General features: G+C 72.1%; 58 protein-coding genes. 35 read left to right on the top strand and 23 right to left on the bottom strand.

What is annotated here, in order from left to right:
- Positions 1-28: 28 nt before the first annotated feature.
- Both ACIPXM_RS34705 and ACIPXM_RS34700 read right to left on the bottom strand, forming a co-directional pair.
- Entirely contained in the window at positions 29-430 is a 402-nt protein-coding gene (locus ACIPXM_RS34705; protein ID WP_401663915.1) for a VOC family protein, read from the bottom strand.
- Positions 431-519: 89 nt separating this feature from the next.
- Complete coding sequence (locus ACIPXM_RS34700) at positions 520-1,410, bottom strand: neutral zinc metallopeptidase (RefSeq protein WP_401663913.1); 891 nt, start codon at positions 1,408-1,410, stop codon at positions 520-522.
- Between the two features lie 380 nt (positions 1,411-1,790).
- Between ACIPXM_RS34700 and ACIPXM_RS34695 the strand changes: the two genes are divergently transcribed.
- From ACIPXM_RS34695 to ACIPXM_RS34685, 3 genes are all read left to right on the top strand, one after another.
- A complete protein-coding gene (locus ACIPXM_RS34695) occupies positions 1,791-3,389 on the top strand; it encodes an ABC-F family ATP-binding cassette domain-containing protein (protein WP_401663911.1) in 1,599 nt (532 codons plus the stop codon).
- A 341-nt stretch (positions 3,390-3,730) separates the two neighbouring features.
- On the top strand, positions 3,731-3,952 hold the full coding sequence (locus tag ACIPXM_RS34690) for a helix-turn-helix domain-containing protein (RefSeq protein ID WP_006123601.1): 222 nt from the start codon (positions 3,731-3,733) through the stop codon (positions 3,950-3,952).
- A 141-nt stretch (positions 3,953-4,093) separates the two neighbouring features.
- Complete coding sequence (locus ACIPXM_RS34685; RefSeq protein ID WP_401663909.1) at positions 4,094-4,918, top strand: enoyl-CoA hydratase/isomerase family protein; 825 nt, start codon at positions 4,094-4,096, stop codon at positions 4,916-4,918.
- 15 nt (positions 4,919-4,933) lie between these two features.
- On the opposite strand, the gene ACIPXM_RS34680 is transcribed toward ACIPXM_RS34685, so the two are convergent.
- Positions 4,934-5,638, bottom strand: coding sequence for a hypothetical protein (locus ACIPXM_RS34680; RefSeq protein WP_401663906.1), 705 nt, complete (start codon positions 5,636-5,638; stop codon positions 4,934-4,936).
- A gap of 92 nt (positions 5,639-5,730) precedes the next feature.
- Between ACIPXM_RS34680 and ACIPXM_RS34675 the strand changes: the two genes are divergently transcribed.
- From ACIPXM_RS34675 to amaP, 5 genes are read left to right on the top strand one after another with little or no spacing between them, the layout of a single operon-like run.
- Complete coding sequence (locus ACIPXM_RS34675; RefSeq protein ID WP_401663904.1) at positions 5,731-6,213, top strand: Asp23/Gls24 family envelope stress response protein; 483 nt, start codon at positions 5,731-5,733, stop codon at positions 6,211-6,213.
- A gap of 48 nt (positions 6,214-6,261) precedes the next feature.
- Entirely contained in the window at positions 6,262-6,453 is a 192-nt protein-coding gene (locus ACIPXM_RS34670; RefSeq protein ID WP_116161682.1) for a hypothetical protein, read from the top strand.
- Positions 6,454-6,467: 14 nt separating this feature from the next.
- Positions 6,468-6,860, top strand: coding sequence for an Asp23/Gls24 family envelope stress response protein (locus ACIPXM_RS34665; protein ID WP_401663958.1), 393 nt, complete (start codon positions 6,468-6,470; stop codon positions 6,858-6,860).
- Positions 6,857-7,516 carry a DUF6286 domain-containing protein gene (locus ACIPXM_RS34660; RefSeq protein WP_401663901.1) on the top strand — a complete coding sequence of 220 codons (660 nt, stop codon included), beginning with the start codon at positions 6,857-6,859 and terminating at the stop codon, positions 7,514-7,516. The genes ACIPXM_RS34665 and ACIPXM_RS34660 overlap by 4 nt, the downstream gene beginning before the upstream one ends.
- Before the next feature lie 4 nt (positions 7,517-7,520).
- Positions 7,521-8,108, top strand: a complete 588-nt coding sequence (amaP, locus tag ACIPXM_RS34655) for an alkaline shock response membrane anchor protein AmaP (RefSeq protein ID WP_401663898.1) — start codon at positions 7,521-7,523, stop codon at positions 8,106-8,108.
- Between the two features lie 33 nt (positions 8,109-8,141).
- Here amaP and ACIPXM_RS34650 read toward each other — a convergent pair whose 3' ends face one another.
- The 6 genes from ACIPXM_RS34650 to ACIPXM_RS34625 form a co-directional block, all read right to left on the bottom strand.
- Positions 8,142-8,897, bottom strand: a complete 756-nt coding sequence (locus ACIPXM_RS34650) for an SDR family oxidoreductase (protein ID WP_401663895.1) — start codon at positions 8,895-8,897, stop codon at positions 8,142-8,144.
- A 4-nt stretch (positions 8,898-8,901) separates the two neighbouring features.
- On the bottom strand, positions 8,902-10,692 hold the full coding sequence (locus ACIPXM_RS34645) for a glycoside hydrolase family 15 protein (RefSeq protein WP_401663893.1): 1,791 nt from the start codon (positions 10,690-10,692) through the stop codon (positions 8,902-8,904).
- Positions 10,693-10,731: 39 nt separating this feature from the next.
- Positions 10,732-11,556 carry an SURF1 family protein gene (locus ACIPXM_RS34640; protein ID WP_401663890.1) on the bottom strand — a complete coding sequence of 275 codons (825 nt, stop codon included), beginning with the start codon at positions 11,554-11,556 and terminating at the stop codon, positions 10,732-10,734.
- Between the two features lie 69 nt (positions 11,557-11,625).
- A complete protein-coding gene (locus tag ACIPXM_RS34635) occupies positions 11,626-11,859 on the bottom strand; it encodes a hypothetical protein (protein WP_401663888.1) in 234 nt (77 codons plus the stop codon).
- Positions 11,860-11,922: 63 nt separating this feature from the next.
- Entirely contained in the window at positions 11,923-12,897 is a 975-nt protein-coding gene (locus tag ACIPXM_RS34630) for a DEDDh family exonuclease (RefSeq protein ID WP_401663886.1), read from the bottom strand.
- A gap of 125 nt (positions 12,898-13,022) precedes the next feature.
- Positions 13,023-13,652 (bottom strand): TetR/AcrR family transcriptional regulator, encoded by a 630-nt coding sequence (locus tag ACIPXM_RS34625; RefSeq protein WP_401663884.1) that lies wholly within the window; start codon positions 13,650-13,652, stop codon positions 13,023-13,025.
- A 115-nt stretch (positions 13,653-13,767) separates the two neighbouring features.
- On the opposite strand from ACIPXM_RS34625, the gene ACIPXM_RS34620 reads away from it, so the two are divergent.
- The 7 genes from ACIPXM_RS34620 to ACIPXM_RS34590 all read left to right on the top strand — a co-directional run bounded on the left by ACIPXM_RS34620 (position 13,768) and on the right by ACIPXM_RS34590 (position 20,323).
- The gene (locus ACIPXM_RS34620) at positions 13,768-14,568 is read left to right on the top strand and encodes an acetoacetate decarboxylase family protein (protein WP_401663881.1); all 801 of its coding nucleotides are present in this window, start codon (positions 13,768-13,770) and stop codon (positions 14,566-14,568) included.
- The gene (locus ACIPXM_RS34615; RefSeq protein ID WP_401663879.1) at positions 14,568-15,452 is read left to right on the top strand and encodes an SDR family NAD(P)-dependent oxidoreductase; all 885 of its coding nucleotides are present in this window, start codon (positions 14,568-14,570) and stop codon (positions 15,450-15,452) included. The genes ACIPXM_RS34620 and ACIPXM_RS34615 overlap by 1 nt, the downstream gene beginning before the upstream one ends.
- 12 nt (positions 15,453-15,464) lie before the next feature.
- Entirely contained in the window at positions 15,465-16,748 is a 1,284-nt protein-coding gene (locus ACIPXM_RS34610) for an amidohydrolase family protein (RefSeq protein WP_401663876.1), read from the top strand.
- Positions 16,745-17,971: an amidohydrolase family protein gene (locus ACIPXM_RS34605; protein WP_401663874.1), complete on the top strand. Its 1,227-nt coding sequence runs from the start codon at positions 16,745-16,747 to the stop codon at positions 17,969-17,971. The genes ACIPXM_RS34610 and ACIPXM_RS34605 overlap by 4 nt, the downstream gene beginning before the upstream one ends.
- Before the next feature lie 24 nt (positions 17,972-17,995).
- Positions 17,996-18,721, top strand: coding sequence for a VIT family protein (locus tag ACIPXM_RS34600; protein WP_401663872.1), 726 nt, complete (start codon positions 17,996-17,998; stop codon positions 18,719-18,721).
- Between the two features lie 53 nt (positions 18,722-18,774).
- The gene (locus tag ACIPXM_RS34595) at positions 18,775-19,146 is read left to right on the top strand and encodes a VOC family protein (protein ID WP_401663870.1); all 372 of its coding nucleotides are present in this window, start codon (positions 18,775-18,777) and stop codon (positions 19,144-19,146) included.
- A gap of 130 nt (positions 19,147-19,276) precedes the next feature.
- On the top strand, positions 19,277-20,323 hold the full coding sequence (locus ACIPXM_RS34590; RefSeq protein WP_401663868.1) for a zinc-dependent alcohol dehydrogenase family protein: 1,047 nt from the start codon (positions 19,277-19,279) through the stop codon (positions 20,321-20,323).
- Between the two features lie 24 nt (positions 20,324-20,347).
- Here ACIPXM_RS34590 and ACIPXM_RS34585 read toward each other — a convergent pair whose 3' ends face one another.
- Positions 20,348-21,721 (bottom strand): CoA transferase, encoded by a 1,374-nt coding sequence (locus tag ACIPXM_RS34585; RefSeq protein ID WP_401663866.1) that lies wholly within the window; start codon positions 21,719-21,721, stop codon positions 20,348-20,350.
- Positions 21,722-21,789: 68 nt separating this feature from the next.
- Positions 21,790-23,337 carry a S8 family peptidase gene (locus ACIPXM_RS34580; protein ID WP_401663864.1) on the bottom strand — a complete coding sequence of 516 codons (1,548 nt, stop codon included), beginning with the start codon at positions 23,335-23,337 and terminating at the stop codon, positions 21,790-21,792.
- Between the two features lie 303 nt (positions 23,338-23,640).
- Between ACIPXM_RS34580 and ACIPXM_RS34575 the strand changes: the two genes are divergently transcribed.
- The 3 genes from ACIPXM_RS34575 to moaA all read left to right on the top strand — a co-directional run bounded on the left by ACIPXM_RS34575 (position 23,641) and on the right by moaA (position 26,852).
- Positions 23,641-24,024 carry a DUF485 domain-containing protein gene (locus ACIPXM_RS34575; protein WP_401663861.1) on the top strand — a complete coding sequence of 128 codons (384 nt, stop codon included), beginning with the start codon at positions 23,641-23,643 and terminating at the stop codon, positions 24,022-24,024.
- On the top strand, positions 24,021-25,673 hold the full coding sequence (locus ACIPXM_RS34570) for a cation acetate symporter (protein ID WP_401663858.1): 1,653 nt from the start codon (positions 24,021-24,023) through the stop codon (positions 25,671-25,673). The genes ACIPXM_RS34575 and ACIPXM_RS34570 overlap by 4 nt, the downstream gene beginning before the upstream one ends.
- Before the next feature lie 189 nt (positions 25,674-25,862).
- A complete protein-coding gene (gene moaA, locus ACIPXM_RS34565; protein ID WP_401663855.1) occupies positions 25,863-26,852 on the top strand; it encodes a GTP 3',8-cyclase MoaA in 990 nt (329 codons plus the stop codon).
- Positions 26,853-26,908: 56 nt separating this feature from the next.
- Here the strand turns inward: moaA and ACIPXM_RS34560 are convergent, their stop codons facing one another.
- Both ACIPXM_RS34560 and ACIPXM_RS34555 read right to left on the bottom strand, forming a co-directional pair.
- On the bottom strand, positions 26,909-27,130 hold the full coding sequence (locus tag ACIPXM_RS34560; RefSeq protein WP_401663853.1) for a hypothetical protein: 222 nt from the start codon (positions 27,128-27,130) through the stop codon (positions 26,909-26,911).
- Positions 27,131-27,320: 190 nt separating this feature from the next.
- Positions 27,321-27,695 (bottom strand): DUF3099 domain-containing protein, encoded by a 375-nt coding sequence (locus tag ACIPXM_RS34555; protein WP_401663850.1) that lies wholly within the window; start codon positions 27,693-27,695, stop codon positions 27,321-27,323.
- A 166-nt stretch (positions 27,696-27,861) separates the two neighbouring features.
- Between ACIPXM_RS34555 and ACIPXM_RS34550 the strand changes: the two genes are divergently transcribed.
- Entirely contained in the window at positions 27,862-28,137 is a 276-nt protein-coding gene (locus ACIPXM_RS34550) for a GlsB/YeaQ/YmgE family stress response membrane protein (RefSeq protein WP_401663956.1), read from the top strand.
- Positions 28,138-28,236: 99 nt separating this feature from the next.
- Here ACIPXM_RS34550 and tyrS read toward each other — a convergent pair whose 3' ends face one another.
- Genes tyrS through ACIPXM_RS34535 form a run of 3 tightly spaced genes read right to left on the bottom strand, consistent with a single transcriptional unit; the run spans position 28,237 to position 32,465 of the window.
- Positions 28,237-29,505: a tyrosine--tRNA ligase gene (gene tyrS / locus ACIPXM_RS34545; protein WP_401663847.1), complete on the bottom strand. Its 1,269-nt coding sequence runs from the start codon at positions 29,503-29,505 to the stop codon at positions 28,237-28,239.
- Positions 29,506-29,565: 60 nt separating this feature from the next.
- Positions 29,566-30,957 (bottom strand): metallopeptidase TldD-related protein, encoded by a 1,392-nt coding sequence (locus ACIPXM_RS34540; protein ID WP_401663845.1) that lies wholly within the window; start codon positions 30,955-30,957, stop codon positions 29,566-29,568.
- Positions 30,954-32,465 (bottom strand): TldD/PmbA family protein, encoded by a 1,512-nt coding sequence (locus tag ACIPXM_RS34535; RefSeq protein ID WP_401663953.1) that lies wholly within the window; start codon positions 32,463-32,465, stop codon positions 30,954-30,956. Before ACIPXM_RS34535 ends, ACIPXM_RS34540 begins: the two co-directional genes overlap by 4 nt.
- Positions 32,466-32,672: 207 nt before the next feature.
- Between ACIPXM_RS34535 and fabG the strand changes: the two genes are divergently transcribed.
- The 3 genes from fabG to ACIPXM_RS34520 all read left to right on the top strand — a co-directional run bounded on the left by fabG (position 32,673) and on the right by ACIPXM_RS34520 (position 34,788).
- Positions 32,673-33,392 (top strand): 3-oxoacyl-[acyl-carrier-protein] reductase, encoded by a 720-nt coding sequence (fabG, locus tag ACIPXM_RS34530; RefSeq protein ID WP_401663843.1) that lies wholly within the window; start codon positions 32,673-32,675, stop codon positions 33,390-33,392.
- 4 nt (positions 33,393-33,396) lie between these two features.
- On the top strand, positions 33,397-34,173 hold the full coding sequence (fabI, locus tag ACIPXM_RS34525; RefSeq protein ID WP_401663841.1) for an enoyl-ACP reductase FabI: 777 nt from the start codon (positions 33,397-33,399) through the stop codon (positions 34,171-34,173).
- A 186-nt stretch (positions 34,174-34,359) separates the two neighbouring features.
- A complete protein-coding gene (locus ACIPXM_RS34520; RefSeq protein ID WP_401663839.1) occupies positions 34,360-34,788 on the top strand; it encodes a hypothetical protein in 429 nt (142 codons plus the stop codon).
- On the opposite strand, the gene ACIPXM_RS34515 is transcribed toward ACIPXM_RS34520, so the two are convergent.
- Positions 34,757-35,446: a FadR/GntR family transcriptional regulator gene (locus ACIPXM_RS34515; protein ID WP_401663836.1), complete on the bottom strand. Its 690-nt coding sequence runs from the start codon at positions 35,444-35,446 to the stop codon at positions 34,757-34,759. The genes ACIPXM_RS34520 and ACIPXM_RS34515 overlap by 32 nt on opposite strands.
- A gap of 133 nt (positions 35,447-35,579) precedes the next feature.
- Between ACIPXM_RS34515 and ACIPXM_RS34510 the strand changes: the two genes are divergently transcribed.
- The 4 genes from ACIPXM_RS34510 (at position 35,580) to ACIPXM_RS34495 (ending at position 38,041) form a co-directional block, all read left to right on the top strand.
- Positions 35,580-36,953 carry a CynX/NimT family MFS transporter gene (locus tag ACIPXM_RS34510; RefSeq protein ID WP_401663834.1) on the top strand — a complete coding sequence of 458 codons (1,374 nt, stop codon included), beginning with the start codon at positions 35,580-35,582 and terminating at the stop codon, positions 36,951-36,953.
- Between the two features lie 17 nt (positions 36,954-36,970).
- On the top strand, positions 36,971-37,087 hold the full coding sequence (locus ACIPXM_RS34505) for an SGM_5486 family transporter-associated protein (RefSeq protein ID WP_365341355.1): 117 nt from the start codon (positions 36,971-36,973) through the stop codon (positions 37,085-37,087).
- Positions 37,088-37,267: 180 nt separating this feature from the next.
- A complete protein-coding gene (locus tag ACIPXM_RS34500) occupies positions 37,268-37,477 on the top strand; it encodes a hypothetical protein (RefSeq protein ID WP_401663832.1) in 210 nt (69 codons plus the stop codon).
- A 45-nt stretch (positions 37,478-37,522) separates the two neighbouring features.
- A complete protein-coding gene (locus ACIPXM_RS34495) occupies positions 37,523-38,041 on the top strand; it encodes a SixA phosphatase family protein (RefSeq protein ID WP_401663830.1) in 519 nt (172 codons plus the stop codon).
- Positions 38,042-38,158: 117 nt separating this feature from the next.
- Here the strand turns inward: ACIPXM_RS34495 and serB are convergent, their stop codons facing one another.
- Positions 38,159-39,406, bottom strand: a complete 1,248-nt coding sequence (serB, locus tag ACIPXM_RS34490) for a phosphoserine phosphatase SerB (RefSeq protein WP_401663827.1) — start codon at positions 39,404-39,406, stop codon at positions 38,159-38,161.
- A gap of 320 nt (positions 39,407-39,726) precedes the next feature.
- Between serB and ACIPXM_RS34485 the strand changes: the two genes are divergently transcribed.
- Positions 39,727-42,303, top strand: coding sequence for an FHA domain-containing protein (locus ACIPXM_RS34485; RefSeq protein ID WP_401663825.1), 2,577 nt, complete (start codon positions 39,727-39,729; stop codon positions 42,301-42,303).
- A 104-nt stretch (positions 42,304-42,407) separates the two neighbouring features.
- On the opposite strand, the gene ACIPXM_RS34480 is transcribed toward ACIPXM_RS34485, so the two are convergent.
- Positions 42,408-43,157, bottom strand: a complete 750-nt coding sequence (locus ACIPXM_RS34480; RefSeq protein WP_401663822.1) for a transglycosylase SLT domain-containing protein — start codon at positions 43,155-43,157, stop codon at positions 42,408-42,410.
- Between the two features lie 490 nt (positions 43,158-43,647).
- Between ACIPXM_RS34480 and ACIPXM_RS34475 the strand changes: the two genes are divergently transcribed.
- The 3 genes from ACIPXM_RS34475 (at position 43,648) to ACIPXM_RS34465 (ending at position 45,858) form a co-directional block, all read left to right on the top strand.
- Complete coding sequence (locus tag ACIPXM_RS34475) at positions 43,648-44,832, top strand: GAF domain-containing sensor histidine kinase (RefSeq protein ID WP_401663820.1); 1,185 nt, start codon at positions 43,648-43,650, stop codon at positions 44,830-44,832.
- Complete coding sequence (locus ACIPXM_RS34470) at positions 44,825-45,475, top strand: response regulator (RefSeq protein ID WP_401663818.1); 651 nt, start codon at positions 44,825-44,827, stop codon at positions 45,473-45,475. The genes ACIPXM_RS34475 and ACIPXM_RS34470 overlap by 8 nt, the downstream gene beginning before the upstream one ends.
- 137 nt (positions 45,476-45,612) lie before the next feature.
- Positions 45,613-45,858 (top strand): chaplin, encoded by a 246-nt coding sequence (locus ACIPXM_RS34465; RefSeq protein WP_401663816.1) that lies wholly within the window; start codon positions 45,613-45,615, stop codon positions 45,856-45,858.
- A 126-nt stretch (positions 45,859-45,984) separates the two neighbouring features.
- On the opposite strand, the gene ACIPXM_RS34460 is transcribed toward ACIPXM_RS34465, so the two are convergent.
- The gene (locus ACIPXM_RS34460) at positions 45,985-46,776 is read right to left on the bottom strand and encodes a hypothetical protein (protein WP_401663813.1); all 792 of its coding nucleotides are present in this window, start codon (positions 46,774-46,776) and stop codon (positions 45,985-45,987) included.
- A gap of 214 nt (positions 46,777-46,990) precedes the next feature.
- On the opposite strand from ACIPXM_RS34460, the gene ACIPXM_RS34455 reads away from it, so the two are divergent.
- The 4 genes from ACIPXM_RS34455 (at position 46,991) to ACIPXM_RS34440 (ending at position 50,350) form a co-directional block, all read left to right on the top strand.
- On the top strand, positions 46,991-47,788 hold the full coding sequence (locus tag ACIPXM_RS34455; protein ID WP_401663811.1) for an ABC transporter ATP-binding protein: 798 nt from the start codon (positions 46,991-46,993) through the stop codon (positions 47,786-47,788).
- A gap of 146 nt (positions 47,789-47,934) precedes the next feature.
- Positions 47,935-48,363: an NfeD family protein gene (locus ACIPXM_RS34450; protein WP_401663808.1), complete on the top strand. Its 429-nt coding sequence runs from the start codon at positions 47,935-47,937 to the stop codon at positions 48,361-48,363.
- A gap of 99 nt (positions 48,364-48,462) precedes the next feature.
- Positions 48,463-49,410: an SPFH domain-containing protein gene (locus ACIPXM_RS34445; protein WP_401663806.1), complete on the top strand. Its 948-nt coding sequence runs from the start codon at positions 48,463-48,465 to the stop codon at positions 49,408-49,410.
- Positions 49,411-49,576: 166 nt separating this feature from the next.
- Positions 49,577-50,350, top strand: coding sequence for a sulfite exporter TauE/SafE family protein (locus ACIPXM_RS34440; RefSeq protein ID WP_401663804.1), 774 nt, complete (start codon positions 49,577-49,579; stop codon positions 50,348-50,350).
- A 78-nt stretch (positions 50,351-50,428) separates the two neighbouring features.
- On the opposite strand, the gene ACIPXM_RS34435 is transcribed toward ACIPXM_RS34440, so the two are convergent.
- The 3 genes from ACIPXM_RS34435 to ACIPXM_RS34425 form a co-directional block, all read right to left on the bottom strand.
- A complete protein-coding gene (locus tag ACIPXM_RS34435; RefSeq protein ID WP_401663802.1) occupies positions 50,429-50,935 on the bottom strand; it encodes an HNH endonuclease in 507 nt (168 codons plus the stop codon).
- A gap of 184 nt (positions 50,936-51,119) precedes the next feature.
- Positions 51,120-51,659 carry a YbhB/YbcL family Raf kinase inhibitor-like protein gene (locus ACIPXM_RS34430; RefSeq protein ID WP_401663800.1) on the bottom strand — a complete coding sequence of 180 codons (540 nt, stop codon included), beginning with the start codon at positions 51,657-51,659 and terminating at the stop codon, positions 51,120-51,122.
- A gap of 47 nt (positions 51,660-51,706) precedes the next feature.
- A complete protein-coding gene (locus ACIPXM_RS34425; RefSeq protein WP_401663797.1) occupies positions 51,707-52,489 on the bottom strand; it encodes a sporulation protein in 783 nt (260 codons plus the stop codon).
- Between the two features lie 139 nt (positions 52,490-52,628).
- On the opposite strand from ACIPXM_RS34425, the gene ACIPXM_RS34420 reads away from it, so the two are divergent.
- Positions 52,629-53,270 carry a DNA-3-methyladenine glycosylase gene (locus ACIPXM_RS34420; RefSeq protein ID WP_401663794.1) on the top strand — a complete coding sequence of 214 codons (642 nt, stop codon included), beginning with the start codon at positions 52,629-52,631 and terminating at the stop codon, positions 53,268-53,270.
- Positions 53,271-53,623: the final 353 nt, after the last annotated feature.

The following is a 53,623-nucleotide window of genomic DNA, read 5'->3' as shown; positions in this document are numbered from 1 at the left end:
GCCGCGACCGACCCGGCGGGCCGGTGGGTCAGCCGGTGGCGCCGGGGGCGTACGTCCCGAAGCTCCAGACGTTGCCCTCGGCGTCCCGGGCCATGTAGTCCCGGGAGCCGTAGTCCTGGTCGGTGGGCGGCATGACGATCTCCATGCCGTGCGCCACGGCGCGGGCGTGGTGGTCGTCGACGTCGGTCACATGGACGTAGACGCCCACCGGGCCCGCCTCGGCCATCAGCTTGTCGTAGGTGCTCCCGGTGCCCGAGCTGCCGAGCATCACCATGCCGTTGCCGTAGGTCAGCTCGGCGTGCATCACGCGCCCGTCCTCGCCCTCGTACACGGCGTGGGCGGTGAAGCCGAACGCCTCCGTCAGCTGCTTGATCGCGGCCTTGGCGTCCTCGTAGCGCAGGGTGGGGCAGATGTCGGGTGCCTCGGTCATCCCGATCACTTCCTCTCGACGCGGCTCGAATGTGACCTGGGTCTCATTGTCCCAGGCGCCACCGACAACGAGCCGGACCCGCCGACGAGTCACCGGAAGGTGTTGCACTGCGCCATGTCGCCGGTGCGGTAGCCCTGGTAGAACCACTGCTGGCGCTGGGCCGCCGAGCCGTGCGTCCAGTTCTCCGGGGTGACCCGGCCCTGGAAGCGCTCCTGGATCCGGTCGTCGCCGACCGCCGCCGCCGCGTCCAGGCCGTCGCGGATGTCCTGGTCGGTGAGCTTCTTCAGCAGCGGGCGGCCGGTCTTGTCGTCCGGGGTGGTCGTCGCGTGCCGCGCCCACACCCCCGCGTAGCAGTCGGCCTGCAGCTCCACCTTGACCGCGTTGGAGTCGGCGCCGGTCCGGCCGTCCTGCGACTTCGACAGGGTGCCGAGCAGGTTCTGCACATGGTGGCCGTACTCGTGGGCCACCACGTACGCCTGCGCGAAGGGGCCGCCGGACGAGCCGAACTTGCTGCGCAGCTCGTCGAAGAAGCCCAGGTCCAGATAGACCTGCCGGTCGCCGGGGCAGTAGAAGGGGCCGACCGCCGAGGTGGCGTTGCCGCAGGCGGTGGGCACCCGCTGGCTGAACAGCACCGTGCGGGCGTCCGTGTAGCGGCCGCCGCGCCGGGCGTACTCGGACCGCCAGAAGTCCTGCACGCTGTTGACGACCGCCACGATCCGGCAGTCCTGCCGGGCGTTCGCGTCGCTGCCCGACTTGCAGGTCTGCTCCACCTGGGCGGCGGAGGAGGAGCTGGCGGCCGGTTCGTCGCCGCCCGAGGAGAGCCCGAGCTGTTCGGGGCCGACCCCGAACAGGACGCCCAGGATCAGCGCGATGAAGCCGATGATCCCGCCGCCGACGGTGGCCTTGCCGCCGGGGATGCGGCTGCCCCGGACGTCCTTGACCTCCGAGGTGTCCAGATCGGCGTCGTCGTCGAACTGCATGGCCACCACCCTCCGCGTCGCGGGCGGCCGCGGCCTGTCGCCGCCCTGCGCCGAGTATTGACCAGTTTGGTGACCTTCACCCCTTTTTGGGTGCCGGGCGGGGGTGCCCCGGACACCCGACGGCCCTCGGTGGTGTCGGCCGGAGCGGGCCCCGGGGCGGCTCCGGGGCGGCCCCGGGCGGGGCGGAGCCGGGCCTTCCGGCCCGGTCGTACCCCCGGCGGCGCCCCCGCCCGTACTCCTGGCGACGTCCCGGCGTGGCCGAAAACCAGTTGCAGGCGCCCGTTAGACTGGCCCTTATGGCCATTCTCCCCGTGCACTAGCGGCGTCGAAGCCCTCACCCAGCCGTCCTCCGCCGTTTCCCACCGCCCTGGAGTCTGTCCGTGATCACCGCCACCGGCATCGAGCTGCGCGCCGGCGCCCGCGTCCTCCTCGAGTCCGCTTCCTTCCGCGTCGCCAAGGGCGACCGCATCGGTCTCGTCGGCCGCAACGGAGCGGGCAAGACCACGCTCACCAAGTGCCTGGCCGGTGAGGGCCAGCCCGCCGCGGGCACCATCGCCCGCTCCGGCGAGGTCGGCTACCTCCCGCAGGACCCGCGCACCGGCGACCTCGACGTGCTCGCCCGCGACCGCGTGCTCTCCGCCCGCGGCCTGGACGTGCTGATCCGCAAGATGCGCCAGAACGAGGAGCGCATCGCCACCGGCGCCGGGGCCACCCGCGAGAAGGCCCTCAAGCAGTACGAGCGCCAGGAGACCGAGTTCCTCACCAAGGGCGGGTACGCGGCCGAGGCCGAGGCGGCCACCATCGCCGCCGCCCTCGGGCTGCCCGACCGGGTGCTCGGCCAGCCGCTGCACACCCTCTCCGGCGGTCAGCGCCGTCGCATCGAGCTCGCCCGGATCCTCTTCTCGGACGCCGACACCCTGCTCCTCGACGAGCCCACGAACCACCTCGACGCCGACTCCATCGTCTGGCTGCGCGACTACCTGAAGACCTACCGCGGCGGCTTCATCGTGATCTCCCACGATGTGGACCTGGTCGAGACCGTCGTCAACAAGGTCTTCTACCTGGACGCCAACCGCTCGGTCATCGACGTCTACAACATGGGCTGGAAGCTCTACCAGCAGCAGCGCGAGGCCGACGAGAAGCGCCGCAAGCGCGAGCGCCAGAACGCCGAGAAGAAGGCCGCCGCCCTCAACTCGCAGGCCGACAAGATGCGCGCCAAGGCCACCAAGACGGTCGCCGCGCAGAACATGGCCAAGCGCGCCGAGCGCCTGCTGTCCGGCCTTGAGGCGGTCCGCGTCTCCGACAAGGTCGCCAAGCTGCGTTTCCCGGAGCCCGCGCCCTGCGGCAAGACCCCGCTCACCGCCGAGGGCCTGTCGAAGTCCTACGGCTCGCTCGAGATCTTCACCGACGTCGACCTCGCCATCGACAAGGGCTCGCGCGTGGTCATCCTCGGCCTCAACGGCGCGGGCAAGACCACCCTGCTCCGCCTCCTCGGCGGCGTCGAGCAGCCCGACACCGGCGAGGTCACCCCCGGCCACGGCCTCAAGCTCGGCTACTACGCCCAGGAGCACGAGACCCTGGACCCGGAGCGCAGCGTCCTGGAGAACATGCGCTCCGCCGCCCCCGACCTGGACCTGGTCGAGGTCCGCAAGGTGCTGGGCTCCTTCCTGTTCTCCGGCGACGACGTCGACAAGCCGGCCGGGGTGCTCTCCGGCGGCGAGAAGACCCGGCTCGCGCTCGCGACCCTGGTCGTCTCCTCGGCGAACGTGCTGCTGCTCGACGAGCCCACCAACAACCTCGACCCGGCCAGCCGCGAGGAGATCCTCGGCGCGCTGCGCACGTACAAGGGCGCGGTCGTGCTCGTCACCCACGACGAGGGCGCCGTCGAGGCGCTCGACCCGGAGCGGATCATCCTGCTCCCGGACGGTGTCGAGGACCTGTGGGGCCCGGATTACGCGGACCTGGTCGCGCTGGCCTGACCCGGTCCCCACGGTTGGATCATGGTGGCCTGGATCATTCGGCTGATGGGTGATCCTTCATCTGAGTGAGACGGTCTCGTACTCCTGGTGCGGGCCCTGCGGAATCCTTCCGCCTGGGTCCGCACCGTCGTGTTTCCGGTGCACCCGCGCTGACCTGCTGATTCCTCGGCCCTGACGTTTTCGGCGAGCGCGCGGGCCGTTCGGAACGATCAATTCCAGTCGTGTCGTCCGCTTCCGCTCGGCCCAAGGTCTTGGCACGGACCTTGTCGAATGGGTGGCCAGGACGTCCGAGAGGGGTGATCATGAGAAGTCCAGAGCGCACTTCCCATGAGGAGGCACGGGTGGCCGAGACTCTGAAGAAGGGCAGCCGGGTGACCGGCGCCGCGCGCGACAAGCTCGCGGCAGACCTGAAGAAGAAGTACGACTCCGGTGCGAGCATCCGGGCGCTGGCCGAGGAAACCGGCCGCTCCTACGGATTCGTCCACCGGATGCTCAGTGAATCCGGAGTCACGCTGCGCGGACGCGGCGGAGCGACCCGGGGCAAGAAGGCGGCCTCGGCCTGACAGGGGCGGCTCGATCGGTCCACCGGTTCCCTCGGTGGCCACCCGGTCGACCGTAGGGTCGACCGGGTGGTTACTGTGCAGTCACTTAGCATCGGCAGCTGATGCCGATACCCGTGCTGCACCGTGACCGGGAGGCGCCCCATGACGACGCTCGACAACTCCGAGCACAACGATTCCGAGCCCACTGTGCTCGTTCTCGACAAGGACGGTGTACGGCTCACCGTCGAGGACGCCATTGCCACGGTGACCCTGACCAACCCGGCGAAGCGCAACGCCCAGTCTCCCGCTCTGTGGCGGGCGTTGACGGAGGCCGGTAGGTCAGTGCCGGGCAACGTGCGGATCGTGATCCTGCGGGGCGAGGGCAAGTCCTTCTCCGCCGGTCTCGACCGCCAGGCGTTCACGCCCGAGGGCTTCGACGGAGAGCCGTCCTTCCTCGACCTCGCGCGCGGTTCGGACGCGGACCTCGACGCGGTCATCTCCGAGTACCAGGAGGCGTTCACCTGGTGGCGCCGCAGCGACCTCGTGTCGATCGCGGCCGTCCAGGGCCACGCCATCGGCGCGGGCTTCCAGCTCGCGCTCGCCTGCGACCTGCGGGTCGTCGCCGACGACGTGCAGTTCGCCATGCGCGAGACCAGCCTGGGTCTGGTCCCCGATCTCACCGGGACCCACCCGCTCGTCTCCCTGGTCGGCTACGCCCGGGCGCTGGAGATCTGCGCCACCGGGCGCTTCGTGCATGCCGAGGAGGCCGAGCGCACCGGCCTCGCCAACCTCGCCGTGCCCGTCACCGACCTCGACAGCGCGGTACGGGACCTCGCCGCCGCCCTGCTCGCCGCGCCGCGCGACGCCCTCATCGAGACCAAGGCCCTGCTCCAGGGCGCCGGTGACCGCACCTACGAGGCCCAGCGCACCGCCGAGCGCGCCGCCCAGGCCCGCCGCCTGCGCGACCTCGCGGGCCTCGGCGACTAGCCGTCGACTCAAGGCTCAGCGCAGCTCCGACACCACCACCGTGACCGTCGTCGCCTCCGGGGCGGCGGCGGTCACGGCCGTGCGCAGGGCACGGGTCACGTCCAGGAGACGGCGGCCGGCCGTCACCGCCACCTCGATCCGCAGACCGCCGTCCGGCGGGCGGTGCAGCGGCGGCCCGAAGGTGTCGGTCAGGCCCGCGACGCCCGGCACCGCGAGGGCGGCCAGGGCTGCGGGGTGACCGGGGGCGGGCGGCAGGGTTCGCCCGGGCGGCCCAGCGGGGTCCGCCGGATTCCCGGCCGGGTCCACCGAAGGGGCGGCCGACGGATCGGCCGAGGGGCCCGCCGCCCCGTCCTGGCCCGGGTCGAGCAGCTCCGTCACCCGCAGGTCCACCTCCGCCACCACCAGGCCCAGCACCCCCTCCGCCGCGCCCCGCAGCGCCGCCCGTACCCGGTCCGCGAGCTCCGGCAGCGGCCGCCCGGCCACCGCCGCGAAGTCCAGGGCCACCCGCAGCGGCCCCGGCGGCAACCCGCCCGGCGGTACGGGGAAGGGCGCCGTCCCGCCGTCGCCCGCCGCGTCCTCGGCGAGCCGGAACCGCGGCCGCTCGGCCCGCACCCCCGGCACCCCACGGGCCGCCGCCCCCAGTACCGCCCGCGCCACCCGCTCCGCGAGCCACGCGCCGTCCGCCGCCTCACCGAGCGGCAACAACCGGTCCGTCGTCATGGCGCAAGCCTGCCGCATCCCCGGCGCGAGACCGGGCAAGCGGCCTTAATGTGAGCGAATGAGCTGAAAACCCACAGAAGGGACGGGTGGCGATGGCTGACAACGCGCACTCCGACCAGAAGTCCGGCCCGGGTCAGGGCCAGGAACGCTCCCCGGTGACCCGGCGCGGCGGCGGCGACCCCGCCTCCCGCGGCCGTACCACCATCGCCGACGGCGTCGTCGAGAAGATCGCCGGGCTCGCCGCCCGTGACGTGGTCGGCGTGCACGCCATGGGCAGCGGTTTCTCCCGCACCCTCGGCGCCGTCCGGGACCGGGTCCCCGGCGGTGGCGGCGGCAAGTCCGGCGTGACCCGGGGCGTCAAGGCCGAGGTCGGCGAGGTGCAGACCGCGCTCGACCTGGAGATCGTCGTCGACTACGGCGTCTCCATCGCCGATGTCGCGGCCGCCGTGCGGGAGAACGTGGTCGCCGCCGTCGAGCGGATGACCGGCCTCGAAGTCGTCGAGGTCAACATCGCGGTCAGCGACGTCAAGCTGCCCGACGACGAGGAGGACGAACCGGAGTCGCGGCTCCAGTAGCCGACAGCCCCCGGTACGAGCGGTACGAGCGAGCGGAGAGGACGCAGCATGAGCATGGCGGTGGTCGGCCTGGTGGCCGGCATGGCGCTCGGCTTCGCCGGGTACTTCGGCGGCTTCGGTGCCTTCCTGCTGGTCGCGGCCCTGGGCGCGATCGGCTTCGTGGCGGGGCGGTTCCTCGACGGCGACCTGGAGGCGGGCGACCTCTTCCGGGGCCGTGAGCGCGGCGACCGGCGGCGGTGACCCGGGTGCCGGACCTGGCGAAGCACCCGGGGGCCCGGCGCCCCGCCCCCGGCACCCGGGGTGAACGGGTGGGCGCGGCCGAACGCGGCGCGACCACCATCGCCGACCGGGTGGTGGCCAAGATCGCGGCCCGGGCCGCCCGCGAGGCGATCGGCACGGTCCCGGACGGGGGCCAGCCGCCGCACGCCACCGTGGTGGTGCACCGGGACAGCGCCCGGGTCTCGGTCAGCCTCGAACTCGCCTACCCGTCCGACATCGGCCGCCAGTGCGGCGCCGTCCGCGGCCGGGTCCGCCACCGGGTGGAGACCCTGGCGGGCCTCGACGTGCACGAGGTCGCCGTCCACGTCGAGAAACTCCACTCGCCGCTGACCGCGCACGACCACGACAAGCGGGGGCACCTGCGATGACCACAGGACCGCCCCCCGGACCCACCGGCGGACCGGTGCCCGTGCTCGGCGACCCGGACCGGCCGGACCGCCACGACAGCCACCACCGCCCCGAACCCGCCCCCGGCACCCCGCCCGTGCGCCGGTTCTGGGCCGTGCGCCGGATCCCGGCCGCCCTGGTCGGCGTCGTCCTGCTCGGCGCCGCCGGGCTGCTCCTCTACGACGTCGCCGCCGTCCGCGCCGACCACTCCGCGATGTCCTGGCGCCGCTCCCTCGCCGACGAGCTGGCCACCCGGCCGCTCGACAACACCTGGGTGCTGACCGCCGCCGCCGTCGCCATGCTGCTCGGCCTCTGGCTCGCGCTGCTCGCCCTCACCCCGGGGCTGCGCGCGGTGCTGCCGATGCGCCGCGAACACCCCGACGTCCGCGCCGGACTCGACCGGGAGGCCGCCGCCCTCGCCCTGCGCGACCGGGCCATGGAGGTCTCCGGCGTGCAGTCGGTACGGGTCAGGATGGGCCGCGCCAAGGTCGGCGTCCGGGCCCTGTCGCACTTCCGCGAACTCGACGAGGTCCGCGCCGACCTGGAGACCGTCCTGGCCGGCGGCATCGACGAACTCGGCCTCGCCTTCCCGCCGGCGCTGACCGTACGGGTGGCCAGGCCGCCCAGGAAGGGGTGAGGCGGTGACGGTGCTGCTTCGGCGCGTCAACCGGATCGTGCTCGGCCTCGCCGGGCTCGTGCTGTTCCTCGGCGGCGGCGCCGTCCTCGCCGCCGGACTCGGCCTTGCCGTGCCGTCCTGGTGGCCCTGGTCGGACGCCGACGACGTGCTGCTCACCCGCTCCCAGCGGCAGCACTGGCGGGCCGAGAGCTGGTGGTGGCCCGCGGTCATCGCCCTGCTCGGGCTCGTGGTGCTGCTCACCCTGTGGTGGCTGGTCGTCCAGTTCCGCCGGGCCCGGCTCGCCGAGGTCGTGGTGGACAGCGGCGACGGCGACGCGGCCCTGCTGCGCGGCCGCGCCCTGGAGGCCGTCGTCGAGGCCGACGCGGCGGCCCAGGAGGGCGTCGCCCGGGCCCGGGTGATGCTGCACGGGCGGCGCACCGCCCCCCGTACCCGGGTCGCGCTGCTCCTGGAGCCGTACGCCTCCCCGGCGGACGCGCTGACCACGCTCGCGACCGAGGCGCTCGGCAACGCCCGTACCGCCACCGGCCTTTCCGCGCTGCCCACCGAGGCCCGGCTGCGCGCGGTCAAGCACCGGGCCCGCCGGGTGACCTGAGCCCACCGGCCGGGCCCACGGCCTGCCCGGGCGTCAGAAGCCGCCGCGCGCGCCGCCGTCCACCGGCAGCATCACACCGGTCAGGTACGAGGCGGCGGGGGAGAGCAGGAACGCGGCGGTACGGCCGAACTCGTCCGGGGTGCCGTAGCGGCGCAGCGGGATCCCCGCCTCGTTCGCCGCCTTGGCCGCCTCCGCGTCGCCGGACAGCGCGTCGAGCGAGCGCACCCGGTCGGTGTCGATCCGGTTCGGCAGCAGCCCGACCACCCGGATGCCGCGCGGGCCCAGGTCGTTGGCGAGCGACTTGGCGAAGCCCGCGAGACCCGGGCGCAGCCCGTTGGAGATCGTGAGGCCGGAGATCGGCTCGTGCACCGAGGCGGACAGCACGAAGCCGATCACCCCGCCCTCCGGCAGCGCCTCGGCCGCCGCCCTGGCCAGCCGTACCGCGCCCAGGAACACCGTGTCGAAGGCGCTCGACCACTGCTCGTCGGTGTTGTCGGCGGCGAAGCCGGGCGCGGGGCCGCCCACGCTGATCAGCACCCCGTCGAACGCGCCGAACCGGGACCGCGCCTCGGCGATCAGCCGCCCGGGCGTCGCCGGGTCGGCGTTGTCGGCGGCGACGCCCGCCGCGTCCGGGCCGAGCGCGGCCGCCGCCTCCGCGACCGTCTCCTCCTCGCGCCCGGTCAGCAGCACCTTCGCGCCCTCGGCGAGCAGCGCCTCGGCGGAGGCCCGGCCGAGCCCGCGGGTCGCGCCGGTCACCACGTACACACGGTCCTTCAGTCCAAGATCCATGGCCCTATCCTGCCGCGTCGTCCTCCTCGGCGGCCAGCGCGAACGCCGTGCCGACCAGGCCGATGTGGCTGAACGCCTGCGGGAAGTTCCCCAGCTGGCGGCCCGTCACCGGGTCGTACTCCTCGGCGAGCAGCCCCACGTCGCTGCACAGTCCGACCAGCCGCTCGAACAGCTCCCTGGCCTCCTTCACCCGGCCGGTCAGCCGCAGCGCGTCCGCCAGCCAGAACGAGCAGACCAGGAAGGTGCCCTCCTCGCCGGGCAGCCCGTCCACCGAGACGCCCTCCGTCGAGTAGCGGCGCACCAGGCCGTCGTGGGTGAGCTCGGCCCGTACCGCGTCGACCGTCCCGACCACCCGGGGGTCGTCCGGCGGCAGAAAGCCGACCTGCGGGATCAGCAGGGTCGCCGCGTCCAGCTCGCGCGAGCCGTACGACTGCGTGAAGGTGTTCCGCACCGGGTCGAAGGCCCGCGCGCAGACCTCCGCGTGGATCTCGTCGCGCATCGCCCGCCAGCGGGCCGGGTCGCCCGGCAGCGAGGGATCGTCCTCCAGGGTGCGCACCGCCCGGTCGGCCGCCACCCAGGCCATCACCTTGGAGTGGGTGAAGTGCCGCCGCCCGCCGCGCACCTCCCACAGCCCCTCGTCGGGCTCCCGCCAGGTCGACTCCAGGAAGCCGAGCAGGCTCAGCTGGAGGTTCCAGGCGTGCCGTTCGGCCGGGATCCCGGCGTCCCTGGCCCGGAACAGCGAGTCGAGCACCTCGCCGTAGACGTCGAGCTGGAGCTGTTCGACGGCCGCGTTCCCGGTGCGCACCGGGGCCGAGTCGGCGTAGCCGCGCAGCCAGGGCAGTGCCGACTCGGGCAGCCGCCGCTCGCCCGCCGGGCCGTACATGATCTGGAGGTCGGCGGGATCGCCCGCCACCGCGCGCAGCAGCCAGTCCCGCCAGGCCGCCGCCTCCTCGACGTACCCGGCGGACAGCAGCGCGCCGAGGGTGAGCGAGGAGTCGCGCAGCCAGCAGGCCCGGTAGTCCCAGTTGCGCACCCCGCCGATCTCCTCGGGCAGCGAGGTGGTGGGCGCGGCGACGATGCCGCCGGTCGGCGCGTAGGTGAGTGCCTTCAGGGTGATCAGGGAGCGCATCACGGCGTCCCGGTAGGGCCCCTGGTAGCCGCAGCGGGCGGACCAGTCGCGCCAGTCGGCGACCGACTGCTCCAGCGCCTCGAAGGGGTCGACGAGGTCGGGGCGCGGTTCGTGCGAAGGGTGCCAGGTGAGCACGAAGGCCACCTTCTGGCCCGCGCTCACGGTGAACGCCGAGCAGGTGGAGAACTGCTGGCCCCAGGTCTTCACCTGCGGCTCGCTGCGCAGCCAGACCGCGTCGGGTCCGGCGATCGCCACCCGGTGGCCGTCGTTGCGGCGCATCCAGGGCACGATCGAGCCGTAGTCGAAGCGCAGCCGCAGCACCGAGCTCATGTCGACGGTGCCGCTGACGCCCTCCACGATCCGCATCAGATCGGGGGCGCGGTCGCGCTGCGGCATGAAGTCGACGACCTTGACGGTGCCGGTGCGGGTCTCCCAGAAGGTCTCCAGGACCAGGGTGTCCTCGACGTAGCGACGTGTGGTGCAGCGGCCGGCGCCCTTGGGGGCGATCCGCCACATCCCGTTGTCCTCGTCCCCGAGCAGGGCGGCGAAACAGGCGGCGGAGTCGAAGCGTGGCAGACAGAGCCAGTCGACCGAGCCGTCGCGGCCGACGAGCGCGGCGGTCTGCAGATCGCCGATCAGGGCATAGTCGTCGATACGTTGCGTCACGCTTTGGGCTGTTCCCGCAAGTGGCGACGGTCAATCAGATCAGGCGGTCGCCCCGGCCGGCTCCGCGGCCCCGTCGGCCCCTTCGGCCCCGTCGGTGTCGGCGGCGGCGGTCTCGGCGGCGGCCTGCCGGTCGCGCTTCTCGCGCCGCACCAGGATCACCCAGCCCACCGGGACACCGGCGGTGAACAGCCACCACTGGACCGCGTACGCCATGTGCGCGCCGATCGAGTCGTGGTCCGGGTCCGGGATCAGCTCGGGCGAGCCGCCGGGGGAGTCCGGCGCGGTCTGCTCCAGATAGCCGCCGAGCACCGGGCGGCCGATCAGCGCCGCCTGCTGGGCGCTGCTGATCAGCATGACCTGACGGTCGGGCAGGCCCTTGAGGTCCTTGATGCCGCTGGCGCCGGTGGTCTCGTCGGCCATCAGGCGGCCGGTCACGGTGATCTCGCCCTTGGGCGCGGGCGGCACGTCGGGGAAGTCGCGCTGGTTGCCGGACTGCGGGATCCAGCCCCGGTTGACCAGGACGATCCCGCCGTCCTTCAGGACCAGCGGGGTGAGCACGTGCACGCCGACCCGCTCGTCCGCGGCGACCCGGCGGCGCACCACGACCTCGTGCTCGGTGTCGAAGGTGCCGGTGGCGGTGACGTGCCGCCAGTAGTCGGCGCGCGGGACGGTGTGCCCGGGGGAGGTGAGCCGCTCGACCGGGACCGGCTTCGCCGCGAGGTTGTCCGCGATCAGGGTGTTCTGGGCGACCCGGCGCTCGTGCCGGTGGAACTGCCAGAACCCCAGCTCGATCATCACGGGGATGAGGACGAGGGCGATGAGGGTGAGGATCACCCACTGCCGGGACAACAGGAAGCGGTACACCCCATGACCGTACAACTCGGTCGTGGGACGGTGGCACGGGGGTCGGCCCAGCGGGCCCGGACCCCGCGCTCACACCTTGTCGACGATCCCCACCCGCCCCTCGGCGCGGGCGCAGTGCGCCCCGCAGTACCAGCTGCCCTGGACCTCGACGCCCTGGCCGATGATCTGGACCCGGCAGTGCTCGCAGATGGGCGCCATGCGGTGGATGGCGCAGGCGAAGCAGTCGAAGACGTGCACCGCGCCCTGCGCGTGCACCTCGAAGGACATGCCGTAATCGTTTCCGCAGACCTCACAACGTGCCATGCGCCACAGGGTGGTGCCAGGCCGGGGCGCGGCCCGGACGGCGCGCCCTGTGCCGCAGGGCCGTCACCCGTCTGCCGCCGCCACGTCCCGCAGCAGCTGGGTGTACGCGGCCTCGTCGATCACCGGCGTGCCGTAGGCGGCCGCCTTCTGGGTCTTGGAGGTGGCGGCGTCCGGGTCGTTGGTGACGAGCAGGCTGGTGAGCCGCGACACGCTCGACGCCACGTGCAGCCCGGCCTCGACCGTGCGGTCCTCCAGGAGCTCGCGGTCGATGGAGGTGTCCCCGGAGAACGCCACCCGCATGCCCTGCTTGAGCGGTTTGTCCGTCTCGTACCGTCCCGGGTTCGGGTACGGGCACGGCGGCCGCTTCCGGGCCGGACGCCAGGTGTTCGGGCGGTACGAAGCCTGGTAGCCGATCCGCGGGCGCTCGGGCGCCGACGCCCACTCGGTCAGCGGGCGGCACTCCAGGAGCGGCAGCCGTACGCCCCGCTCGGCGGCGGCGTGCAGGCTCGGCCGGAACGCCTCGGCGAGCACCCGGGCGTCGTCGAGCGCGTTGTGCGCGCGCTGCTGCACCACGCCGAAGTGCGCGGCCAGCGACTCCAGCTTGTGGTTGGGCAGCGGCAGTGACAGCTCCTTGGACAGCGCGATGGTGCACAGCCGCTGCCGCACCGGCGCGGTCGCCTCGGCGCGCGCGTACTCGCGGGCGATCATCTGCCAGTCGAACATCGCGTTGTGCGCGACGAGCACCCGGCCGTCGAGCCGCGCCGAGAACTCCGCGGCGATCTCCGGGAACAGCGGCGCGCCCTCCAGGAGGTCGCTGGTGAGCCCGTGGATCCACACCGGTCCCGGGTCCCGCTCGGGGTTGACCAGGGTGTACCAGTGGTCCTCGACGTTGCCCTGGGCGTCGAGCCGGTAGACGGCGGCCGACACTATCCGGTCGTCGCGGGCGAGACCGGTGGTCTCCACGTCGACGACCGCGTACCCCTGTGGGTACGCGGCCGGCCAGGTCGCTGCGGTCGTGCGGTCGTCGAGCATGGTCACTGAGAATACGGGCCGGGACGGACACTCGGACGCGCGGTGCCGTTCCGCGCGGCCGGAATCGTCTCCACGGCACCGGTCGCGGCCGCCCCGGACCGCCCGTCCGGGCGCCCCGGCGGGGCCGCGGTTCACCCCAACAGGCCGGTCACCAGCGCCCGTACACCCAGCACGAAGAGGTGTTCCGTGTCCACCGGCTCGGCCAGCGTCCGGGCGAGCTCCGGATCGGCCTCGGTGGCCTGGGCGGTGACCGGATCGGTCGCCCACAGCTCGGTCTCGGCCGGGGACTGGGCGGGGGAGCGCTCCCGGTTGCGTTCCACCAGGACATGGCCGACCACCTGGAACTGCACCGCGCGGACCAGCTCGGCGGCCCGCCCGCCGCGCAGCCCGGCCGCGTGCGCCTCGTGGATCAGGGCCCGCTGCGCGGGCAGGAACATGCGTTCCGTGAGGCCCCGTTCGTGCACCATGGCGACCAGGTGCGGCCGGTCGCGCAGCGCGCGGCGCAGCAGCAGGGCCACCGAGACGATCCGCTCGGCCGGGTCGGCGCCGTGCGGGCGCAGCGTGCCGAGGTCGGCCACGGTGCGCTCGACGAGGGCGTCGAGCAGCTGCTCGCGGTTGCCGACGTGCCAGTAGATCGAGGTGACGGCGGTGCCCAGCTCGGCGGCCAGCCGCCGCATGGTGAGGGCGGCCGGGCCGTGCTCCCTGACCAGGGCGGCCGCCGTGTCCAGGACCCCGTCGCGGGTCAGTGCGCTGCGTGCCATCGGTTTCCGGTCTCCCCCAACTCTCGTCCGTGCACGGCTCTTTACCCCGCCGGGCCACCGGTGTAACTGTGTTACAGGCCGATACCTTCCCGACCTTTCCGAAGGGTGGTACGTCATGGCACGAGTACGGTACGGGGCGCGCACCGAGGCGGAGATCGCCGCCACACGCGCCAAGAGCGCCAAGATCCCCGACATCTGGTCCACCGGCGTCGTCGCCGTCTGGGAGACCGACCCGGACGTCATCGCGGCCGTCCTGCCGCCGCCGCTCAAACCGGCCGGACGCCCACTGGTCCGCGCCAACATCAGCAAGGTCGACCTGCCCGGCTACCCGCTCGGCGCGGGCTCCGTCGCGGTCGCCGCCGCCCACGGCGCCCAGGAGGGCTGGTACCCGCTGGTCATGCCGATGACCCACGAGCGCGCCCTGACCGGCGGCCGGGAGGTCTTCGGCGAACCGAAGAAGCTCGGCGAGGTCACCGTCGAACGCGAGGGCCTCGTCGTCACCGCCCGGCTCGCCCGGCACGGCATCGCCTTCGTCGAGGTGCGCGGCGCCGTCTCCGAGGAACTGACCCCGCCCGAGCCCACCGAGAAGACCGACTTCTACTTCAAGTTCCTGCCCGCCGTCGACGGCTCCGGCTTCGACGGCGACCCGGTCCTGGTGCACTGCGTGCGCAACGAGAAGGTCCGCAAGCTGGAGCGGATCACCGGCGACGTGGTGCTCCGCGAGTCGATGTACGACCCGGTCGCCGACCTCCCGGTGCGCCGCCTGGTCGAGATCACCATCGGCGAGAAGACCACCGACCAGAAGGGCCGGGTGGTCGAGCGGATCGACCCCAGCGCCCTGCTGCCCTTCCTCCACCAGCGCTACGACGACCCGCAGCAGGCGCTCGACGCCCCGCCCGAGGGGAGCGCCGGCTGATGGAACTCCGAGAGGGACAGGTCGCCGTCGTCACCGGCGCCGCCAGCGGCATCGGCCTCGCCATGGCCCGCAGGTTCGCCGCCGAAGGGCTCTCCGTCGTCCTCGGCGACGTCGAGGAGGCTCCGCTCGCCAAGGCCGCCGAGGAACTGATGGCGGACGGCGCGCAGATCCTCGCCCGGACGGTCGACGTCAGCGACGCCGACTCCGTACGGGCCTTCGCCGACGCCGCGTACGACACCTTCGGCGCCGTCCACGTGCTCTGCAACAACGCGGGCGTCGGCTCCGGCGCCGAGGGCCGGATGTGGGAGCACGAGCCCAACGACTGGAAGTGGGCCTTCGCGGTCAACGTGTGGGGCGTCTTCCACGGCATCCAGGCGTTCGTGCCCCGGATGATCGCGGGCGGCGAACCCGGCCACATCGTCAACACCTCATCCGGCGACGGCGGCATCGCACCGCTGCCCACCGCCTCCGTCTACGCGGTCACCAAGTCCGCCGTCGTCACCATGACCGAGTCGCTCTACGCCCACCTCAAGGCCGAACGCGCCCAGGTGACCGCCTCGGTGCTGTTCCCCGGCCCGCACATGCTGCGCACCGGCCTGTGGGAGTCGCACCGCAACCGGCCCGACCGGTTCGCCAAGGAGCGCCCGCGCCGCACCCCGTACCGCAGTCTCGACCAGTGGGAGACGGCGATGAAGGAGGCCGGGCACGAGGTCGCCTTCACCCCCGTGGAGGAGGTCGCCGGGCACGTCGTCGACGGCATCAGGGCCGACCGGTTCTGGATGCTCCCGGCGAGCGAGCACAGCGACCGGCAGATCAGGGCGCGCTCGCAGTCGATGCTCGACCGCGCCGCCCCGTCGTACCTGGAGAGCTTCATCCTCGACTGAGAGGGCCTGGCCATGAGCCACGAGGACCCGTATCTGATCATCTCGTCCGACTGTCACGCCGGGCTCCCCACCGAGGAGTACCGGCCCTATCTCGACTCCCGCTTCCACCGCGCCTTCGACGACTTCCTCGCCGGGCGGGACGCCCGCCGCGAGGCCATGACCCGGCTCGGGGTGCGCAACGAGGCATTCGCCGACAAGTGGTTCAGCGACAACGAGGAAGGGCTGCGCGGCGGCTGGGACACCGCGCAGCGCATCAAGGAACTCGACGGCGACGGCGTCGCCGCCGAGGTGGTCTTCCCCGACGCGGACGCCGTCGACAGCCAGACCGCCGCGCCCTTCGGCGTCGGCCTCGGCCTCTCCGGCGACCAGGACCCCGAGCTCGGCATGGCGGGCGCCAAGGCGCACAACCGCTGGCTCGCCGAGTTCGTGGCACAGAACCCGGAACGCCACTGCGGGGTGGCGCTGCTGCCGGTGACCGCCGACCCCAAGGAGGTCGTCGCGGAGATCCACCGGGCCAAGGAGTCCGGGCTCGGCGCGCTGATGATCCCCTCCATGTGGGTGGACAAGGCGCCCTACCACGACCGCCGTTACGACCCGGTGTGGGCGGCCGCCGCCGAGACCGCGATGCCCGTGGTCACCCACTCGGGCGCCGCACCGCGCGAGGAGTACGGCGACCACCTCGGCATCTACGTCTCCGAGGTCACCTTCTGGCCGGCCCGCCCGCTGTGGTTCCTGCTCTGGTCCGGCGTGTTCGAGCGGCACCCCGGCCTGAAGTTCGGCGTCGCCGAATCCGGCTGCTGGTGGCTGCCGAACCTGCTGTGGTTCATGGACCGGCTCTACCTCGGCGCGCACGGCGGCAAGAAGCTCTCGCCGTTCGCCGAGCTGAAGCGCCCGCCCAGCGAGTACCTGGACCGGCAGATGTTCATCTGCGCCACCAACACCAAGCGCAGGGAACTCGCCCAGCGCTACGAGATCGGCGTCGACAACATCCTGTGGGGCTCCGACTTCCCGCACCCCGAGGGCACCTGGCCGCGCACCCGCGGGTGGCTGCGGGACACCTTCCACGACATCCCGGTCGAGGAGACCCGGCGGATGCTCGGCCTCGCCGCCGCCGAGGTGTTCGGCTTCGACACCGGGAAACTGGCCCCGATCGCCCGGCGGATCGGACCCACCCCCGCCGAACTCGGCCAGAGCGCCGACCAGGCCGCCGTCGAGGCGTCCTGGGCCCGCTCCCGCGAGGTCGGCCGCCACTGGCTCACCGACCACGACTTCCCGGCCCTGGGAGTGACGCCGTGACCGACCGCTACACCGTCGTCTCCGCCGACTGCCACGCCGGCGCCGACCTCCTGGACTACAAGCCGTACCTGGAGAAGAAGCACCACGACGACTTCGACGCCTGGGCGGCGACCTACGTCAACCCGTACGAGGACCTGCTCGCCGACACCGCCGACCGCAACTGGAACTCGCAGCGCAGGCTGCGCGAACTGGAGGCGGACGGCATCGTCGCCGAGGTCGTCTTCCCCAACACCATCCCGCCGTTCTTCCCCAAGGCGTCGCTGATGGCGCAGCCGCCGACCCGCGCCGAGTACGCGCAGCGCTGGGCCGGACTCCAGGCGCACAACCGCTGGCTGGCCGACTTCTGCGCCGACGCCCCCGGACGCCGGGCGGGCGTGACACAGATCCTGCTCAACGACGTCGACGCGGCCGTCGCCGAGATCCGCAGGACCCGCGAGGCCGGACTCACCGGCGGCATCCTGCTGCCGGGCGTCCCGCCGGGCTCACCGGTGCCGGAGCTGTACTCGGAGGCGTACGACCCGATCTGGGCGGTCTGCGCGGAACTCGACGTCCCGGTCAACCACCACGGCGGCTCCGCGTCACCGCCGCTCGGCGACGAACCGGCCGCCCGGGCGGTGTTCATGGTGGAGACCACCTGGTTCTCGCACCGGGCGCTGTGGCACCTGATCTTCGGCGGCGCCTTCCGCCGCCACCCCGGTCTCAAACTGGTCCTCACCGAGCAGGGCTCCGGCTGGATCCCCGGCGTGCTGCAGATGCTGGACTACTACCACGGGCGGCTGGTCGCGGCCTCGGCGAAGGCGGCCACCGCCGAGTCCAAGTTCGGCGCCGGACTCGCCGAGGCGATGGGCAAGGGCCCCGGCGAGGTGTGGCGGGACAACTGCTTCGTCGGCGCCAGCTTCATGCGCCCGCACGAGGTGCCGCTGCGCGACCGGATCGGCCTCGACAAGATCATGTGGGGCGCCGACTACCCGCACGACGAGGGCACCACGCCGTACTCCCGGGAGGGCCTGCGGATCGCCTACGCCGGACTGCCCCGGGAGGAGGTCGCCGCCATGGTCGGCGGCAACGCGGCCCGCGTGTACGGCTTCGACCTCGCCCTCCTGGACGCGCTCGCCGCCGTCCACGGGCCGACCGTCGAGGAGATCGCCCGGCCGCTGACGGAGGTCCCGGCGGGCGCCACCAGCCCGGCCTTCGCACCGGGCGGGTCGGTGCGCGTCTGGTGAGGCCACGGGTGCGACGCTCGAAGGATGACTGAAGCGCCCGTGCCCGCACCCGTACACGACGAGGCCCACGGCGGCGGCCTCGGCTCCCGGCTCAGCTGGCTCCGGGCCGCCGTGCTCGGAGCCAACGACGGAGTCGTCTCCACCGCGGGCCTCGTCGTCGGCGTGGCGGGCGCCACCGGCTCCCGCTCCGCGCTGCTCACCGCGGGCCTCGCCGGGCTGCTCGCCGGATCCATGTCGATGGCGGCGGGGGAGTACGTCTCCGTCTCCACCCAGCGCGACTCGGAGAAGGCGGCGCTCGCCACCGAACGCCGCGAACTGCGCGAGCAGCCGGAGGCCGAACTCACCGAACTCACCGAGCTGCTGGCCGCCCGCGGCCTCACCCCGGACGTCGCCCGCGAGGCCGCCGAACAGCTCACCGCCCGCGACGCCCTGCGCGCCCACGCGCGCGTGGAGCTCGGCATCGACCCGGACGACCTCACCAACCCCTGGCACGCGGCCGTCGCCAGCTTCCTCGCCTTCACGGTCGGCGCCCTCCTCCCCCTCCTCGCGATCGTCCTCCCCTCTCCCGCCCACCGCCTCTGGATCACCGTCCTCTCGGTCCTCGCCGCCCTCACCCTCACCGGCTGGACCTCGGCCCGCCTGGGCGCGGCCCCGGTTCCCCGGGCGCTGCTCCGCAACGTGGGCGGCGGGGCGCTGGCGATGGCGGTGACGTACGGGGCGGGGTCGTTGCTGGGGGCGGTGGGGGTGTGACGGCCCGTTAGTGTGTGACGCCGCGAACGCCCCCGGCCGGTCAGGAGCCCGCCATGCCCCCGAAGATGAAGCTCTCCGCCATCAACCTCGACTGCCCGGACCCGCTGGCACTGGCCGCCTTCTACCAGCGGGCCACCGGCCTCGTCCCGCACCCGAAGTCCGACGCCGACTTCGCCGGTCTCCAGGGCGAGGACGGGCTCCTCATAGGCTTCCAGCGGGTCGACGACTACCGCGCTCCCCGCTGGCCCGACCAGACCGTTCCCCAGCAGTTCCACTTCGACTTCGACGTCGACGACCTGGACGAGGCCGAGGCATGGCTCCTGGAACTGGGCGCGGGCAAGCCGGAGCACCAGCCCGAGGAAGACCGCTGGCGGGTCCTGACCGATCCGGCCGGGCACCCGTTCTGCCTGTCGGCCCGCGGCTGAGAATCGCTCCGAGCGATGTACGGTGAATGTCGTACCACCGTGGTCCGCGCCGCCACCCCCTGAGCGCGGACCATCGGCTCCCGACCCCCCGAGCATCCCCGAGCACCAGCACAGCGAGGAACGTCCGCCCATGCGCGCCACCACCATCCACGCCCCCTTCGACCTGCGCGTGGAGGACGTGCCCGACCCGGTCGTCAAGGAGACCACCGACGTCGTCGTCCGGGTGCTGCGCGCCTGCGTCTGCGGCAGCGACCTGTGGGCCTACCGCGGCGAGTCCGCCCGCCAGCCCGGCCAGCGGATCGGCCACGAGTTCCTCGGCATCGTCGAGGAGACCGGCCAGGACGTCCGCGGCTTCGCCAAGGGCGACCTCGTCGTCGCCCCCTTCGTCTGGTCCGACGGCTCCTGCGACTACTGCGCCGAGGGCCTCCAGACCTCCTGCCCCAACGGCGGCTTCTGGGGCGGCACCGTCGGCTCCGACGGCGGCCAGGGCGAGGCCGTCCGGGTCCCCTACGCCGACGGCACCCTGGTCAAGCTGCCCGCCGACGCCGCATCCGACGACCACCTGCTCACCGCCCTGCTCGCGCTCTCCGACGTCCTCGGCACCGGCCACCACGCCGCCCTCGGCGCCGGGGTGAAGCCCGGCTCCACCGTCGCCGTCGTCGGCGACGGCGCCGTCGGCCTGTGCGGCGTCCTCGCCGCCAAGCGGCTCGGCGCCGAGCGGATCATCGCGCTCGGCCGGCACACCGCCCGCACCGACATCGCCCGCCGCTTCGGCGCCACCGACGTCGTCGCCGAGCGCGGCGAGGCCGCCGAGGCCGCCGTCTGCGAGCTCACCGGCGGCCAGGGCGCCCACGCCGTCATCGAGGCCGTCGGCACCGAGCAGTCCATGCGCACCGCCGTCGCCATCACCCGCGACGGCGGCGCCATCGGCTACGTCGGTGTCCCGCACGGCAGCGGCACCGGCCTGGACCTCTCCGTGATGTTCGACCGCAACATCGCCCTGCGCGGCGGCGTCGCCCCGGTCCGCGCCTACATCCCCGAGCTGCTCCCCGACGTCCTCGACGGCACCGTCGACCCCTCCCCGGTCTTCGACCTCACCGTGGACCTCGACGGCGTCCCCGGCGGCTACCGCGCCATGGACGAGCGCACCGCCCTCAAGGTCCTCGTCAAGCCGTAAGTCAGGGCGGGCCCTCGGGCCCGGTCAGAGCCACCCCGGGGCGTCCGCGCCCCACCGGCCCGGCGGCCGCGACCAGTCCGCCGGGCCACCCTCGTACGCCACCGGGGAGCGGGCGTACCGCAGCCGCCCCAGCGGCCCGTCCGACGCGGCGAGGTACCGCTCCGGCTCGTACCGGGGCAGCCCGTGGCTCAGCCAGTGCCCGGTCTGCGCGAGCGCGAGCCGCACCAGTCGGCTGCCGCCCTCCCGGTCCTGCTCGGTCAGCGCGCGCAGCACCGCCGCCGCCAGCAGATAACCGGTGCCGTGGTCCAGGGCCTGCGCCGGGAGCGCGCCCGGCTCGGCCGCCGAACCCTCCGTCACCGCGAGCCCCGTCGCCACCTGCACCAGGCTGTCGAAGCCGCGCCGCTCGCCCCACGGGCCGTAGTCGCCCCAGGCGGACAGCCGCGCGACCACCAGACCCGGCCGCGTGCCGCCAGGGCCCCCGAGGTCGTCCCCGAGGCCGAAGCGGTCGAGCGCGCCCGGCCGGTAGCCGGTCACCAGGACGTCGGCCGTGTCGAGGAGTTCACCGAAGGTGCGGCGGTCCGAGGGGCGCGCCAGGTCGAGCGAGACCGTCCGCTTCCCGATGTCCGTGTCGGCGTGCTGGTCCGGCAGTTCCGGGCGGCCCGGCGGGTCCACCCGCAGCACGTCCGCGCCGAGCAGCGCCAGGGTCCGGGTGGCGACCGGGCCCGCGATCACCCGGGTCAGGTCGAGCACCCGCAACCGGCCCGACCGGGCGCGCGGCGCCGCCTCGTCGAGCCGTTCCCGGGCGAGCAGCGGACGCGCGGCGACCGCCCGGCCCTGCTCGTGCCCGGCCCACTCCTCGGGCGTCCGCAGCGCCACCGCGAGGCCCCCGGCCCCGTACACCGCCGTCTCGACGTCCACGGCCGTCCGCTCGGCGATCGCCGCCGCCACCGCGTCCACCGCGTCCCCGGTGCCGAGCGCGGCGAGCAACGCGGCTTTGTGGTGGGGGTAGTTGGCGTGGGTGCGGACCCAGCCGTCGGCCGCCCGCCAGAACCGTGACAGCGGCGCGAAGGACTCCGGTGCCCGGCCGTCCACCCGGAGGTGCCGCTCGCTCACGAAGGCGGTGGCCACCGCCCCGTCGTCGACCCGTACCGGCCCCGGCAGCCCGGCCCGCTCCGCCGCCGCCAGCGCGCACACCGCGACCGTCGCCCGCGCCAGGTCCATCACCGGCAGCCGGGCGGGCAGCAGACCGGAGACCCCGCCGTACCCGACCCGGCCGAGCAGCGCCGGATCGCCGCCCAGCAGCGACCACAACGACGCCGTACCCGTACCCGTACCCGTACCCGTACCCGTACGGACCGTGCCTTCGTGCACCGAGTGCACGTGATCCACGTCTTCCATGGGCCCACTATGGACGCACGAACCGCCCGTGGCACCAGGTGCCACGGGCGGTCCTTGTGGTGCCGGGACTACCTGCGGACCGCGTCCAGCGCGTCCACGATCCCGGCCCCGTAGAAGCCGTTCTTGTGCTTGCCGCCCTCGCACACCGCGTCGACCGTGCCGTTGCCGTCGATGTCGTACGGGTTGGTGCAGGCGCGGTCGTCCGCCTGGGCGTAGAGCATCGCCTTCAGCGCCGCCGGGCTCGCCTTCGGGTGGGTCGACTTCAGCAGCGCGAGGACGCCCGCCACGTGCGGCGACGCCATCGACGTACCGGCCTTGTAGTTGTAGCCGCCGTTGACCGTGGTCGACAGGATCAGACCGTTGGTCGCGGGCGCCTGCGGCGGCTGGTACGCGGTGCGGTCGCCGCCCGGCGCCGCCACGTCGATGACCCCGAGGCCGTAGTTCGAGTACGACGCCTTCAGGTCCTTCGCGCCGGTCGCCGAGACCGTCACCACACCCGGCAGCATCGCCGGGTAGTCGAGGCACTTCTTCGGGTCGATGACCCGGTGCCCCGGAGTGGTGTCGTTCGGGCTGCTGTCGTCCACGATCGAGTCGGCCGCCAGGTCGAACGCCGAGTTGCCCGCCGCCGCCACATTGACCGTGCCCTTGCGCTCGGCGTACCGGGTGGCCCGGGTGACCGCCTCGATGAGCGCCTTCTGGTCCGCGTCGTCCTTGCACGCGAACATCCACGGGTCGGTGTAGTAGCTGTTGTTCGTGACGTCGACACCGTGCTCGGCCGCCCACATGAAGCCGCAGACCACGGCCTCGGTGTAGAAGAAGCCGTCCGGGGTGGAGACCTTGATGCCCGCCAGCTTCACGCCCGGCGCGACACCGGTGACGCCGACGCCGTTCTTGGCGGCGCCGATGGTGCCCGCGACGTGCGTGCCGTGGTCGCTCTCGCCCGGCTTCGGACGCCACGAACCCGGCGTCGTGTCGGCCTTGCCGCTGACACAGTTCGCGGACGCGGCGGCGTTGAAGTTCGGCGCCAGGTCCGGGTGGGTGTCGTCCACACCGGTGTCGATGATGCCGACGGTGACCCGCTTGCTGCCCAGGGTCTTCTGGTGCGCCTTGTCGGCCTTGATGGCCGGCAGGTCCCACTGCAACGGCTCCAGCGGGTCCTGGTCGTCCGACGCGGCGGCCGCGGCGGCCTTCACCTCGGCCGGGGTCAGCGCCTGCGCGGCGCCGCCCACCGAGTCGTCGGCGAACGCGGACTGGGCGGAGAGCGGAGCCGTCCGGGTCGCGCCCGCCGACACCACGCCACGGGCCTTGCGTATGACGGGCGCGAAGTCGGGGTTCTTCGAGTGGACGACGATGACGCCGATCCGGTCGTACGAGACGAGCACCTCGCCGCCCGCGGCGGCGATCGCCTTCTTCACCGAGCGGGCGGTCCTGTCCCCGCCCGCGATGTTCACGACATAGCTGAGCTGCGGTCCCTCGGTGACCGCCGCGGCCTTCGGCGCGCCGCTCGCCTCGGCGGCGGAGGCCGCGCCGGAGGGCAGGAATCCGAGTGAAGCCGTGAGCGCGAGTCCGACGGGCAGAGCGAGTACTCGGCCGCGCCGCGATCCCAGATGAGCCATGGGTTCTCCACATCATCCGTACGTCTGTACTGCCCGGCACGGAGCGTGCGCGGGCAGGTGCATGACGAGCGAAGTTATCGCTGATCTTCCCCGCCCATCAATGAGTTGAGAAGACTTCATGAAGATCGGGCGAAAGAAAACCACTCTCGTGAACCACTTCGCACCGCGCTCCGTGCCGTTGAGCAGGGGAGGAGCTCCACACCGGACTCCGGTCCCCTTTCCCCAGCGAGGCCCCTTTTGTCCATGCCCACCGCATCCGCGTCCCCTGGATCGCACGGATCGCAAGGATCTCGAGGAGAGACCGTGGCCACCGACGCACCGCCGCCACCCAGAAGCAGTACGGAAGGCGCCGCACCCGCCCGGCCCACGACGGAGGAGTTCGTCGAGGTGCAGCAGAGCGCCGAGTTCGGCGAGCTGCGGCGCACCTACCGCTCCTTCGCCTTCCCCCTGACCGTCGCCTTCATCGCCTGGTACCTGCTGTACGTGCTGCTGTCCAACTACGCGGGCGGCTTCATGGGCACCAAGGTCGTCGGGAACATCAACGTCGCCCTCGTCCTCGGGCTCGGCCAGTTCCTGACCACCTTCCTCATCGCCTGGCTGTACTCGCGGCACGCGGCGAACCGTCTCGACCCGCAGGCCGAGGCCATCAAGCAGGAGATGGAATCCCGTACGGAGGCCGGCGCATGACCCTCGCCCATGACGCGGCGTACGACGGCGGCCCCTGGCTGCTCCAGGCGGCCAACGCGACCACCGAGCACCGCCCGCTGATCATCAGCCTCTTCGCGGCCTTCGTGGTCGCCACCCTCGCCATCACCGTGTGGGCCGGCCGGCAGACCAAGAGCGCCGCCGACTTCTACGCGGGCGGCCGCCAGTTCACCGGCTTCCAGAACGGCCTGGCGATCTCCGGCGACTACATGTCCGCCGCGTCCTTCCTCGGCATCGCGGGCGCCATCGCGCTGTTCGGCTACGACGGCTTCCTCTACTCCATCGGCTTCCTGGTGGCCTGGCTGGTCGCCCTGCTCCTGGTCGCCGAGCCGCTGCGCAACTCCGGCCGCTTCACCATGGGCGACGTCCTCGCCTACCGGATGCGCCAGCGCCCGGTCCGTACCGCCGCCGGCACCTCCACCATCGTCGTCTCGATCTTCTACCTGCTCGCCCAGATGGCGGGCGCGGGCGTCCTCGTCTCGCTGCTGCTCGGCATCACCAGCGACGGCGGCAAGGTCGCGATCGTCGCCCTGGTCGGCCTGCTGATGATCGTGTACGTGACCATCGGCGGCATGAAGGGCACCACCTGGGTCCAGATGGTCAAGGCCGTGCTGCTCATCGCGGGCACCCTCCTGATCACCTTCCTGATCCTGCTGAAGTTCCACTTCAACGTCTCGGAGCTGCTCGGCGCCGCCGCCACCAACAGCGGCAAGGGCGACGCCTTCCTCAAGCCCGGCCTGAAGTACGGCGCCACCGGCACCTCGAAGCTGGACTTCCTGTCCCTCGGCATCGCGCTCGTCCTCGGCACCGCCGGACTCCCGCACATCCTGATCCGCTTCTACACGGTGCCGACCGCGAAGGCCGCCCGTAAGTCGGTCAACTGGGCCATCGGCATCATCGGCGCCTTCTACCTGATGACGATCGTCCTCGGCTTCGGTGCCGCCGCGCTCCTGAAGAACAGCGACATCATCGCCTCCAACAAGGCGGGCAACACGGCGGCCCCGCTCGCCGCCCTGGAGATCGGCGGCGGCGCGGGCTCCACCGGCGGCTCGATCCTGCTCGCGGTGATCTCGGCGGTCGCCTTCGCGACCATCCTCGCCGTCGTCGCCGGACTCACCCTCGCCTCGTCGTCGTCCTTCGCGCACGACATCTACGCGAACGTGATCCGGCGCGGCCAGGCCACCGAGAAGGAAGAGGTACGGGCCGCCCGCTGGGCCACCGTCCTCATCGGCGTCGTCTCGATCGCGCTCGGCGCCCTCGCCCGCGACCTCAACGTCGCCGGTCTCGTCGCCCTCGCCTTCGCGGTCGCCGCCTCCGCCAACCTGCCGACGATCCTCTACAGCCTCTTCTGGAAGCGCTTCACCACCACCGGCGCGCTCTGGTCGATCTACGGCGGCCTGATCTCGGCGGTCGTCCTGGTGCTGTTCTCGCCGGTCGTCTCCGGCAAGCCCACCTCGATGTTCAAGAGCGTGGACTTCTACTGGTTCCCGCTGGAGAACCCCGGCCTGGTCTCCATCCCGCTCGGCTTCCTGCTCGGCTGGCTCGGCTCGGTCCTCTCCAAGGAAAAGCCGGACGCGGGCAAGTACGCGGAGCTGGAGGTCAAGTCCCTCACCGGCGTCGGAGCGCACTGACCCGCACACGTTCCGCAATCCTCCGGCAGTACGGCACCGGCCGCGTCGTATGGTTCTACGACGCGGCCGGTGCCGTCCTCGTGACAATCGGCCCGTGCCCGATGTCATACGGGTCACGTAGGCTCGAACACGAGGCGAAGAAACCGGACGCCGGACGCCGGACGCCGGAAGAGAAGGGGGAGGGGTCCCATGCTCATCGACACCTACGGCCGCGTCGCGACGGACCTGCGGGTCTCCCTCACCGACCGGTGCAATCTGCGCTGCACCTACTGCATGCCCGAGGAGGGCCTGCAGTGGCTGGCCAAGCCCGATCTGCTGACCGACGACGAGATCGTCCGGCTGGTCCGGATCGCGGTCACCGAGCTCGGTGTCACCGAGGTCCGCTTCACCGGCGGTGAGCCGCTGCTGCGCCCCGGCCTGGTCGGCATCGTGGAGCGCTGCGCCGCCCTCGAACCCCGCCCGAAGCTGTCCCTCACCACCAACGGCATCGGACTCAAGCGCACCGCCGTCGCCCTGAAGGCGGCCGGTCTCGACCGGGTCAACGTCTCCCTCGACACCCTGCGCCCCGAGGTCTTCAAGACCCTCACCCGCCGCGACCGCCACCAGGACGTGCTCGACGGCATGGCCGCCGCGCGCGAAGCGGGCCTCACCCCGGTCAAGGTCAACGCCGTCCTGATGCCCGGGCTCAACGAGGACGAGGCCCCCGACCTGCTGGCCTGGGCGGTGGAGCAGGAGTACGAGCTCCGCTTCATCGAGCAGATGCCGCTGGACGCCCAGCACGGCTGGAAGCGCGACGGCATGATCACCGCCGGGGACATCCTGGAGTCGCTGCGCACCCGCTTCACCCTCACCGCCGAGGGCGAGGGCGAGCGCGGCTCCGCGCCCGCCGAGCGCTGGCTGGTCGACGGCGGCCCGGCCACCGTCGGCGTGATCGCCTCGGTGACCCGGCCGTTCTGCCGGGCCTGCGACCGGACCCGGCTCACCGCCGACGGCCAGGTGCGCAACTGCCTGTTCGCCACCGAGGAGACCGACCTGCGGGCCACGCTGCGCTCGGACGCGCCGGACGCGGTGGTCGCGGAGATCTGGCGGAAGGCGATGTGGGGCAAGAAGGCCGGCTCGGGCCTCGACGACCCGAGCTTCCTCCAGCCCGACCGCCCGATGTCGGCGATCGGCGGCTGAGGGCTCCCGCTCGGACGGTGGTCAGCGGGCGCCCGGTCGACGTCGGCCCCCGGCGCTCAGTCGGCGGTGCCGGGCTCTTCCCACTCGGCGAGCGGGACGACGTCCTTCAGGAAACCCCGTACACCCAGGAACTGGGAGAGGTGCTCGCGGTGCTCGTCGCACGCGAGCCACGTCTTGCGCCGCTCCGGCGTGTGCAGTTTGGGGTTGTTCCAGGCGAGGACCCAGACGGCATCCGCCCGGCAGCCCTTCGCGGAACAGATCGGCTTCTCTTCGCTCACGCTCTCTGGACCCAGGATCACCTGATCATTGTCCAGCAAGGGCGATGCCGAGCAGCCACGGGGGGAGCTGCCCGGCATCGGTCCGTCGCTCCGACGGGGGATGCGGAGCGCGTAGGCAGTATGTCACGGCGAATGGGGTGCGGTGCACCGGAACTTCATGATTGATCTGAGCTTTTCGTGAGCTCGACGCTCACCCAGCGTGATCGCCCCGGAGGTACGCGCTTTCCGTATGGTATTCCGTATCGCCCCGCTCGCCCGCCGCTTCCCGGCCCGTGCCGAGGGCCGGCCGCACCGGCGCGGTGAGGTAGGTCGACGGCAGCGAAGGGGCGTTCTCCCGGCCCGCGTTGGCGATCACCACCGCGACGTAGGGGAGCAGCGCGCCCACCACCAGGGCCACGATCGCCACCGGTCGCTGCACGTTCCAGAGCGAGGCCGCGGCGATCACCGACAGGGTGCGGACCGACATCGAGATCACGTACCGGCGCTGTCTGCCCCGGACGTCGTCGGCGAGCCCCTGCCGGGCACCGGTGATCCGGAAGACCTCGGTACCGCCATGCTTCCGCATCACATTCCACCACCCGACTGCGCCGGACTCTCCCCGGTCCGGACCTCCTGCCACGGTACGCCCGCCGCCCCGGCCCGGGGAGGCCGGGGCACGTATGGAGTCGTCCGACATGCGCCGTATGGCCGATGGGCCGAGACTGGGCACACATGCGCACGAGGAGGCGACGATGGGTTGGTTGTGGGCGATCATTGTGGGCTTCGTCCTGGGTCTGATCGCGAAGGCGATCCTGCCGGGCAAGCAGCAGATCCCGCTCTGGCTGACGACCGTGTTCGGCATTCTGGGCAGTGTGCTCGGCAACGCGATCGCGACCTGGATCGGAGTCAATGACACGAAGGGCATCGACTGGACCCGGCACCTCCTCCAGCTGATCGGCGCGATCGCCGTGGTGGGCGTGGGGGACATGGTCTGGGCGGCGATGCGCGGCAACAAACAGCGCACCTGAGCCCCCGCACGGCACACGCGCGGCACACACACCGCATACACCGGAGGCCCGGTACGGCGCTCGCGCGCGTACCGGGCCTCCGGTGGGTGTACGGGTCGCTCAGCCCGCGACGACCTCGATCGCCGCCAGGTTCTTCTTGCCCCGGCGCAGCACCAGCCAGCGGCCGTGCAGCAGCTGGTCCGCCGACACCTGGGCGTCCTCGGCGGTCACCTTGACGTTGTTCACGTAGGCGCCGCCCTCCTTCACCGTGCGGCGGGCCGCCGACTTGCTCGGCGCCAGACCGACCTCGGCGAACAGGTCGACGACCAGGCCGGGCTCCGCCACCTGGGCGCGCGGCAGCTCGGACAGCGCGGCGGCCAGCGTCGGCGCGTCGAGGTCGGCCAGCTCGCCCTGGCCGAACAGCGCCTTGGAGGCGTCGATCACGGCCCGGCACTGGTCGGCGCCGTGCACCAGCGTGGTCAGCTCCTCGGCCAGCGCGCGCTGCGCCGCCCGGGCCTGCGGCCGCTCGGCCGTCACCTTCTCCAGCTCCTCCAGCTCCTCGCGGGACTGGAAGGACAGGATCCGCATGTACGTCGAGATGTCCCGGTCGTCCACGTTCAGCCAGAACTGGTAGAACGCGTACGGCGTCGTCATCTCCGGGTCCAGCCAGACCGCGCCGCCCTCGGTCTTGCCGAACTTGGTGCCGTCGGCCTTGACCATCAGCGGCGTCGCCAGCGCGTGGGCGTGCGCCTCCGGCTCCAGCCGGTGGATCAGGTCGAGCCCGGCCACCAGGTTGCCCCACTGGTCCGAGCCGCCCTGCTGGAGCGTGCAGCCGTACCGCCGGTACAGCTCGAGGAAGTCCATGCCCTGCAGCAGCTGGTAGCTGAACTCGGTGTAGCTGATGCCCTGCTCGGACTCCAGGCGGCGGGCCACGGAGTCCTTGGTCAGCATCTTGTTGACCCGGAAGTGCTTGCCGATGTCCCGCAGGAACTCGATCGCCGACATTCCGGCGGTCCAGTCCAGGTTGTTCACCATGACCGCCGCGTTCTCGCCCTCGAAGGACAGGAACGGCTCGATCTGCGTCCGCAGCCGGTTCACCCAGTTCGCGACCGTCTCCGGGTCGTTCAGGGTGCGCTCGGCGGTCGGCCGCGGGTCACCGATCTGACCGGTGGCCCCGCCGACCAGCGCCAGCGGCCGGTGCCCGGCCTGCTGGAGCCGGCGGACGGTGAGGACCTGGACCAGGTGCCCGACGTGGAGACTGGCCGCGGTCGGGTCGAAACCGCAATAGAACGTGACGGGACCGTCCGCGAGCGCCTTGCGCAGGGCCTCTTCGTCGGTGGACTGGGCGAAGAGCCCACGCCACTTCAGCTCGTCGACGATGTCGGTCACGATCGTCAGTCTCCTCGGTGAGGTTTGGCTTGAACGGTTGTCCTGGCCAGTCTAGGCGGGTCAGACGCCCTTGCTGACCGAGCTCATGTTGAAGTCCGGCACCCGCAGCGCGGGCATCGCCGCCCTGGTGAACCAGTCGTTCCACTCGCGCGGCAGCGTCTTCTCGGTGACACCCGCCTCGGAGGCCCGCGACAGCAGGTCGACCGGCGACTCGTTGAAGCGGAAGTTGTTCACCTCGCCGACCACCTCGCCGTTCTCCACCAGGTAGACGCCGTCCCGGGTGAGACCGGTGAGCAGCAGCGTCGCCGGGTCGACCTCGCGGATGTACCAGAGGCAGGTCAGCAGCAGCCCGCGCTCGGTCGCCGCGACCATCTCGTCCAGGGTGCGCTCGCCACCGGCGTCCAGGATCAGGTTCCCGGCCTCCGGCGCCACCGGCAGCCCGGTGAGCCCCGCCGAGTGCCGGGTGGTGACCAGCCGGTCGAGGCTGCCGTCCTTGATCCAGTCGACCGGGGGGACCGGCAGACCGTTGTCGAAGACGGAGGACGTGTCGCCCGAGCTGTGCGCGATCACGAACGGCGCGGACTCCAGGCCCGGCGCGTGCGGGTCGCTGCGCAGGGTCAGCGGCAGCGCCGACAGCTTCTCGCCGACCCGGGTGCCGCCGCCGGGCTTGGAGAAGACCGTGCGGCCCTCCGCCGCGTCCCGCGCGGACGCCGACCACTGCTGGTAGATCAGCAGGTCGGCGACGGCGGTCGGCGGCAGCAGCGTCTCGTACCGCCCGGCGGGCAGCTCGATCCGGCGCTCCGCCCAGCCGAGCCGGACCGCGAGCTCGGCGTCGAGCGCGGCCGGGTCGATGTCCAGGAAGTCCCGGGTGGCCCGCCCGGCCCACGCGGAGCGGCTGCGGTCCGGCGTCTTGGCGTTCAGCTCCAGCTTGCCGTTGGGCTGGTCGTGCCGCAGCCGCACCCCGGTCGAGGTGCCCAGGTAGCTGGACGTCATTTCATGCAGGGCGAAGCCGTACAGCTCACGGCCGCCCGCCCGGGCCCGGGCGAACGCCTCGCCGAGCGCGGGCGCGAACGCGTCGAAGACGGCCGACGAGGTCTCGGCCGGCGCCTCCGTGAAGTCGGCCGACACCGGCCCGCCCTGGACCAGCGGCTGCGCGTCCTCGGCCGGTCCGGCCGCCCGCGCGGCCGCCTCGGCGGCCCGTACCAGCGGCTCCAGGTCGTCGGCGGTCACGGCCGAACGCGACACCACACCGGAGGCGGTGCCCTGGGCGCCGTCCACGGTGGCGATCACGGTCAGGGTGCGGCCCCGGGTGACACCGTTGGTGGTCAGGGCGTTGCCCGCCCAGCGCAGATTCGCCGAGGACTCCTCGTCGGCGATGACGACACACCCGTCCGCGCGGGACAGCTCAAGGGTCCGCTCGACGAGCTCGTACGGCTTGCTGACGCGGCTCATCGACCGGCCTCCTGCGTCGTGTTCAGAATGTTGACGCCCCGGAAAAGGGCGGAAGGGCAGCCGTGCGACACCGCGGCGACCTGGCCCGGCTGGGCCTTGCCGCAGTTGAACGCGCCGCCGAGGACGTACGTCTGGGGGCCGCCGACCTGCTCCATCGAGCCCCAGAAGTCGGTGGTCGTGGCCTGGTAGGCGACGTCCCGCAGCTGGCCCGCGAGCCGCCCGTTCTCGATCCGGAAGAAGCGCTGGCCGGTGAACTGGAAGTTGTAGCGCTGCATGTCGATCGACCAGGAACGGTCGCCGACCACGTAGATCCCGCGCTCCACGCCGCCGATCAGGTCCTCGGTGCCGAGCCCGCCCGGGTCCGGCTGCAGCGACACGTTCGCCATCCGCTGCACCGGCACATGGCCGGGGGAGTCGGCGAACGCGCAGCCGTTGGACCGGCCGAGGCCGGTGAGCTTCGCGATCCGGCGGTCCAGCTGGTAGCCGACGAGCGTGCCGCCGCTCACCAGGTCCCAGGACTGCCCCTGGACGCCCTCGTCGTCGTAGCCGATGGTCGCGAGCCCGTGCTCGGCGGTGCGGTCGCCCGTCACGTTCATCACCGAGGAGCCGTACGCCAGCTTGCCCAGCTGGTCGAAGGTGGCGAACGAGGTGCCCGCGTAGGCCGCCTCGTAGCCGAGCGCCCGGTCCAGCTCGGTGGCGTGCCCGATCGACTCGTGGATGGTCAGCCACAGATTGGACGGGTCGACCACCAGGTCGTACCGCCCGGCCTCGACGCTCGGCGCCCGCATCTTCTCGGCGAGCAGCGAGGGGATCTCCTCCAGCTCCCGGTCCCAGTCCCAGCCGGTGCCCGTCAGATACTCCCAGCCCCGGCCGACCGGCGGCGCCAGCGTCCGCATCGAGTCGAACTCACCGGTCGTCGCGTCCACCGCGACCGCCGTGAGCTCCGGGTGCAGCCGGACCCGCTGCTGGGTGGTGACGGTGCCGGCGGTGTCCGCGTAGAACTTGTTCTCGAACACCGTGAGCAGCGAGGCGTCCACGTGCGCCACCCCGTCGGCGCGCAGCAGCCGCGCACTCCAGTCGGCGAGCAGCCCGCTCTTCTCCTCGGCGGACACCGAGAACGGGTCGATCTCGTACGACGAGACCCACACCTTGTCCGCGTGCACCGGCTCGTCCGCCAGCTCCACCCGCTCGTCGGAGCCCGCCGCCGCGATCACCTTCGCCGACAGCTTGGCCATCGCCACCGCCTGCGAGGCGACCCGCGCGGCGGCGTCCATGCTCAGGTCCACCCCGGACGCGAACCCCCACGCCCCGCCGTGCACCACCCGCACCGCGTAGCCCAGGTCCGTGGTGTCCGAGGACCCGGCCGACCTGGCGTCCCGCAGCCGCCAGGAGGCACTGCGCACCCGCTCCAGGCGGAAATCGGCATGCTCGGCCCCGAGCGCGCGGGCCCGCGCGAGCGCCGCGTCGGCGAGCGCGCGCAACGGCAGCTCGGTGAAGCCCTCGTCGATGGAATGGGTCCCAGATTGCACAGCTGTCTCCTGTCGATTGAGACCGGTCGTCCCAGATCATGTCGTGTTTTCGGCGACGGTGCCCAGGTCTTTATGTAGGGACCCGACAGCAAGGCCCGCAAGCCACTGTCAGGGCTCGATTCTCCGTATCGCGGAACGGACCGATAGGTTTTCGGCATACCAGACCGCTATCGAAAGGGTGATCCGTTGAGCCGCTCGGTTCTCGTCACCGGAGGAAACCGGGGCATCGGCCTCGCCATCGCCCGCGCGTTCGCCGAGGCGGGGGACAAGGTCGCGTTCACCTACCGCTCGGGCGAGCCGCCGGCGGAGCTCGCCGAGCTCGGCTGTCTCGCCGTCCGGTGCGACATCACCGACGGCGAGCAGGTGGAGCAGGCGTACAAGGAGATCGAGGAGAAGCACGGTCCGGTCGAGGTGCTGGTGGCCAACGCCGGCGTGACCAAGGACCAGCTCCTCATGCGCATGTCCGAGGAGGACTTCACGTCCGTCCTCGACACCAACCTCACCGGCACCTTCCGGGTCGTGAAGCGCGCCAACCGCGGCATGCTGCGCGCCAAGAAGGGCCGCGTCGTGCTGATCTCCTCGGTCGTCGGCCTGCTCGGCTCGGCGGGCCAGGCGAACTACGCCGCGTCGAAGGCCGGCCTGGTCGGCTTCGCGCGCTCCCTCGCCCGTGAGCTCGGCTCGCGCAACATCACCTTCAACGTCGTCGCCCCCGGCTTCGTCGACACCGACATGACGGCCGTCCTCACCGACGACCAGCGCGCCGGGATCGTCTCCCAGGTGCCGCTGGGCCGCTACGCGCAGCCCGGCGAGATCGCCGCCGCGGTGCGGTTCCTCGCGTCCGACGACGCCTCGTACATCACTGGAGCCGTCATCCCGGTTGACGGCGGATTGGGCATGGGTCACTGATCACATGAGCGGAATCCTCGAGGGCAAGCGCATCCTGATCACGGGTGTGCTGATGGAGTCCTCCATCGCCTTCCACACCGCGAAGCTGGCCCAGGAGCAGGGCGCGGAGATCATCCTCACCGCGTGGCCGCGTCCGACGCTGACCGAGCGCATCGCCAAGAAGCTCCCCAACCCGGACGCCGTCAAGGTGCTGGAGCTCGACGTCTCCAACGACGAGCACCTCGCCCGCCTGGAGGGCCAGGTCCGTGAGCACCTGGGCGACCGGCTCGACGGTGTCGTGCACTCCATCGGCTTCGCCCCGCAGGACGCGCTCGGCGGCAACTTCCTGAACACGCCGTTCGAGTCCGTCGCCACCGCCATGCACGTCTCGGCCTTCTCGCTGAAGTCCCTGACCATGGCGCTGCTGCCGCTGATGCACCAGGGCGGTTCGGTCGTCGGCCTCACCTTCGACGCGCAGTTCGCCTGGCCGCAGTACGACTGGATGGGCCCGGCCAAGGCCGCCCTCGAGGCCACCAACCGCTACATGGCGCGTGACCTGGGCGAGCGGGACATCCGCTGCAACCTGATCTCGGCGGGCCCGATCGGCTCGATGGCCGCGAAGTCGATCCCCGGCTTCAGCGAGCTTGCGGCGGTCTGGGACGACCGTTCCCCGCTGAAGTGGGACCTCGCCGACCCGGAGCCGGCCGGCCGCGGTGTCGTCGCGCTGCTCTCCGACTGGTTCCCGAAGACGACGGGCGAGATCGTCCACGTCGACGGCGGTCTGCACGCGATCGGCGCCTGACGCGTCCCGTACGTACCCCGTACGCACAGGGGCCGGGCGCCCGCCTCCACGGCGGGTGTCCGGCCCCTGCGTCGTACCCGGGGTACGGCTCCCCGAGTCGAAAAGTCCGGCGGATCACCCCAGACTGGGTCAGAGCGTGACGTTCAGCGTGACATTCCGGCTGCTGACTGGGGAGGAGGTACGGACATGCGCACGCCCCCGCGTCCCCGCACCCCCGCGCTCGTCACGGCCGCCGCGCTCCTCGCGGGCCTGGCGGGACTCGCCGTCGCCGCCGAGGTCGGGGCCGCTCCGGCGCCCGCCCCCGACGCCACCTCGGGTGCCGTGCGAGTGGAGCCCGCCGAGCGGGCGACGGCCGAGAAGGTGTCCGCCGACGACTTCGCGGCCTCCTGCCGCACCCTGGTCCAGGGCTCCACCGTCACCGCCCACTGCCAGAACCCCTACCCCCGCACCGACCGGATCCGGCTGCACGTCGAGTGCGCCCGCTGGTGGGACGTGGACACCGACAGCGCCGCCGTCGAGGTCGGCCCCGCCGACTACGCCCAGGTGACCGGACGCTGCTGGAAAGAGGTCCGGTCGGCCTGGCTCACCCACGAACCGGCGGCTGCTGGCTCCTGAGACACAGGAACGGATAGCTCGCCGCCTCCGCCGCCGCCCGCTCCGCGTCGCCCTCCCGGATCGCCGCCACCAGGCGCGCGTGGTCCATGTGGTTCTCCGGCCGCAGCTCACCGCCCACGTCGCCGAGCAGCCAGGCCCGCATCACATGGCCCAGGTCGGCGTACATCTCGGTCAGCACCTCGTTGTGCGAGGCCACCACCACCGCGTGGTGGAAGGCCGCGTCCGCCGTCACGAACTCCTCCGCGTCCCCGGTCGCCCACACCTCCTCGCGGCGCGCCAGCAGCCCGTCCAGCTGCTTCAGATCCCGGTCGGTGCGCCGCTGGGCGGCCAGCCGCGCCGCCGACGACTCCAGGGTCGAGCGCAGCTCGGCCACGTCCCGCGGGTCGGAGTCGGCGAACCTGCGGTGCATCACCCCGGCCAGCTCGCTGGTGGCCACGACATAGGTGCCGGAACCCTGCCGGATGTCGAGCAGCCCGTTGTGGGCGAGCGCCCGGACCGCCTCGCGGACGGTGTTACGGGCCACCCCCAGCTGCTCCACCAGCTCGGGTTCGGTCGGGATCCGGGTGCCCACCGGCCACTCGCCCGAGGTGATCTGGTTCCGCAGCTCCGCGATCACCTGGTCCGAGAGCCCGCTGCGCCGCGGATGTCCGAGAGCCATGTGCGCACCACACCTTCCGTTCGGTCCCGTTGTCCTGCCCTGCCCTGCCCCGCCCTGCCCGGCCGTCGGTGACCCGTCGGACCGTCTGTTCACGGCTGGACAACCAATCATCCCATGATTCTATGATGGTCCCATGTCAGACGAGCAGCGGACACTCGACCCCGCCACCAGGAACCAGCAGCCCACCCGCAGCAGCGCGGGCACCGCTGCTCCCGCACCCGCAGGACCCGCCCGCTGGGTCGGCGGGCTCGTCGCCGTCGGGCTCGTCGTCACGGCGCTCAACCTCCGCCCCGCCATCACCAGTCTCGGCGCCCTGCTCAAGGAGGTCAGCGCCGGGCTGCACATGAGCGGCAGCGTGGCCGGCGTGCTCACCTCCGTGCCCCCGCTGTGCTTCGCCGTCTTCGGCATCGCCGCACCCCGGCTTGCCCGCCGCTTCGGCCCCGCCGCCGTGGTCTGCGCGGGCATGGCGGCCATCCTGGCGGGCCTGGTGCTGCGCGCCTTCGCCGGGAACACCGTCTCCTTCCTCGCCGCCAGCGCCCTCGCCCTCGTCGGCATCGCGCTCAGCAACGTGCTGATGCCGGTCATCGTGAAGAAGTACTTCCCGGACCGCATCGGCAGCATGACCGGCCTCTACTCGATGGCCCTCGCCATGGGCACCTCGGTGGCCGCCGCCGCGACCGTGCCCATGACCGAGGCGCTGGGCGGCAGTTGGCGGCTGGGCCTCGGCATCTGGGCGGCCCTCGCGGCCGTCGCCGTGCTGCCGTGGCTGCCGCTGATCCGCGACCGTGGCATGACCGGCCCCTCGACGGCGGGCACCCCGACGCCGGGCACCCCCGCGACCGGCACCCCCGCGACCGGCACCCCGGCGACCGGCCCGGCCGAGCCCTCCACCGCCGCCGCCACCGCTTCCGCCCCCGCCGCGAAGACCCCCCGGGTCGCCCGCAGCCGCACCGCCTGGGCGCTCGCCTGCTTCTTCGGCCTCCAGGCCACCGGCGCGTACATCACCATGGGCTGGATGCCGCAGATCTTCCGCGACGCGGGCGTCCCGGCCTCCACCGCGGGCGTGCTGCTCGCCGTCACCATGGTCATGGGCGTCCCGCTGGCCTTCGTCATCCCCGGCCTCGCCACCCGGATGCGCAACCAGGGCCCGATCGTCGTCGTCCTCGCCCTGTGCGGACTCGGCGGCTACACCGGCCTCTACTTCGCCCCGGCCGGCGGCGCCTGGGCCTGGGCGCTGCTGCTCGGCATATCCAACTGCGCCTTCCCGCTCGCCCTCACCATGATCGGCATGCGGTCCCGCACCGGCGCCGGAGTGGTCAAGCTGTCCGCCTTCGCGCAGAGCGTCGGCTACCTCATCTCCATCCCCGGACCCCTCCTCGTCGGCGTGCTCTACCAGCACAGCGGCGGCTGGGGCCTGCCGATCGCCCTGATGGGCGGCCTGATGATCCCGCAGATGATCGTCGGCACCCTCGCCGGACGGGACCGGACGTTCGAGGACGAATGCTGAGATGCGAGACTGAGCCCATGCCCGTACTCGAACCGAACCCCCCGAACGGCCAGAAGAAGCTCCTCATCGTCTTCGGCGCGATGATCGGCATCACGGTCGTCATCGGCATCATCGCGTCCATCGCCTCCCCCTGACCCCCTGCCCCCTCGCCCTCTTCCCGTCGCCCGGGGGTGGGGACAACCCCCCATCCCCTAGGGGGCAGGTGTCAGGGGTAAGTGGGTGGATCACCTGATGGGCCGGGGCCGGTCCGCTCCGTACGGTGGAGTCATCGCGGAAACACCACGCGAGGAGATCCCCACACGACGGAGGCGGCCATGGAGGCGCGCACGCACAGCGGTGTACGGGCCGGGCGCCCGACCGGAGTCGACACCCGGCTGCCCTGGTGGGCCCTGGTCCTCCCGGCCGTCGCGTTCGTCGTCCTCTTCCTCCTCATAGCGGGCCCCGGTGAGGCCCAGGCCGTGACCGGCGGCGACGGCGGATTCGGACGCCTCCTGGAACACTTCCAGCAGGCCCTCGTGCTCTGACGATCTCCCTCTCGACAAGGCCCGTTTCGTGACAAGCTGTGTCACATGAGCGTCGACACAACCCGCACGATCGTGCTGCTCCGACACGCCAAGGCCGACTGGTCCGACACCTCCGACCACGAGCGCCCGCTCGCCGAGCGCGGCCGCACGGACGCCCCCGTCGCCGGCCGCAAGCTCGCCGACAGCGGCATCACCTTCGACCTGGCCGTCTGCTCCACCGCGGCGCGCACCCGGGAGACCTGGAAGCTCGCCGTCCACGAGCTGCCCGAGCGCCCGAGGACGGTCTACGAGGACCGGGTGTACGAGGCATCCCTCGGCGAGCTCATCGCGCTGCTCAACGAGACCCCCGACACCGTCGGCAGCCTGATCCTCATCGGCCACAACCCCGGGATGCACGCGCTCGCCGACGCCCTCGCGGGCGAGGCCGAGGGCGACCACCTCGCCCGGATGAGCCGCAGCGGCTTCCCCACCGGCTCCTACGCCACCCTCACCTTCACCGGCTCCTGGAAGTCCCTGGAGCACGGCGTCGGCACCCTGACCGGCTTCTGGACCCCGCACGACTGACGAGCGCGCCCCGCTCCTCCCCGTACGCGAAAGGGCCCGGCCGTCGTCCGACAGCCGGGCCCTTTCGCGTACGGGCGGATCCCCGCGGGTCACCGCGCGGATCCGCCCGGGCGGGCGTCAGTGCGGCAGGTCGCCCTCGCCGTCGTCCGCCGCCTCGACCTCCTCGCGGGTGATGCCCAGGAGATACAGCACGGTGTCCAGGAAGGGCACGTTGACCGCGGTGTGCGCGGCCTCCCGCACCACCGGCTTGGCGTTGAAGGCGACCCCGAGCCCGGCCGCGTTCAGCATGTCCAGGTCGTTGGCGCCGTCGCCGATCGCCACCGTCTGCGCCAGCGGCACCCCCGCCTCCGCCGCGAACCGGCGCAGCAGCCGCGCCTTGCCCGCCCGGTCGACGATCTCGCCGGTCACCCGGCCGGTGAGCCTGCCGTCCACGATCTCCAGGGTGTTGGCCTGGGCGAAGTCGAGCCCGAGCCGCTCCTTCAGATCGTCGGTGACCTGGGTGAAACCGCCCGAGACGACCCCCACCTGGTAGCCGAGCCGCTTCAGGGTGCGGATCAGGGTGCGCGCGCCCGGCGTCAGCCGTACCTCGGAGCGCACCTTGTCGACCACCGACGCGTCGAGCCCGGCGAGCAGTGCGACCCGGGCGTGCAGCGACTGCTCGAAGTCCAGCTCGCCGCGCATCGCGGCGGCGGTCACCTCGGCGACCTCGGCCTCGCAGCCCGCGTGCGCCGCGAACAGCTCGATGACCTCGTCCTGGATGAGCGTCGAGTCGACGTCCATCACCACGAGCCGCTGGGCCCGCCGGTGCAGCCCGGCCGACACCACGGCCACGTCCACCCCGACCGAGGCGGCCTCGGTGGCGAGCGCGGTGCGCAGCGGCGCCGTCTCGGCGCCGGAGACGGCGAACTCGACGGCCGTCACCGGGTACTTGGCGAGCCGGAAGATCCGGTCGATGTTGCCGCCGGTGCCGGCGATCCTGGCCGCTATGGCCGCCGTCTGCTCGGCGGTCAGCGGGTGGCCGAGCACGGTGACGTGCGAGCGGCCCTCGCCGCGCGGCCGGTTGTCGCCCGTGCCCGAGATGATCTCGGCCTGCAGCCGCAGGGACTCGGCCCAGCTGTGCACGGTGGCCCGCAGCTCGCCCTGGCTCGCGACGGTCGGTTCGGTGACCAGCGCGCACAGCACGAGCCGGCCACGGGACACGACCTGTTCGATGTCCACGACGTCGACGGAGTAGGCGGCGAGGGTGTCGAAGAGACCGGCGGTGATCCCGGGGCGGTCCTTACCGAAGATCTTGACGAGGAGAGTCGGAACGTCAGAGGGGGAAACGTCCGAGGTGGGAACGTCTGGGGTCTGCGATGCGCTCATGGTGGTCCCACCGTATCGGGCACCCCGGCGGCCCCCGCGCCCCGTCCCGCCTGCCGGACACCCGAGTGGCCCTGAGGTCGCCACCCGCGACCCGGCGTACGAACATGCCGGACCTGGCGACCATGCCGAAACAGCGCCCGGACACTGCCCGGACACTGCCCGGGCAGTGCCCGGACGCGCGCTCGCGTAGGTCATCTCGTGCGCGTGCGCAAGCTCTTCACGCGGCCCGACTTTCGGATCCGGTGCGGGGCCTGAAATAGTTCCCCCGGATGTTCACCATCCCTGGCCCCCGACGACGGGGGTACTTCGGGGGACAAGTAGTGGGGCGTGGAGTGCCAGAACTCGTACTGGAATTGAATGGAAGGACCTGGACGCTCGATCCGTCCAGGTCGTACACCCTGGGCCGGGACCCGCAGGGCGACCTGGTGATCGACGACGCCAGGGTCTCGTGGCGGCACGCCACCATCAGCTGGGGCGGCCGGAGTTGGGTCATCGAGGACCACGGCTCGACCAACGGCACCTTCGTGCACGGTCAGCGGGTCCACCAGCTGGAGATCGGTCCCGGCTCGGCCGTCCACCTCGGCAACGCCACCGACGGCCCGCGGCTGAATCTCGCCGCCGCCCCGGACCGGCAGCAGGCGGGACAGCAGCAGGTCCCGAACCAGCAGCAGGCGCAGCAGCCGGTGGGCGTGCACCAGGAGGTCACCCACCAGGCCCCGCCGACCCCGCGGGGCACGCCCCCGCAGGGCTGGCCGGAGCAGCAGGCCGGGCAGCAGGTCCCGCACGCGGTCCCGAACCAGGCGGGCCAGCAGGTCCCGAACCAGGCCGGGCCCCAGGCCGGGCAGCCGCACCAGCAGCCCTTCGCCCCGCACGGCGGCGACCGCAGCCCCACCACGTTCCACCAGCTGGCCCTCGGCCGCGTCATGCGCATCGGCCGTGCCCTGGAGAACGAACTGGTCGTCTCCGACCTCCAGGTCTCCCGGCTGCACGCCGAGTTCCACGCCACGCCCGACGGCCGCTTCGAGATCCGTGACCTCGGCTCGCACAACGGCACCTACGTCAACGGCCAGCCGATGCCCAAGGGCGGCACCGCCCTGCTCGGCCCCCACGACATCGTCGGCGTCGGCCACTCGACCTTCCGGATCGTCGGCCAGCAGCTCGAGGAGTTCGTCGACACCGGCGAGGTCTCCTTCTCGGCCACCCACCTCACGGTCACCGTCGAGGGCGGCAAGCAGATCCTCAAGGACGTCACCTTCGGCGTCCCGGAGAAGTCGCTGATCGGTGTCATCGGCCCGTCCGGCTCCGGCAAGTCCACCCTGCTCAAGGCGCTCACCGGCTACCGGCCCGCCGACCAGGGCGACGTCCTCTACGACAACCGCAGCCTCTACAAGCAGTTCGCCGAGCTGCGCCAGCGCATCGGTCTGGTCCCGCAGGACGACATCCTGCACAAGGAGCTGACCGTCCAGAAGGCGCTCAAGTACGCCGCCAAGCTGCGCTTCCCCGCCGACACCAGCGAGCAGGAGCGCGCCGAGCGGATCGGGGAGGTGCTGCGCGAGCTCAAGCTCGACATCCACAAGGAGAAGAAGGTCACCTCCCTCTCCGGTGGCCAGCGCAAGCGCGTCTCGGTCGCCCTGGAGCTGCTGACCAAGCCCTCGCTGATCTTCCTGGACGAGCCGACCTCCGGCCTCGACCCGGGCATGGACCGCGATGTCATGCAACTGCTGCGCGGCCTCGCAGACGACGGCCGTACGGTCCTCGTGGTCACCCACTCGGTGGCCGAGCTCGCGCTGTGCGACAAGCTGCTCGTGATGGCGCCGGGCGGTTCGGTGGCCTACTTCGGCCCGCCGGACGAGGCGCTGAACTTCTTCGGCTACACCACCTGGGCCGATGTCTTCTCCGCGTTCGAGAACTACCGCGACTACGACTGGGCGGGCCGCTGGAAGGGCTCGCAGCACTACCAGATGTACGCGGCGGAGATCGACGCCGTCGCCGCCCAGCCGGTCCAGCTGCCGCACCAGGCCCAGCAGGCGCTGGCCCGGCCGCCCAAGCCGCAGGGCTGGGGCTCCCAGCTGTGGACGCTGATCCGCCGCTATGTGTCGGTGATCGCCTCCGACAAGGGCTTCCTCGCCCTGATGGTGATCCTGCCGGCCGTGCTCGGCGCGGTCTCGGTGGTCATCCCGGCCGACTTCGGCCTCGGCCCGCCGTCGGGGAACTCCCGGTTCAACGGCGACGCGGGCACGATCATGCTGATCCTCGCGGTCGGCATGTGCTTCTCCGGCGCCGCGAACTCGGTACGAGAGCTGATCAAGGAGCGGGTGATCTACGAGCGGGAACGCGCCACCGGCCTGTCCCGGTCCGCGTACCTGATGTCCAAGGTCATCGTCCTCGGCGTGATCACCGCCTTCCAGGGCGTGATCATCTGCGGCATCGGCTTCTCGACCCGTGACCTGCCCGCCGAGGGCCTGTTCATGCCGCCCGCCGTGGAGCTGTGCGTCCAGGTCATCGCGCTCGGCCTGACCTCGATGATGGTCGGCCTGGTGATCTCCGCGCTGGTGAAGACCGCCGAGAAGACCATGCCGCTGCTGGTCATGTTCGCGATCATCCAGGTCGTCTTCACCGGCATCCTGTTCCAGGTGTACGGCTCGCCGGGCCTTGAGCAGTTCGCCTGGCTGATGCCGTCCCGCTGGGGCATCGCGGGCGCGGGCACCACGCTCGACCTCGCCCACCTGATGCCGCCGTGGGACCACAAGAACCCGGACAACCTGGACGCGCTGTGGGAGCACACCGTCGCCCAGTGGAGCATCGACCTCGGCGTCCAGCTCCTCATGGCGACCGTCTGCTGCGTGCTGGTCGCCCGGCTGCTGCGCCGCCACGAGCCCGAGGTCATGCGCAAGTAACGGCCCGCACGGCCTCCCGCGCGGCCTCCCGCACCGTACGCCGAAGGGCGGCACCCCGCACGGGGTGCCGCCCTTCGGCATGGCACGGGTGGCCGTACAGCGGCTCAGTAGGCGCTGTTGACGTTGTCGATCGAGCCGTAGCGGTCGGCCGCGTAGTTGCAGGCGGCGACGATGTTGGCGACCGGGTCGTACTGGTCGAACTTGGTGCCGGAGATGTGGTACGCCTTGAAGGTCGGGTAGATGACCTGGAGCAGACCCTTGGACGGCACGCCGTTGATGGCGTTGATGTCCCAGTTGTTGATCGCGAACGGGTTGCCGCTGGACTCGCGCATCACGTTCTTGTGGATGCCGTTGTAGCTGCCCGGGATGTTGTGCTTGTCCATGATGAACAGCGCCTCGCGGATCCAGCCGTCGAGGTTGTTCGCGAACACCGGGGCGCGGGTCACCGAGCGGCTGGCGGCGGTCTTCTCGGCCGACCGCTTCTTCGCCTCGGCCTGCGCCTTCTTCTTCGCGGCGGCCTTGGCGGCGTCCGCCTTCTTCTTCGCGGCGGCGTCGGCCGCGGCCTTCGCCTTGGCCTTCGCGTCGGCCTCCTGCTTCGCCTTCAGGGTGAAGGTCGAGGTCTGCTGGTCGAGGCTGGCGGCGAGCGCCTTCGCCTGCGGGCTGGCCGCGTCGTACGACCAGGCGACCGCCTGCGTGTTCGCGAGGGCCTGCGGCTCGGTCTCGGTGGCACCGCCACCGACACCCTGGACGAGGGAGAGGCCGAGCGCCGCGGCGCTCAGAGTGGCGACGCCGGCGATCGCAGCCTTGTGGGTCTTCTTCAGACCACGACTGTGGCCGGGAGTGTTCGCAGACATGCTGGAGTACCTCTTCGAATCGCAGGGGGTCGCTCAGGCCGGGCGGCGCTGCGCCAGGTGCTCGGCGGCGACGGACGCAATTCTTAGCGGCAGCAAAATGCGCTGGCAAAGGTGTGACGTACGATCCCCGGTAGTGGATCAGGGGGCCAGGGGCCACCCCCCGAGACCCGCACGAACCCCACCCACCCGGTACTGATCTGGTCTTTACGACTCCACTAGGGGGATTCGTAAGTGATGTGGGTCCTATGCGCGGGCTCACATCGGGCGTGTAACAAACTCACCGCGCGTTGCGACTGCGATGCACACGGTGAGGGTTCTCCTCCTTCCGGACGAGAAGACCCCCCGCGCCGTACTCCCAGAGGCCGCCCTCCCCTCCCTCCCGGGCCGCAGGACCACCCCCGCCGGGACTCCTGGCCTAGTCCTTCCGCCCCGCCCGAGGGCCGTCCCCAGTCGGATACGGACGGTCACCACCCCCCGGTACGGTGAACACATGAGCCATCGACCCAGCTCCGGCCTGGCCGCCGTGAGCAGCGCCCTGCTGGCGATGAACCGCCAGATGGAGGTCCGCGACGTCCTCAAGACGATCGTCGCCTCCGCGCGCGAGCTGCTGGACGCCGAGTACGCGGCCCTCGGCGTCCCCGACGACCACGGGGGCTTCGCCCAGTTCGTCGTCGACGGCATCAGCGAGGAACAGTGGCGCGCCATCGGCCCGCTGCCGCGCCAGCACGGCATCCTGGCCGCCATGCTCGCCAAGGCCGAACCCGAGCGCCTCGCCGACGTCCGCCAGGACCCCCGGTTCGGGGGCTGGCCCGCCGCGCACCCCGAGATGTCCGACTTCATCGGCCTGCCCGTGCGCGACGGCGACGAGACCCTCGCCGCCCTCTTCCTCGCCAACAAGCGCTGCCCCCGCCCCACCGGCCGCTGCGGCTTCACCGAGGACGACGAGGAGCTCCTCGCCCTGCTCGCCCAGCACGCCGCCATCGCCCTCACCAACGCCCGGCTGTACGAGCGCAGCCGCGAGCTCACCATCGCCGAGGAGCGCTCCCGGCTCGCCCACGAGCTGCACGACGCCGTCAGCCAGAAGCTGTTCTCGCTCCGGCTCACCGCCCAGGCCGCCGCCGCCCTCGTCGACCGCGACCCGGGCCGCGCCAAGGACGAGCTCCAGCAGGTCGCCGCGCTGGCCGCGGAGGCCGCCGACGAGCTGCGCGCCGCCGTCGTCGAGCTGCGGCCCGCCGCGCTCGACGAGGACGGCCTGGTGCACACCCTGCGCACCCAGATCCAGGTCATGGACCGCGCCCACACCGCCCGCGTCACCTTCGACAGCACGGGCGTGCGCGCGCTGCCCGCCGCCCAGGAGGAAGCCGTCCTCCGGGTCGCCCAGGAGGCCCTGCACAACGCGCTGCGGCACTCCGGCGCCCAGCTCGTCACCGTCTCCCTCACCCGCGGCGGCCCGGGCGGTACGGGAAGCGGCCCCGGCGGTACGGGCGGCGCCGGGGCCCGGCTCACCGTCACCGACGACGGCACGGGCTTCGACCCCGGCACCGTGCGCCGCGCGGGCCGCCACCTCGGCCTGGTCTCCATGCGCGACCGGGCCGCCGGGGTCGGCGGCACCCTCACCGTGACATCGGCCCCCGGCCATGGCACCACGATCGAGATGGAGGTCCCCGGTGGCTGACAAGGTGATCCACGTGCTCCTGGTCGACGACCACCAGGTCGTCCGCCGCGGTCTGCGCACCTTCCTGGAGGTCCAGGAGGACATAGAGGTGGTGGGGGAGGCGTCCGACGGCGCCGAGGGCGTGGCCCGCGCCGAGGAGCTGCGGCCCGACGTCGTCCTCATGGACGTCAAGATGCCCGGCACCGACGGCATCGAGGCCCTGCGGCAGCTGCGCGCGCTGCAGAACCCGGCGAAGGTCCTCATCGTCACCAGCTTCACCGAGCAGCGCACGGTGGTGCCCGCGCTCCGGGCGGGCGCCAGTGGATACGTCTACAAGGACATCGACCCCGACGCGCTGGCCGGCGCGATCCGCTCCGTCCACGCCGGACACGTACTGCTCCAGCCCGAGGTCGCGGACGCGCTGCTCAGCCAGGACGAGCAGAGCCAGGGGAGCGGCGGCGGCCGCGGCTCCACCCTGACCGAGCGGGAGCGGGAGGTGCTCGGCCTGATCGCCGACGGCCGCTCCAACCGGGAGATCGCCCGGGCGCTGGTGCTCTCCGAGAAGACGGTGAAGACCCACGTCTCCAACATCCTGATGAAGCTCGACCTCGCCGACCGGACCCAGGCCGCGCTCTGGGCGGTACGCAACGGCATGACCGCCTGACCCTGGGGGCACGCCCGTTCCCATTGTCATACCGTCGTGTGGATGTCCCCCGTTCGGCGCAACCCGGCGGGGGCGACGGCGTTCTCCATGGCGTGCTGCGGCGGACCGGCCGCAGCGATGACCAGAAGGAATCCGAAGTGAACAAGCTCAAGAAGGCCGCTGCCCTCACCATGGTCGCCGGTGGCATCGTCGCCGCCGGCGCGGGTGTCGCGTCCGCCCACGGCGGCGCCGACGCCCACGGCCAGGCCCTCAACTCCCCGGGCGTCGCGTCCGGCAACCTGGTGCAGGTCCCGGTCCACGTCCCGGTGAACGTCTCCGGCAACACGATCAACGTGATCGGCCTGCTCAACCCGGCCTTCGGCAACAGCGCGGTCAACCACTGACCCCCCGCTGAACCACCGGCCCCCGGACGATCCCCCGGGGGCCGGTTCCGTATGTCAGGGCAGGGCCGGAAGACCCCGCGAGCCCCGGCCCCGGCCGCGAGCCCGGCCTGATCCAAAAGACATGGCCTAGATGCCCGCCCCGCGCTCCCGCTCCTCCACATACGCGTTGTACGCCGCCACCTGGGCCCGCCGGGCCACCCGCTCCACCGGGCGGAGCGCCTCGCCCCTCGCCGCCATCTCCGCCGCGCTCACCGCGCCGCCGTGGCCGTGGTCGTACGCCAGGTCCACAAGCAGACCGATCCGCCGGGCCAGCTCAAGGACCCGCACCGCGCGCGGCGGGTAACCGGGGGCCAGGACCTCGGAGCCGGCCTCCGCGCGGGCCCGGTACGCGTCGCGGGCCGCGTCGGCCGCCGGGCCCGAGGCCGCCACGTCGAGCCGGGTCAGCACCGTCGTCGCCTCCCGCAGCGCCTCCGCCAGCTCACGCTCCGCCTCGCCGAGCGACGGCACGTCCGCCGGCGGCGCCTCCCGCACCGTCAGACAGCGCCAGACCACCTCCACGTGCACATCACCGGCCGGACCCGCCTCCGACACCTCGGGCACAAGGCCGTACGGCGCGCCGAAACCGACCGCCGCCTCCGCCGCGTCGAGCGCCGCCGCGTTGAACTCCGGCGGACCGCTCAGACCCAGCGGATGCCCCGGCGTGGGCAGCGCCACCCGCCACCCGGTCACCCCGAGCCGCCGCAGCCGCCCCAGCGCCAGCGTCAGACCCACCGGCCCCGCCTCACCCGGCAGCCCCGCCACGCGGTGCACCGCGTCCTCCCCGACGATCGCCAGCGCCGCGTCGTCCGGCGACACCGCCCCCGCCAACAGGGCATTGCCCCAAGCCGCCAGCCGTCCTGAACGTGGTTCCGAAAGCATGCGCTCACGATAGGGGGTGTCCCGTCGGCCGCGCCGGGCCCCCGGGCACCCCGCGATCCCCGGCGGATGTCCGAGACCCGCCCCACACACCCGCCGTACCCGCCCCTAAGGACCGGGCAGGGCACCCGGTGGCGTAGGTTTTCCCCTGGACGCCGCGCCCACCCGGCGCAAGGCGGTGACACGACTCGACCGTAATAGGGGAGACAACGCGCTCATGAGCGATGTACTGGAGCTGGTGGACGTATCCGTGGTCCGCGACGGACGGGCTCTGGTGGACGGGGTCTCCTGGTCGGTCAAGGAGGGCGAGCGCTGGGTCATCCTCGGCCCCAACGGCGCCGGCAAGACCACCCTCCTCAACATCGCCTCCAGCTACCTCTTCCCCACCAAGGGCACCGCCACCGTCCTCGGCGAGCCCCTCGGCGGCGTCGGCACCGACGTCTTCGACCTGCGCCCCCGCATCGGCATGGCCGGCATCGCCATGGCCGAGAAGCTGCCCAAGCGCCAGACCGTCCTGCAGACCGTCCTCACCGCCGCCTACGGCATGACCGCCACCTGGCACGAGGACTACGACCCGGTCGACGAGCAGCGCGCCAAGGCGTTCCTCGACCGCCTCGGCATGACCGACTACCTCGACCGGAAGTTCGGCACCCTCTCCGAGGGCGAGCGCAAGCGCACCCTCATCGCCCGCGCGATGATGACCGACCCCGAGCTCCTCCTCCTCGACGAGCCCGCCGCCGGACTCGACCTCGGCGGCCGCGAGGACCTGGTCCGCCGCCTCGGCCGCCTCGCCCGCGACCCGTACGCGCCCTCCATGATCATGGTGACCCACCACGTCGAGGAGATCGCCCCCGGCTTCACCCACGTCCTGATGATCCGCCAGGGCAAGGTCCTCGCCGCGGGCCCCATGGAGACCGAGCTGACCTCCCGCAACCTCTCCCGCTGCTTCGGCCTGCCGCTCGTCGTCGAGCGCGTCGGCGACCGCTACACCGCCCAGGGCCTGCCCCTCGCGTGACCGAGGCGCGGGCGACGCGCGGGCGGACGCGCGACCGACGCGTCCCCGCGTCCGTCCCGCCCGTCCGGGTCCGGCCGCGCCCGCCCGCGCACCGGGAGAGGCCCGCGCCCTGTCCCGTACCGCCCCACCGCCCCTACCATGACCATGTGGACATCGACGCATGGATCTGGTGGCTGATCGGCGCGGTGGGGCTCGGCATTCCCCTCGTCCTCACCGCGATGCCCGAGTTCGGCATGCTCTCGGCCGGCGCCGTCGCCGCCGCGGTGGCCGCCGCCCTCGGCTTCGGCATCGTCACCCAAGTGATCGTCTTCGCCGTCGTCTCGGTCGCCCTCATCGCCGTGGTACGCCCCATAGCGGCCCGGCACCGCGACGGCCGCCCCCAGTTCGCCAGCGGCATCGACGCCCTGAAAGGCCGTCAGGCCGTCGTCCTGGAACGGGTCGACAGCCACGGCGGCCGCATCAAGCTGGCCGGCGAGGTCTGGTCCGCCCGCACCCTCGACACCGGCCAGAGCTTCGAGCCGGGCGAACAGGTCGACGTCATCGACATCGACGGGGCGACCGCGGTCGTCATGTGACCGAACCTCGCCCATGGCGCGCCGCCGTCTGGGAAACTCGATCATCATCCTTATCCGGATCCGCTCACTCAACCGGCAGCGAAGGGCACAGGGAACACGATGTCAGCAGTCATCATCGTCCTGATCATTCTGGTGGTGCTTGTCTTCATCGCCCTGATCAAGACCATCCAGGTCATCCCGCAGGCGAGCGCCGCCATCGTCGAACGCTTCGGCCGCTACACCCGCACCCTGAACGCCGGCCTCAACATCGTCGTCCCGTTCATCGACCGCATCCGCAACCGCATCGACCTGCGCGAGCAGGTCGTGCCGTTCCCGCCGCAGCCGGTGATCACCCAGGACAACCTGGTCGTCAACATCGACACCGTCATCTACTACCAGGTGACCGACGCCCGGGCCGCGACCTACGAGGTCGCCAGCTACATCCAGGCGATCGAGCAGCTCACCGTCACCACCCTGCGCAACATCATCGGCGGCATGGACCTGGAGCGGACCCTCACCTCCCGCGAGGAGATCAACGCGGCCCTGCGCGGGGTCCTCGACGAGGCCACCGGCAAGTGGGGCATCCGCGTCAACCGCGTCGAGCTCAAGGCGATCGAGCCGCCGACCTCCATCCAGGACTCGATGGAGAAGCAGATGCGCGCCGAGCGCGACAAGCGCGCCGCGATCCTCACCGCCGAGGGCACCCGGCAGTCCCAGATCCTCACCGCCGAGGGCGAGAAGCAGTCCGCCATCCTGCGCGCCGAGGGCGAGGCCAAGGCCGCCGCCCTCAAGGCCGAGGGCGAGGCCCAGGCCGTCCGCACCGTCTTCGAGGCCATCCACGCGGGCGACCCCGACCAGAAGCTGCTCTCCTACCAGTACCTCCAGATGCTCCCGAAGATCGCCGAGGGCGACGCCAACAAGCTCTGGATCGTGCCCAGCGAGATCGGTGACGCCCTCAAGGGCCTCTCCGGCGCCTTCGGCAACGTCGCCCCCGGCGTCCCCGGCTTCAACACCAAGGGCGACCAGAACGGCGGCGACCAGCGCCGCGAGGCACCGCCGGTCGACTGACCCTCACCGGGACCCGACAGCCCAACACCCCGATCTGGCCCGGCCGTCCGCATCGCGGACGCCCGGGCCAGATCGCTGACACATACACGTAATCAGGGCATGATCGGTGCCGAGCCCCTCGACCCACACCACCGGGCGGGGAGGCGACTCACCGACCCCAAAGGAGATGGCGTTGTCCATCTGGGAAATGCTCGCGGTCTTCGGCGCAGGCACCGCCGCGGGCGCCATCAACACCATCGTCGGCTCCGGCACCCTCATCACCTTCCCGGTGCTCCTCGCCACCGGCCTGCCGCCGATCACCGCGAACGTGTCCAACGCCCTCGGCCTCGTCCCCGGCTCCATCAGCGGAGCCATCGGCTACCGCAGCGAACTCAAGGGCCAGACCCCGCGCATCCTCCGCCTCGGCACCGCCGCCCTCCTCGGCGGACTGCTCGGCGCGATCCTGCTGCTCGCCCTGCCCTCCGACGCCTTCGACGCGATCGTCCCCGTCCTCATCGGCATCGCGCTCGTCCTCGTGCTCCTCCAGCCCCGCATCGCCGCCGCCGTCCAGCGCCGCCGCGACGCCACCGGCGCCGAGGCCCACCCGCACGGCGGCCCCACGCTCCTCGTCGGACTCTTCCTCGCCAGCATGTACGGCGGCTACTTCGGCGCCGCCCAGGGCGTCCTCTACATCTCCCTGATGGGCCTGCTCCTCGACGACAGCCTCCAGCGCATCAACGCCGTGAAGAACATCCTCGGCGCCCTCGTCAACGGAGTCGCCGCCGTCTTCTTCCTCTTCGTCGCCGAGTTCGACTGGACCGCCGTCCTCCTCATCGCCGTCGGCTCCACCATCGGCGGCCAGATCGGCGCCAAGGTCGGCCGCCGCCTGCCGCCCACCGTGCTCCGCGGCGTCATCATCGCCGTCGGCGTCGTCGCCATCCTCCAGCTCACCCTGAAGTGACCAAGCGGGAAGGGCCCGCCCCCGAAACGGGACGGGCCCTTCCTCACGTACGAGGTGTACGAGGTGTACGGGACCGGCTCAGGCGGCCTGCCCGGCCAGCCAGTCCGGCAGCTCCGAACGCTCCGCCGCCTTGAGCGCAAGGAGCATCGCGTCCTGCGGCGTCGGCACGAACGGCTGGTGCAGCAACGGCATCCCCGCCTGCTCCGGAGTCCGGTCCGCCTTGCGGTGGTTGTCCTCCGCGCACGACGCCACCGTGTTCAGCCAGTGGTCGCCACCCCCCTGCGCCCGCGGCACCACGTGGTCGACCGTCGTCGCCCGCCGCCCGCAGTACGCGCACCTGTGCTGGTCACGCACCAGCACACCGCGCCTCGACCACGGGGCCTGTCTTCGGAACGGCACCCGGACGTACCGGCACAACCTGATCACCCGGGGCACCGGCATGTCGAGGGCGGCGGCCCGCACACGAAGACCGGGATGCTCCTGCTCCACGACGGCCTTGTCCTGAAGCACCAGAACCACCGCACGGTTGAGCGTCACCGTCGAAAGCGGCTCGAAGCTCGCGTTCAGCACCAGCGTGTCCCGCATCCTGCCCACCTCCCGTGTGCCGGCCCAGCCCCCTCGTAGGCGCCGGGCATGGATCAACTCTGGCCGGGCACGCCGGGTAGGACAACGCAATATCCGCAGAACGAAAGATGCCCGCTTCTGATCTCTCCAAGACCAGAAGCGGGCAAACAACAAGCGAACGATCCGCCGGGCGGAAGGCCGGGCGTTACGCGGGATCCTCGTACTCGGCGACCAGCTGCGCACGCCCGAGAGCGTGGAATCGCAGATGGAATCCGACGACCGCGGGGGAGGCGTCGGCATCAGGACCGAGCTTCTCCTCGTCCACCGCGTACACGGTGAAGACATAGCGGTGCGGCCCGTCGCCCTTGGGCGGCGCGGCCCCGCCGAAGTCCTTCGACCCGTAGTCGTTGCGTACGTGCACGGCGCCCGCCGGCAGCCCCGCGAACGCCGCCGCCGCCGACCCCGCACCCGCCGGCAGCTCCGTCACCGCCACCGGGATGTCGAACAGCACCCAGTGCCAGAACCCGCTGCCGGTCGGCGCGTCCGGGTCGAAGCACGTCACGGCGAAGCTCTTCGTCCCCGCCGGGAAACCCTCCCAGCGCAGCTGCGGCGAGATGTTCCCCGCCGCGTACACCTGGGCGTCCCGCAGCACCCCGCCCGCCGTGACGTCGTCGCTCACCACCGTGAACGACTCCACCGGCGGGTGGAAGTCATGGGGAAGCGGTGCCCTCTTGCCCTCGGCCACGTCTGATCCTCCGTATCGCTCGGCTCTACCGCCCCGACCCTATGGCCCTACAGCCAGTTGCGGCGGCCGCCGACCTCGGCGAGCCACTGGTTCAGGTAGGCGGCCCAGTCGGTGCCGTGGAAGTCGTGCAGACCCACGGTGAACGCCCGGAACGAGTCGCTGCCCTCGGTGAACAGACCCGGCTTCTTGTCCATCTCCAGGACGACGTCCATTTCCCGGTCGTCCGCGACGAAGCTGACCTCGACCTGGTTCAGACCCCGGTACTGCTGCGGCGCGAAGAACTCGATCTCCTGGTAGAACGGCAGCTTCTGCCGCGTCCCCCGGATGTGCCCGCGCTCCATGTCCGCGCTCTTGAAGCGGAAGCCCAGCTGGATGAAGGCGTCCAGGATCGCCTGCTGCGCCGGCAGCGGGTGCACATTGATCGGGTCGAGGTCACCGGAGTCCACCGCGCGGGCGATCTCCAGCTCCGTCGTCACCCCGATGTTCATGCCGCGCAGCTGCTGCCCGGCGATCGCGGTGACCGGCGTCTCCCACGGGATCTCCAGACCGAACGGCACCACGTGCACCGCCCCGGCCTGCACCTCGAACGCCCCGCCGAGCCGCACCTTCACGAACTCGATGTCCTGCTTGTGCTCCTGGTCGCCGCCCTCGACCTCGACCCGGGCCTGCAGGCCGACCGAAAGCCCCTCGATCTGCTGGGCGACCGAACCGCCCTGGATCCGCACCTCGCCCTGGACGACACCACCGGGGACGACGTTCTCCTCGGTGAGCACGGTCTCCACCGACGCCCCGCCCGCACCCAGGCTCGCGAGCAGCTTCTTGAACCCCATCGACACTCCTTATAGTCCTGACGCCCTGCGCGGTCCCGACCCCTACTACCTACGGGTCTGCGTACGGGTCTACATACGCGTGACGACCGTAGCCGGTTCCGCGCCTTCCCCCGGACGGCCCCCAGTACTCTCGGACGCCATGAGCGAGAGCCCCGACCGCACGCCGCTCCCGCGGAGCTTCTTCGACCGTCCCGTCCTGGAGGTCGCCCCCGACCTCCTCGGCCGCACCCTGGTCCGCAACACCCCGGACGGCCGGATCGAACTCCGCCTCACGGAGGTGGAGGCGTACGCCGGCGCGATCGACCCCGGCTCCCACGCCTTCCGCGGCCGCACCCCCAGGAACGCCGTCATGTTCGGCCCGCCCGGGCACGCCTACGTCTACTTCACGTACGGGATGTGGCACTGCCTGAACCTGGTGTGCGGCCCCGAGGGCGAGGCGAGCGGGGTGCTGCTGCGCGCGGGGGAGATCCTGACGGGTGCGGAACAGGCCAGAAAGCGACGACTCTCGGCCCGTTACGACTCCGAGCTCGCGAAGGGCCCGGCCCGCCTGGCCACCGCCCTCGATGTGGCCCGCGCCCTGGACGGCACCGACGCCTGCGCGGGCCCCGACGCCCCGCTCGCCGTCCTCACCGGCACCCCACCCCCGCCCGACCTGGTCCGCAACGGCCCCCGGACGGGCGTCGGCGGCGACGGAGCCCCGCACCCCTGGCGCTTCTGGATCGACGGCGACCACTCGGTCAGCCCCTACCGCGCCCACACGCCCCGCAAGCGCACGGCCTGACCCACCCCGTGTCTCGGCTTGACTCGGGTCCCAGGGGTGCGTAATGTAGCCCGAGCCGCTTGAGACGGGCAGAGCTTTTTCAAGCCTCCCGAAGCGGCCAAACCACCTACTGACGCAGACTCCCAACGGGACCTATTTCGGCATGCCGAAATCTGTTTCGAAAGGCTCGATTATGAGTCTCCGGGAAAACCCGCTAAAGTAGTGGACACGCCGGAAGGGCCCGGAAAGCAAAGACGAAAGTCGGAGCTTAAAGGGACTGGAAAGCACCGAGGAAATCGGATCGGAAAGATCTGATAGAGTCGGAAACGCAAGAACGAAGGAAGCGCCCGGAGGAAAGCCCGCGAGGGTGAGTA

The organism is Streptomyces sp. NPDC090025, from assembly GCF_044748125.1.
Lineage (GTDB): Bacteria > Actinomycetota > Actinomycetes > Streptomycetales > Streptomycetaceae > Streptomyces.
This window is presented reverse-complemented; position numbering and strand designations above follow the sequence as displayed.

What these genes read in the sequence shown, in the direction of transcription:
- ACIPXM_RS34705 (WP_401663915.1), bottom strand. Translation starts at nt 430, where the DNA reads ATGACCGAGGCACCCGACATCTGCCCCACCCTGCGCTACGAGGACGCC.
- ACIPXM_RS34700 (WP_401663913.1), bottom strand. Translation starts at nt 1,410, where the DNA reads ATGCAGTTCGACGACGACGCCGATCTGGACACCTCGGAGGTCAAGGAC.
- ACIPXM_RS34685 (WP_401663909.1), top strand. Translation starts at nt 4,094, where the DNA reads ATGACGACGCTCGACAACTCCGAGCACAACGATTCCGAGCCCACTGTG.
- ACIPXM_RS34680 (WP_401663906.1), bottom strand. Translation starts at nt 5,638, where the DNA reads ATGACGACGGACCGGTTGTTGCCGCTCGGTGAGGCGGCGGACGGCGCG.
- ACIPXM_RS34675 (WP_401663904.1), top strand. Translation starts at nt 5,731, where the DNA reads ATGGCTGACAACGCGCACTCCGACCAGAAGTCCGGCCCGGGTCAGGGC.
- ACIPXM_RS34670 (WP_116161682.1), top strand. Translation starts at nt 6,262, where the DNA reads ATGAGCATGGCGGTGGTCGGCCTGGTGGCCGGCATGGCGCTCGGCTTC.
- ACIPXM_RS34660 (WP_401663901.1), top strand. Translation starts at nt 6,857, where the DNA reads ATGACCACAGGACCGCCCCCCGGACCCACCGGCGGACCGGTGCCCGTG.
- ACIPXM_RS34650 (WP_401663895.1), bottom strand. Translation starts at nt 8,897, where the DNA reads ATGGATCTTGGACTGAAGGACCGTGTGTACGTGGTGACCGGCGCGACC.
- ACIPXM_RS34635 (WP_401663888.1), bottom strand. Translation starts at nt 11,859, where the DNA reads ATGGCACGTTGTGAGGTCTGCGGAAACGATTACGGCATGTCCTTCGAG.
- ACIPXM_RS34625 (WP_401663884.1), bottom strand. Translation starts at nt 13,652, where the DNA reads ATGGCACGCAGCGCACTGACCCGCGACGGGGTCCTGGACACGGCGGCC.
- ACIPXM_RS34620 (WP_401663881.1), top strand. Translation starts at nt 13,768, where the DNA reads ATGGCACGAGTACGGTACGGGGCGCGCACCGAGGCGGAGATCGCCGCC.
- ACIPXM_RS34615 (WP_401663879.1), top strand. Translation starts at nt 14,568, where the DNA reads ATGGAACTCCGAGAGGGACAGGTCGCCGTCGTCACCGGCGCCGCCAGC.
- ACIPXM_RS34610 (WP_401663876.1), top strand. Translation starts at nt 15,465, where the DNA reads ATGAGCCACGAGGACCCGTATCTGATCATCTCGTCCGACTGTCACGCC.
- ACIPXM_RS34600 (WP_401663872.1), top strand. Translation starts at nt 17,996, where the DNA reads ATGACTGAAGCGCCCGTGCCCGCACCCGTACACGACGAGGCCCACGGC.
- ACIPXM_RS34595 (WP_401663870.1), top strand. Translation starts at nt 18,775, where the DNA reads ATGCCCCCGAAGATGAAGCTCTCCGCCATCAACCTCGACTGCCCGGAC.
- ACIPXM_RS34590 (WP_401663868.1), top strand. Translation starts at nt 19,277, where the DNA reads ATGCGCGCCACCACCATCCACGCCCCCTTCGACCTGCGCGTGGAGGAC.
- ACIPXM_RS34585 (WP_401663866.1), bottom strand. Translation starts at nt 21,721, where the DNA reads ATGGAAGACGTGGATCACGTGCACTCGGTGCACGAAGGCACGGTCCGT.
- ACIPXM_RS34580 (WP_401663864.1), bottom strand. Translation starts at nt 23,337, where the DNA reads ATGGCTCATCTGGGATCGCGGCGCGGCCGAGTACTCGCTCTGCCCGTC.
- ACIPXM_RS34570 (WP_401663858.1), top strand. Translation starts at nt 24,021, where the DNA reads ATGACCCTCGCCCATGACGCGGCGTACGACGGCGGCCCCTGGCTGCTC.
- moaA (WP_401663855.1), top strand. Translation starts at nt 25,863, where the DNA reads ATGCTCATCGACACCTACGGCCGCGTCGCGACGGACCTGCGGGTCTCC.
- ACIPXM_RS34555 (WP_401663850.1), bottom strand. Translation starts at nt 27,695, where the DNA reads ATGCGGAAGCATGGCGGTACCGAGGTCTTCCGGATCACCGGTGCCCGG.
- ACIPXM_RS34550 (WP_401663956.1), top strand. Translation starts at nt 27,862, where the DNA reads ATGGGTTGGTTGTGGGCGATCATTGTGGGCTTCGTCCTGGGTCTGATC.
- ACIPXM_RS34540 (WP_401663845.1), bottom strand. Translation starts at nt 30,957, where the DNA reads ATGAGCCGCGTCAGCAAGCCGTACGAGCTCGTCGAGCGGACCCTTGAG.
- fabI (WP_401663841.1), top strand. Translation starts at nt 33,397, where the DNA reads ATGAGCGGAATCCTCGAGGGCAAGCGCATCCTGATCACGGGTGTGCTG.
- ACIPXM_RS34520 (WP_401663839.1), top strand. Translation starts at nt 34,360, where the DNA reads ATGCGCACGCCCCCGCGTCCCCGCACCCCCGCGCTCGTCACGGCCGCC.
- ACIPXM_RS34515 (WP_401663836.1), bottom strand. Translation starts at nt 35,446, where the DNA reads ATGGCTCTCGGACATCCGCGGCGCAGCGGGCTCTCGGACCAGGTGATC.
- ACIPXM_RS34510 (WP_401663834.1), top strand. Translation starts at nt 35,580, where the DNA reads ATGTCAGACGAGCAGCGGACACTCGACCCCGCCACCAGGAACCAGCAG.
- ACIPXM_RS34505 (WP_365341355.1), top strand. Translation starts at nt 36,971, where the DNA reads ATGCCCGTACTCGAACCGAACCCCCCGAACGGCCAGAAGAAGCTCCTC.
- ACIPXM_RS34500 (WP_401663832.1), top strand. Translation starts at nt 37,268, where the DNA reads ATGGAGGCGCGCACGCACAGCGGTGTACGGGCCGGGCGCCCGACCGGA.
- ACIPXM_RS34495 (WP_401663830.1), top strand. Translation starts at nt 37,523, where the DNA reads ATGAGCGTCGACACAACCCGCACGATCGTGCTGCTCCGACACGCCAAG.
- serB (WP_401663827.1), bottom strand. Translation starts at nt 39,406, where the DNA reads ATGAGCGCATCGCAGACCCCAGACGTTCCCACCTCGGACGTTTCCCCC.
- ACIPXM_RS34480 (WP_401663822.1), bottom strand. Translation starts at nt 43,157, where the DNA reads ATGTCTGCGAACACTCCCGGCCACAGTCGTGGTCTGAAGAAGACCCAC.
- ACIPXM_RS34475 (WP_401663820.1), top strand. Translation starts at nt 43,648, where the DNA reads ATGAGCCATCGACCCAGCTCCGGCCTGGCCGCCGTGAGCAGCGCCCTG.
- ACIPXM_RS34460 (WP_401663813.1), bottom strand. Translation starts at nt 46,776, where the DNA reads ATGCTTTCGGAACCACGTTCAGGACGGCTGGCGGCTTGGGGCAATGCC.
- ACIPXM_RS34455 (WP_401663811.1), top strand. Translation starts at nt 46,991, where the DNA reads ATGAGCGATGTACTGGAGCTGGTGGACGTATCCGTGGTCCGCGACGGA.
- ACIPXM_RS34445 (WP_401663806.1), top strand. Translation starts at nt 48,463, where the DNA reads ATGTCAGCAGTCATCATCGTCCTGATCATTCTGGTGGTGCTTGTCTTC.
- ACIPXM_RS34440 (WP_401663804.1), top strand. Translation starts at nt 49,577, where the DNA reads ATGGCGTTGTCCATCTGGGAAATGCTCGCGGTCTTCGGCGCAGGCACC.
- ACIPXM_RS34435 (WP_401663802.1), bottom strand. Translation starts at nt 50,935, where the DNA reads ATGCGGGACACGCTGGTGCTGAACGCGAGCTTCGAGCCGCTTTCGACG.
- ACIPXM_RS34425 (WP_401663797.1), bottom strand. Translation starts at nt 52,489, where the DNA reads ATGGGGTTCAAGAAGCTGCTCGCGAGCCTGGGTGCGGGCGGGGCGTCG.
- ACIPXM_RS34420 (WP_401663794.1), top strand. Translation starts at nt 52,629, where the DNA reads ATGAGCGAGAGCCCCGACCGCACGCCGCTCCCGCGGAGCTTCTTCGAC.